At 38.7% G+C, this 47,320-nt stretch carries 49 protein-coding genes, 1 pseudogene and 1 riboswitch; of the genes and pseudogenes, 29 read left to right on the top strand and 21 right to left on the bottom strand.

The genetic code is table 11. From position 1 onward, the window contains the following. Positions 1 to 97: 97 nt before the first annotated feature. Both AAHB15_RS27160 and AAHB15_RS27155 read right to left on the bottom strand, forming a co-directional pair. A complete protein-coding gene (locus AAHB15_RS27160; protein WP_342043697.1) occupies positions 98 to 394 on the bottom strand; it encodes a c-type cytochrome in 297 nt (98 codons plus the stop codon). A 227-nt stretch (positions 395 to 621) separates the two neighbouring features. Further along, positions 622 to 1,101 (bottom strand): hypothetical protein, encoded by a 480-nt coding sequence (locus tag AAHB15_RS27155; protein WP_335575559.1) that lies wholly within the window; start codon positions 1,099 to 1,101, stop codon positions 622 to 624. A 215-nt stretch (positions 1,102 to 1,316) separates the two neighbouring features. Between AAHB15_RS27155 and AAHB15_RS27150 the strand changes: the two genes are divergently transcribed. The 3 genes and pseudogenes from AAHB15_RS27150 to AAHB15_RS27140 all read left to right on the top strand — a co-directional run bounded on the left by AAHB15_RS27150 (position 1,317) and on the right by AAHB15_RS27140 (position 3,147). Continuing rightward, on the top strand, positions 1,317 to 2,324 hold the full coding sequence (locus AAHB15_RS27150; protein ID WP_342043696.1) for a ketoacyl-ACP synthase III: 1,008 nt from the start codon (positions 1,317 to 1,319) through the stop codon (positions 2,322 to 2,324). 57 nt (positions 2,325 to 2,381) lie between these two features. After that, positions 2,382 to 2,462: pseudogene (locus tag AAHB15_RS27145) on the top strand (3-hydroxyacyl-ACP dehydratase FabZ); the annotation flags it as partial. A 169-nt stretch (positions 2,463 to 2,631) separates the two neighbouring features. Continuing rightward, positions 2,632 to 3,147, top strand: a complete 516-nt coding sequence (locus tag AAHB15_RS27140; RefSeq protein WP_335575557.1) for a DinB family protein — start codon at positions 2,632 to 2,634, stop codon at positions 3,145 to 3,147. A 203-nt stretch (positions 3,148 to 3,350) separates the two neighbouring features. On the opposite strand, the gene AAHB15_RS27135 is transcribed toward AAHB15_RS27140, so the two are convergent. Then, positions 3,351 to 3,509 carry a hypothetical protein gene (locus AAHB15_RS27135; protein ID WP_251567022.1) on the bottom strand — a complete coding sequence of 53 codons (159 nt, stop codon included), beginning with the start codon at positions 3,507 to 3,509 and terminating at the stop codon, positions 3,351 to 3,353. 136 nt (positions 3,510 to 3,645) lie between these two features. Next, on the bottom strand, positions 3,646 to 4,128 hold the full coding sequence (locus AAHB15_RS27130; RefSeq protein ID WP_335575555.1) for a DUF6376 family protein: 483 nt from the start codon (positions 4,126 to 4,128) through the stop codon (positions 3,646 to 3,648). Positions 4,129 to 4,485: 357 nt separating this feature from the next. Here AAHB15_RS27130 and AAHB15_RS27125 point away from each other — a divergent pair, with 357 nt between their 5' ends. Further along, on the top strand, positions 4,486 to 4,650 hold the full coding sequence (locus AAHB15_RS27125) for an aspartyl-phosphate phosphatase Spo0E family protein (protein WP_098531386.1): 165 nt from the start codon (positions 4,486 to 4,488) through the stop codon (positions 4,648 to 4,650). Positions 4,651 to 4,838: 188 nt separating this feature from the next. On the opposite strand, the gene AAHB15_RS27120 is transcribed toward AAHB15_RS27125, so the two are convergent. The 4 genes from AAHB15_RS27120 to AAHB15_RS27105 form a co-directional block, all read right to left on the bottom strand. Then, a complete protein-coding gene (locus tag AAHB15_RS27120; RefSeq protein ID WP_342043693.1) occupies positions 4,839 to 5,069 on the bottom strand; it encodes a hypothetical protein in 231 nt (76 codons plus the stop codon). A 118-nt stretch (positions 5,070 to 5,187) separates the two neighbouring features. Continuing rightward, positions 5,188 to 5,625, bottom strand: a complete 438-nt coding sequence (locus AAHB15_RS27115) for a MarR family winged helix-turn-helix transcriptional regulator (protein ID WP_335575553.1) — start codon at positions 5,623 to 5,625, stop codon at positions 5,188 to 5,190. Positions 5,626 to 5,635: 10 nt separating this feature from the next. Then, the gene (locus AAHB15_RS27110; RefSeq protein ID WP_335575552.1) at positions 5,636 to 6,115 is read right to left on the bottom strand and encodes a glutathione peroxidase; all 480 of its coding nucleotides are present in this window, start codon (positions 6,113 to 6,115) and stop codon (positions 5,636 to 5,638) included. Positions 6,116 to 6,185: 70 nt separating this feature from the next. Then, complete coding sequence (locus AAHB15_RS27105; RefSeq protein ID WP_342043692.1) at positions 6,186 to 6,470, bottom strand: HNH endonuclease; 285 nt, start codon at positions 6,468 to 6,470, stop codon at positions 6,186 to 6,188. A 92-nt stretch (positions 6,471 to 6,562) separates the two neighbouring features. Between AAHB15_RS27105 and AAHB15_RS27100 the strand changes: the two genes are divergently transcribed. Further along, positions 6,563 to 6,949 (top strand): FxsA family protein, encoded by a 387-nt coding sequence (locus AAHB15_RS27100; protein WP_335575550.1) that lies wholly within the window; start codon positions 6,563 to 6,565, stop codon positions 6,947 to 6,949. Between the two features lie 44 nt (positions 6,950 to 6,993). Here AAHB15_RS27100 and AAHB15_RS27095 read toward each other — a convergent pair whose 3' ends face one another. Continuing rightward, positions 6,994 to 9,123 carry a SpoIID/LytB domain-containing protein gene (locus AAHB15_RS27095; RefSeq protein WP_342043690.1) on the bottom strand — a complete coding sequence of 710 codons (2,130 nt, stop codon included), beginning with the start codon at positions 9,121 to 9,123 and terminating at the stop codon, positions 6,994 to 6,996. 231 nt (positions 9,124 to 9,354) lie between these two features. Between AAHB15_RS27095 and AAHB15_RS27090 the strand changes: the two genes are divergently transcribed. After that, positions 9,355 to 9,570 (top strand): spore germination protein, encoded by a 216-nt coding sequence (locus tag AAHB15_RS27090; protein ID WP_335575548.1) that lies wholly within the window; start codon positions 9,355 to 9,357, stop codon positions 9,568 to 9,570. 599 nt (positions 9,571 to 10,169) lie between these two features. Here the strand turns inward: AAHB15_RS27090 and AAHB15_RS27085 are convergent. Next, complete coding sequence (locus tag AAHB15_RS27085; RefSeq protein ID WP_342043688.1) at positions 10,170 to 11,075, bottom strand: DMT family transporter; 906 nt, start codon at positions 11,073 to 11,075, stop codon at positions 10,170 to 10,172. 229 nt (positions 11,076 to 11,304) lie between these two features. On the opposite strand from AAHB15_RS27085, the gene AAHB15_RS27080 reads away from it, so the two are divergent. From AAHB15_RS27080 to AAHB15_RS27070, 3 genes are all read left to right on the top strand, one after another. Next, the gene (locus AAHB15_RS27080; RefSeq protein ID WP_335575021.1) at positions 11,305 to 12,321 is read left to right on the top strand and encodes a serine hydrolase domain-containing protein; all 1,017 of its coding nucleotides are present in this window, start codon (positions 11,305 to 11,307) and stop codon (positions 12,319 to 12,321) included. 223 nt (positions 12,322 to 12,544) lie between these two features. Then, positions 12,545 to 13,558 carry a UDP-glucose 4-epimerase GalE gene (gene galE / locus AAHB15_RS27075; protein ID WP_335575022.1) on the top strand — a complete coding sequence of 338 codons (1,014 nt, stop codon included), beginning with the start codon at positions 12,545 to 12,547 and terminating at the stop codon, positions 13,556 to 13,558. A gap of 45 nt (positions 13,559 to 13,603) precedes the next feature. Then, complete coding sequence (locus AAHB15_RS27070) at positions 13,604 to 14,059, top strand: GNAT family N-acetyltransferase (protein ID WP_335575023.1); 456 nt, start codon at positions 13,604 to 13,606, stop codon at positions 14,057 to 14,059. Positions 14,060 to 14,095: 36 nt separating this feature from the next. Here AAHB15_RS27070 and AAHB15_RS27065 read toward each other — a convergent pair whose 3' ends face one another. Together AAHB15_RS27065 and AAHB15_RS27060 are read right to left on the bottom strand one after the other, a co-directional pair. Continuing rightward, positions 14,096 to 15,310: an aminotransferase gene (locus tag AAHB15_RS27065; protein WP_335575024.1), complete on the bottom strand. Its 1,215-nt coding sequence runs from the start codon at positions 15,308 to 15,310 to the stop codon at positions 14,096 to 14,098. Then, on the bottom strand, positions 15,307 to 15,813 hold the full coding sequence (locus AAHB15_RS27060; RefSeq protein ID WP_144565483.1) for an Lrp/AsnC family transcriptional regulator: 507 nt from the start codon (positions 15,811 to 15,813) through the stop codon (positions 15,307 to 15,309). Before AAHB15_RS27060 ends, AAHB15_RS27065 begins: the two co-directional genes overlap by 4 nt. Positions 15,814 to 16,151: 338 nt before the next feature. Between AAHB15_RS27060 and AAHB15_RS27055 the strand changes: the two genes are divergently transcribed. Continuing rightward, positions 16,152 to 17,417, top strand: a complete 1,266-nt coding sequence (locus AAHB15_RS27055) for an MFS transporter (RefSeq protein WP_335575025.1) — start codon at positions 16,152 to 16,154, stop codon at positions 17,415 to 17,417. Positions 17,418 to 17,816: 399 nt separating this feature from the next. Here the strand turns inward: AAHB15_RS27055 and AAHB15_RS27050 are convergent, their stop codons facing one another. Both AAHB15_RS27050 and AAHB15_RS27045 read right to left on the bottom strand, forming a co-directional pair. Beyond that, on the bottom strand, positions 17,817 to 19,118 hold the full coding sequence (locus AAHB15_RS27050) for an NCS2 family permease (protein WP_342043685.1): 1,302 nt from the start codon (positions 19,116 to 19,118) through the stop codon (positions 17,817 to 17,819). 187 nt (positions 19,119 to 19,305) lie between these two features. Beyond that, positions 19,306 to 20,106, bottom strand: a complete 801-nt coding sequence (locus AAHB15_RS27045) for an N-acetylmuramoyl-L-alanine amidase (RefSeq protein WP_335572467.1) — start codon at positions 20,104 to 20,106, stop codon at positions 19,306 to 19,308. A 360-nt stretch (positions 20,107 to 20,466) separates the two neighbouring features. On the opposite strand from AAHB15_RS27045, the gene AAHB15_RS27040 reads away from it, so the two are divergent. The 5 genes from AAHB15_RS27040 to AAHB15_RS27020 all read left to right on the top strand — a co-directional run bounded on the left by AAHB15_RS27040 (position 20,467) and on the right by AAHB15_RS27020 (position 25,106). Then, complete coding sequence (locus AAHB15_RS27040) at positions 20,467 to 20,832, top strand: P-II family nitrogen regulator (protein WP_098529033.1); 366 nt, start codon at positions 20,467 to 20,469, stop codon at positions 20,830 to 20,832. Further along, on the top strand, positions 20,832 to 22,148 hold the full coding sequence (locus AAHB15_RS27035; RefSeq protein WP_335572466.1) for an ammonium transporter: 1,317 nt from the start codon (positions 20,832 to 20,834) through the stop codon (positions 22,146 to 22,148). The genes AAHB15_RS27040 and AAHB15_RS27035 overlap by 1 nt, the downstream gene beginning before the upstream one ends. Before the next feature lie 137 nt (positions 22,149 to 22,285). Beyond that, complete coding sequence (gene galE / locus AAHB15_RS27030) at positions 22,286 to 23,257, top strand: UDP-glucose 4-epimerase GalE (RefSeq protein WP_335572465.1); 972 nt, start codon at positions 22,286 to 22,288, stop codon at positions 23,255 to 23,257. 343 nt (positions 23,258 to 23,600) lie between these two features. Further along, complete coding sequence (galU, locus tag AAHB15_RS27025; protein ID WP_335572464.1) at positions 23,601 to 24,506, top strand: UTP--glucose-1-phosphate uridylyltransferase GalU; 906 nt, start codon at positions 23,601 to 23,603, stop codon at positions 24,504 to 24,506. Positions 24,507 to 24,662: 156 nt separating this feature from the next. Then, on the top strand, positions 24,663 to 25,106 hold the full coding sequence (locus AAHB15_RS27020; RefSeq protein WP_335572463.1) for a ferritin-like domain-containing protein: 444 nt from the start codon (positions 24,663 to 24,665) through the stop codon (positions 25,104 to 25,106). Between the two features lie 68 nt (positions 25,107 to 25,174). Here the strand turns inward: AAHB15_RS27020 and AAHB15_RS27015 are convergent, their stop codons facing one another. The 4 genes from AAHB15_RS27015 to AAHB15_RS27000 form a co-directional block, all read right to left on the bottom strand. Beyond that, entirely contained in the window at positions 25,175 to 25,438 is a 264-nt protein-coding gene (locus AAHB15_RS27015; protein WP_342043684.1) for a hypothetical protein, read from the bottom strand. Between the two features lie 292 nt (positions 25,439 to 25,730). Next, positions 25,731 to 27,134 (bottom strand): S1C family serine protease, encoded by a 1,404-nt coding sequence (locus AAHB15_RS27010; RefSeq protein ID WP_342043683.1) that lies wholly within the window; start codon positions 27,132 to 27,134, stop codon positions 25,731 to 25,733. 229 nt (positions 27,135 to 27,363) lie between these two features. Then, on the bottom strand, positions 27,364 to 28,272 hold the full coding sequence (locus AAHB15_RS27005; RefSeq protein ID WP_335572460.1) for an ROK family protein: 909 nt from the start codon (positions 28,270 to 28,272) through the stop codon (positions 27,364 to 27,366). A 196-nt stretch (positions 28,273 to 28,468) separates the two neighbouring features. Next, a complete protein-coding gene (locus AAHB15_RS27000) occupies positions 28,469 to 28,885 on the bottom strand; it encodes an ATP-binding protein (protein WP_335572469.1) in 417 nt (138 codons plus the stop codon). Positions 28,886 to 29,195: 310 nt separating this feature from the next. On the opposite strand from AAHB15_RS27000, the gene AAHB15_RS26995 reads away from it, so the two are divergent. The 5 genes from AAHB15_RS26995 (at position 29,196) to AAHB15_RS26975 (ending at position 34,915) form a co-directional block, all read left to right on the top strand. Beyond that, entirely contained in the window at positions 29,196 to 29,999 is an 804-nt protein-coding gene (locus tag AAHB15_RS26995; protein WP_335572459.1) for a UTP--glucose-1-phosphate uridylyltransferase, read from the top strand. Between the two features lie 33 nt (positions 30,000 to 30,032). Next, positions 30,033 to 32,018 carry a glycosyltransferase gene (locus AAHB15_RS26990; RefSeq protein WP_335572458.1) on the top strand — a complete coding sequence of 662 codons (1,986 nt, stop codon included), beginning with the start codon at positions 30,033 to 30,035 and terminating at the stop codon, positions 32,016 to 32,018. Positions 32,019 to 32,137: 119 nt separating this feature from the next. Further along, on the top strand, positions 32,138 to 32,524 hold the full coding sequence (gene gloA2 / locus AAHB15_RS26985) for an SMU1112c/YaeR family gloxylase I-like metalloprotein (protein WP_335572457.1): 387 nt from the start codon (positions 32,138 to 32,140) through the stop codon (positions 32,522 to 32,524). Positions 32,525 to 33,065: 541 nt separating this feature from the next. After that, complete coding sequence (locus AAHB15_RS26980) at positions 33,066 to 33,722, top strand: 5-bromo-4-chloroindolyl phosphate hydrolysis family protein (protein ID WP_335572456.1); 657 nt, start codon at positions 33,066 to 33,068, stop codon at positions 33,720 to 33,722. Next, positions 33,719 to 34,915 (top strand): toxic anion resistance protein, encoded by a 1,197-nt coding sequence (locus tag AAHB15_RS26975; protein ID WP_335572455.1) that lies wholly within the window; start codon positions 33,719 to 33,721, stop codon positions 34,913 to 34,915. Before AAHB15_RS26980 ends, AAHB15_RS26975 begins: the two co-directional genes overlap by 4 nt. A 185-nt stretch (positions 34,916 to 35,100) precedes the next feature. Here the strand turns inward: AAHB15_RS26975 and AAHB15_RS26970 are convergent, their stop codons facing one another. Continuing rightward, a complete protein-coding gene (locus AAHB15_RS26970) occupies positions 35,101 to 35,847 on the bottom strand; it encodes a M15 family metallopeptidase (RefSeq protein ID WP_342043682.1) in 747 nt (248 codons plus the stop codon). 172 nt (positions 35,848 to 36,019) lie between these two features. Continuing rightward, a riboswitch (cyclic di-GMP riboswitch) is annotated at positions 36,020 to 36,106 on the top strand. A 49-nt stretch (positions 36,107 to 36,155) separates the two neighbouring features. Here AAHB15_RS26970 and AAHB15_RS26965 point away from each other — a divergent pair. Next, a complete protein-coding gene (locus tag AAHB15_RS26965) occupies positions 36,156 to 36,320 on the top strand; it encodes a hypothetical protein (RefSeq protein WP_251572959.1) in 165 nt (54 codons plus the stop codon). Positions 36,321 to 36,348: 28 nt separating this feature from the next. Here AAHB15_RS26965 and AAHB15_RS26960 read toward each other — a convergent pair whose 3' ends face one another. Then, the gene (locus AAHB15_RS26960) at positions 36,349 to 36,543 is read right to left on the bottom strand and encodes an acyltransferase (protein WP_335572453.1); all 195 of its coding nucleotides are present in this window, start codon (positions 36,541 to 36,543) and stop codon (positions 36,349 to 36,351) included. Positions 36,544 to 36,683: 140 nt separating this feature from the next. Between AAHB15_RS26960 and AAHB15_RS26955 the strand changes: the two genes are divergently transcribed. The 8 genes from AAHB15_RS26955 (at position 36,684) to AAHB15_RS26920 (ending at position 45,258) form a co-directional block, all read left to right on the top strand. Beyond that, the gene (locus AAHB15_RS26955) at positions 36,684 to 36,830 is read left to right on the top strand and encodes a hypothetical protein (protein WP_335572452.1); all 147 of its coding nucleotides are present in this window, start codon (positions 36,684 to 36,686) and stop codon (positions 36,828 to 36,830) included. A 748-nt stretch (positions 36,831 to 37,578) separates the two neighbouring features. Continuing rightward, positions 37,579 to 38,301: a class I SAM-dependent methyltransferase gene (locus AAHB15_RS26950; RefSeq protein ID WP_335572451.1), complete on the top strand. Its 723-nt coding sequence runs from the start codon at positions 37,579 to 37,581 to the stop codon at positions 38,299 to 38,301. Positions 38,302 to 38,308: 7 nt separating this feature from the next. Beyond that, on the top strand, positions 38,309 to 39,976 hold the full coding sequence (locus AAHB15_RS26945) for a glycosyltransferase family protein (protein ID WP_342043681.1): 1,668 nt from the start codon (positions 38,309 to 38,311) through the stop codon (positions 39,974 to 39,976). A gap of 45 nt (positions 39,977 to 40,021) precedes the next feature. After that, positions 40,022 to 41,008: a polysaccharide biosynthesis protein gene (locus tag AAHB15_RS26940; RefSeq protein WP_342043680.1), complete on the top strand. Its 987-nt coding sequence runs from the start codon at positions 40,022 to 40,024 to the stop codon at positions 41,006 to 41,008. Beyond that, positions 41,008 to 41,868 carry a dTDP-4-dehydrorhamnose reductase family protein gene (locus tag AAHB15_RS26935; RefSeq protein WP_335572448.1) on the top strand — a complete coding sequence of 287 codons (861 nt, stop codon included), beginning with the start codon at positions 41,008 to 41,010 and terminating at the stop codon, positions 41,866 to 41,868. The genes AAHB15_RS26940 and AAHB15_RS26935 overlap by 1 nt, the downstream gene beginning before the upstream one ends. 39 nt (positions 41,869 to 41,907) lie before the next feature. Next, positions 41,908 to 42,594 (top strand): glycosyltransferase family A protein, encoded by a 687-nt coding sequence (locus AAHB15_RS26930; protein WP_342043679.1) that lies wholly within the window; start codon positions 41,908 to 41,910, stop codon positions 42,592 to 42,594. Positions 42,595 to 42,606: 12 nt separating this feature from the next. Further along, complete coding sequence (wecB, locus tag AAHB15_RS26925) at positions 42,607 to 43,698, top strand: non-hydrolyzing UDP-N-acetylglucosamine 2-epimerase (protein ID WP_335572446.1); 1,092 nt, start codon at positions 42,607 to 42,609, stop codon at positions 43,696 to 43,698. Positions 43,699 to 43,971: 273 nt separating this feature from the next. Then, on the top strand, positions 43,972 to 45,258 hold the full coding sequence (locus AAHB15_RS26920) for a nucleotide sugar dehydrogenase (protein WP_342043678.1): 1,287 nt from the start codon (positions 43,972 to 43,974) through the stop codon (positions 45,256 to 45,258). A 460-nt stretch (positions 45,259 to 45,718) separates the two neighbouring features. Here the strand turns inward: AAHB15_RS26920 and wecB (AAHB15_RS26915) are convergent, their stop codons facing one another. Next, complete coding sequence (gene wecB / locus AAHB15_RS26915) at positions 45,719 to 46,807, bottom strand: non-hydrolyzing UDP-N-acetylglucosamine 2-epimerase (protein WP_335572444.1); 1,089 nt, start codon at positions 46,805 to 46,807, stop codon at positions 45,719 to 45,721. Positions 46,808 to 47,320: the final 513 nt, after the last annotated feature.

Genomic DNA, 47,320 nt, shown 5'->3' with positions numbered 1-47,320 from the left:
TCTTTTTTATAAAAAAATAATGGGTCTCCCCACATTGCAATTTCTTCACTTGGTGCCTGACACCTTTATTTGTATTTGCATGATGGTTATATGGATACTATTTCTTCATCAACCACTTAGTAACGACTCTAGATTCATCATCCGTCAGAAGATGTCCTGGCATTTTATCGGACCCTTCGGTGATCATCTTAAATAATTCGTCTTCTGAGTATTTGCTGCTCATATTTAAAACAGATGGTCCGACAGCACCTTTCAAATTACCGCCATGACAGGCTGAACACTTATTTCCATAAAGCGTCTCTCCATCTAATACTTCCGTCTTATCCGCAGCCTTAGATGAACAGCCAGCCAATAATACAAGTGATAAGCCCAACACTGCCCAGATTTTTTTCATATAGATCCTCCATAATCATAGATAGAAAAGAACTGTTCCTAACATGATTATAAAGTGTATATAGCTGGAAATAGGGTTTGAAAGATGTAAGTTTTCGTACAATTGGTAAAGTGTGGGTCGGTGTGACAACCGTCTTCTTTTACCGTAGAAACTGTGATAATCCCTTTGGCAAATCTAAAAATGGCTTTTCAAGTAGATGACTGAGGATTTATAAAATCTAGAATAAGTTACTCTTTTCTAATTAACTTAATATGAATTGGTAATAAAAAACCGAAAGCGAGAAGAAAAACAATAATTGAAGCTAACCAATTCCATCCTTTAAATTTCAGATATCCAACATAGACCATCCCAAATTCTATTAAAAGTGCAATTAAAGTGAAATATAATGTCAATTTCCATTTATTATTCTTTGTAAGGTAATTTAAATAAAGTATTGCAAGTGAGGTTGGAATAAAGGTATAACTAAGAACATCCCCAATTCCAGCTTTATTCGGGTCCCCAATATCAAAAAGGTCGAGTTCCCTGGCTATTAGACCATCGCTAAACCAAGTAACAAACCCTACAATCCCAAATGTAATATAAATTTCTCTCCAAGAAATATGTTTTTTAGAGATTATTAGGACTGTTAGTGCAAATAAAATACTTGCCGTAACAGGAAACCATAATCCCTTTGCTCCTAAGTCTAAATTCACTATAAATTGCTGCATTTACCTTTTACCCCTTTAATTTTGTATGGTTATTTTTAGCTATTGGTAAGGGTTATATACTGCGTGAAATGTATATTTATTATGCAGAACCAGACCAGATTACCAAATCATTTACAGAATAATTAGAAGTCTTCTTTTTCTTGAAAAAAGGATAAATATGGTTATAATTAGTACCAGGTATTAGAACTAACTAACAATAAATAGAGGTGTAGTGAATGATAGGGGCAAGAATTACAGCTATAGGGACATATGTACCCGAAAGAAGATTAACAAATTTTGACCTTGAGCAAATGGTTGATACAAATAATGAGTGGATTATTCAAAGAACCGGAATTCACGAACGTAGAATAACCCGTCCTGATGAATTTACTAGCGACTTGTGTGTCTCTGCTGTAAAAGATTTAATGCAAAGATATAATAAAACAGTCGAAGATGTAGATATGATTATTGTGGCAACAAGCACACCGGATTTTCCATTTCCATCTGTCTCAAGTATCATACAGGGCCGATTGAAAATATCCCAAACAGGTGCCATTGATTTAAGTGCAGCATGTGCAGGATTTGTTTATGCATTGCATACAGCACACAGTTTAATTTCTTCTGGTCTCCACAAAAAGGTACTAGTCATTGGAGCAGATACAATCTCAAAAATTACAGATTATACCGATAGAAGTACATGTATTTTATTTGGTGATGGTGCTGGAGCGGTATTAGTTGAAAGGGATGAAAAATCAAAAAGTTTCATTGGATTCCATCTGGGAAGTGATGGAAGAGGAGCACAACATGTATATTGTTCTGGACTATCAAAAAGGGTCAATGAGATTGAGTTAATAGATACGCAATATCTAGTACAAAATGGTAGAGAAGTTTTTCGATGGGTTGTAAGGAATGTTCCCGATAGTATTAGACTGATTTTAGAAAAAACGCGAACGAGTTTAGATCAAGTTGATTGGTTTATACCTCACAGTGCTAACTTACGTTTGATAGAGCCAATTTGTGAAAAATTAGAATACCCAACGGAAAAAACTCTTTATAGCTTGATCAACTTTGGAAATACTTCTGCTGCTACAATTCCTTTAGCACTTGACCTTGGAATCCGTAATGGAAAAGTCAAAAATGGAGACCATGTTCTAATGTATGGTTTTGGAGCTGGTTTGGTTCATGCAGGTCAACTTTTACAAATAAATTTTGATCAACAAGTCACAGCGCCAACACCATTGTGAAGTCTTTTGACTATTACCTAGAAAAATGGTGACACTATTGAGGTTTTAATGTTGTTTTGTCGTTTTAAACAACAAGTTAGACCGGGAGACCAACCCCGTCTTGAGGTTGAAATCACCCGTGTAAAAGGAGCAATCGGGAGCATTCCTGTAACAAGGATCAGTGTTCAATTTGCTTTGTTATAATAAAGTTTCAAAAAGCGTGTCATGACGAAAGCACATGGCACGCTAATTTTTTTGAAGGTGTTTTAGAAAACAATGGGGAATAACCTATATAGGTTACAAATTTCAGAATAGGGAGGAAATTCCAATGAAGCCTCATGCATTACAATTGTATGATTATCACGTATGGGCAAATCAAAGAGTGTTTGAGCACTTAAAAGAACTGCCAAAGGATATTTACCATAAGGAGATTCAAAGTGTTTTTTCTTCCATATCAGAAGTGGTAGCGCATATTTATGCTACCGATACGATATGGTTATGGGTCATGTCCGGTGATAGTTTTGATGAAATCGCAAAATCAAGGACACAACTGAGGGAGTCAACAAAAGGAAAAGGTATAGATGAAATGCAGAGGATGTTCTTTAGCTTATCCGAGCGATATAAAGCATTTTTTGATCGTCAAGAGAACCTTGATCAATCCATTTCCCCAGAGCATCCTGCTTTTGGTCGGCTGGAAACCAATTTTTTTGAATTGGTTCAGCATGTTGTTAATCATGGAACGTATCATCGTGGGAATATAACAGCTATGTTGCGACAGTTAGGCTATTCTGGGGTTATGACTGATTATGTTGTTTATTTGTATGCAATGAATACCAAAAAATAGCATTTCTAACTGCCGATCATCCTTACTTATGTCAACTATATAGAAAATAAGAAATATGTTTCTTATTCCGTAATCGGGGCAGATTTGTTGAACAAGGATTAAACGGTTGAAATAAATTTGCCATCGGTTTTTCAACAAAATATAAACAGAGTAAGAGTAAAAGTCCAATTTTCTTAAGACGGAGCATGTCAAAGACCGTCACCTTAAAAGGTAACGGTCTCTTCAACAGCTTGAACTTCCGATTCATGTACCAGCTGCACATTAAATTTACTGTCCTTCTCTCTAATTTCCCAATAGCCGGAACTATATTTATAGATAACCATAAAAAGCTTCCCGTCATAACGTACAATTTCTGTATTCATCCAATACCACCCTTATAATTAGTTGATTGATACTATCTATATTCCATCATTCGCTAAATTATGACGGTAACTTTCGGAAAATATCAGGAATAGCCGAAAACTAACGATAAACATTGTCATAACGGTAATATTGGTGTCAGGCACCTTGTGAGACACTGAGCGTTTCGTTTACTTGGTTGTTGAGTTTTTTGATTTGTTGGACGATGTTGGTAATTTCTTGAACGGGTTGGAGTAGTTGGTTGTTTTTGAGGAAGGAGGGATCGAGCAGGCCGTTTTTTAGCTGCGCTAGGTATAGGTCAATTTGGGAAACTAAGCGGTTATTTTGTTCGATTAGCTGTTGATGAAACTCCCTAACCGTTTCTGGTGCATCCAGATTATTAAACTTTGAAATCTCCTGTTTCATTTGCTGGAGTTCCCTTTTTAATTCATCTGCTGCTTTTGGATTGTTGACAGCCCTTTTCACCAATGAGGGGGTGTCAGCGGCAAATTGGGTTACCTTGTCTAGATAATTAGAGGCATCTCTTGCATAGTCAAGCGTGTCGTACGAAAGGTTGAAGAAAGAACAGCCACTGAGAAGAAATAAGAGACCAACAGACAAACCAGTCAACCATTTTTTCATAGCTAAGACCTCCATTTACAGTTTGTGATCACATTCAAAAAAGCCCTCTTCTTCTTATGTATGTATTCTGCTCTGACCATAATATTCATGTGACATCAAGCACCAAGGAATAATATCAACCTTACCAACTCTAGCAAACAATTTCATAGAATTAAAATTTTCCCAAGTTCCGCCAAATTCTGAGGTACTTCGTTAAGATTTATAGCATAATTAGGGAATGTGGACTTTTCTTGCCAATTATCAACATAATCAACATAAAAAGTGTCGATATTTGATGATGAAAACAAGTTCCTTGAATACGCTTACAACTAGTAAACTTATTTCACAGGGAGTTTTTAATATAAGGGGTTATCGATCATGACGAATGAGGATCTATTTTTACAAATTGAAAATCTACGATTAAAAATGATAACAGTAGGGCTTTCCAAGGGCTTTACCTCAGCCGAAACGGTAAGACTTAGTGAAAGACTTGATAGATTAATTAACCTCCAAATGGGTTTAATAGAAGAACTAACAGCATAAGTATTTACATACATGAAGTTTTTTTCCCAACATCAAGAGATTGCAGAGAAGGTGAATCGTAATTTTCTAGTAAAAGAATTTACTAAAATGGCAGAGGGCTTTACCCTCTGCCTGTTTTTTCACATTTACCAATAAAGTAAAGATCAGCTTGCCATATTGAATTACGCCTCACCGATCTTCTTCTTTTTTTAATAATATGGGTAACCGCCATAATGCGGATAAGGTGCAGGGGATCCTCTCGTTAAGGCACCGGCTGTTAACCCACCGAGGAAGCCGCCTAAAAACGGTGAACCGAAGCCGCCATATCCATATCCATAACATGGATACCCCCCGTGATAGTATCCATGATGATGGTGATGATATCCTCCAGGATAGCCGCCATAGTAGCCTCCATGATACCCGCCATGTCCTCCAAACATGCGCATACATCTCCTTTTTTCTATATGTTTAAGTGGCAAGAATAGCTACATACTACCTGTAATGTATGCATGATAGATGTCCAGTGAATGGGCGGGCACCTGCCTAGATCGTATCTCTTTAATATTTTTGCAGTCGCAGCTTGTTGTGTAACCTATTTAAATGTTCCATCAGCTGCTCATACTCGCTTATCTCAATGTTACAGGCTTCAATTTTTTCGCCGACATTTTGGGTGATTGCTTGCTTTTGTTCATAGGCCTTCTTTTCTAAAAAAATAAAAACCCTTCTTTCATCCTCAGAGGAACGTTCCTTACGGAGCCAGCCGTTCCCCTCCATTCTTGCAATCATCGGCGTTAAGGTGCCGGTCCCAAGATTTAATCTTTCACCTAAGCCTTTCACCGTTACCCCATCTTTTTCCCATAAAGCCAAGAGGACTAAGTACTGCGGATAGGTTAATCCGAATGGTTGAAGTACGGTCGAATACAGTTTTGTAAATTCACTAGCTGTTTCATAGATGGCAAAACATAGTTGATTTTTTAACGTGAAGAAGTCTTTCAAATAATCACCTTTAAGAAAATAATTTTTTGATATCCTGCTCCATCCTGCTTGGATCGACAGTTGGGGCGTAACGGTCGACGACCTGGCCATTGGCATCGACTAGAAACTTTGTGAAATTCCATTTAATATTCCTTGAGAGAAGGCCCTTTTTCTGATCCTTTAAAAAAGTAAACAACGGATCTGCTTTTTCTCCGTTTACATCAACCTTAGCAAACATCGGAAAGGTTACACCGTAGTTCACCTGGCAAAATTGAGTGGTTTCGTCGATATCAGCAAATTCTTGGTTGTTGAATTGATCGCAGGGGAACCCTAAAATCTCAAGGCCTTGGTCTTTGTACTTTTCATTTAGTGCTTGAAGGCCTTTAAATTGTGGTGTAAAGCCACATTTGCTGGCTGTATTGACAATGATTAACGGTTTCCCCTCATATTCTTTCAATGACTTCATTTCGCCGTTAGGCATTTTTACATTAAAATCATAAACGGTTGTCATGTTTTTCCCTCCCAAAGTAAATTTAAATCGTGTACAATTTAATCGTACACGATTGATTGGGTTTTAGCAATTATTTTTGTCTTCGTTCTCTCGACTTTTTAATTTTCATGAATTTGGTCGGTGGTTGTTTACGAATCCACTTAATAAAGCTGGCAAGCTTTTCATCCGCTCTCAGTTCAGGTAATGTTGTCAGCCAGGCAGCGATTTCCTCATTGGTGTAGAGCGCGTGGATTTGCTTATGACAGGAAATGAAAAGGTTGGCGGTGGCCCCGAATGTTCCGCCCATTTCTTTCGGAAACAGGTGATGAACCGTCGTTTCCACTTGTTGCCGTCCGCAAAGTTCACAAGTCCCCATAGTTTTGTCCCTCCATTTATTTTGGTACTATTGTATACAAGAAGTTGTTATGGGATTCTAGTTTGGAAGAGGATAAGAGGAAGGAGTATTCCATGCGGTATTTATTTTTGTTAATCATCATCATACCAGCAGCTGATATAGGATTTTTGCTATTATCCGGTAAAACCATCGGTGTATGGCCCACGATATTGCTTATTATTATGACAGGAGTTATTGGCGCCTATTTAGCGAAAAGGGAAGGACTGCAAACGATTCGTAAGGTTCAAGAACAGTTGAGCCGCGGCCAGCTTCCTGGGGATGCACTTTTAGATGGCGTCTGCATTTTAATAGGAGCGACTTTTTTATTAACTCCAGGATTTATTACCGATATCGTTGGCTTTCTGATGCTTTTTCCGCCAACAAGGAAGTTATTTAAGTATTTAATTAGTTACTTTTTTAAAAAGAGGATCAACAGGAGTAATCGGAAAATTATTAAATAAAAAAAGGTTGTATACCCTATTGAAAAGGGATACAACCTTTTTTGCTATTTAACAGCTGTTTGAGGAACATAGCCTGTTAATTTACCATAGCTGATTCGATACCAGCCACGGCTTGTGGAAAGAATGGTAACGGTTTGGTTTTTCTTTATTGTCCCGATTATTTTTGCTTTAGATGAAGCAGAGGTACGTACGTGTAATAATGAAACCAATACTTTACCTGTTTTCGCCTTTTTGACTTCAAAAGCAGCTGTGGCAGAAGATTTGTTATTGCTTGTATCCATCGTAATGATCACTGCTGTATATTTTCCGTTTGCATAAGAATTGGTGCTGTAATCCACCTTAACCGCACCAGCTTTCGTTAAGGCATCCTTTTTCAAATACGTAAGGATTTTTCCTTTGCTGTCTTTAATATAGACCGTTAGTTTCGAGGTCTCATTGGTGTTAAAAGTAAGTGAAGCTTTGTTATTCGTGTTATCCACTGTTGTTTTTACACTGCTGATCTTTGGAGCTGTTGTATCTCTTACAGGGACAATTTTCTTTACTTCAAATGTTGGCAACGTGGATGATCGATTATTCGAACCATCCATCGCAATAATGCCTGCGTAATATTTACCATTTGCTAGAGTAGAGGTATTGAACTCTTTGTTAATTGTTCCAGGTTCAGTTAAAGCATCTTGAGATAAATAGGTTAGAATTTTTCCGGTGCTATCTTTGATATAAACGGAAATTTTCGCCTTTTCATTCGTTTTAAAAGAAATGACAGCCTTGCTTTTTGCATTATCGACATTGACACTCACAGCACTTATTTGTGGAGCTGTCGTGTCTGCTGGAGGAGTTTCAATTACGATAGGTATAGTCGTTGGAACTTCTGCTTGATCGATCGGTTCCGGTGAAGGTTGTGCGACCGATTGAGGTCGATCCGTGTATTCTTTTGTTAAAGTTGTGCCATCATAATAGAACGCAAGAATTTCGTTATAATTTTGACCTGCATCTGCACGATTTTTCGCACCCCATTGACTTAAACCCACCCCATGGCCATCACCAAGTCCGGAAACCGTGATGTTGTCGGATGTTTGAGTAATATTAGAAACTAAATAACTCAACATGGTGCGAATGCCAACCATCGCGCGTATTTGCGTAGCAGATACGTTTTTGTACTCAATTTTTTGTGGTAGAAATTTACCATATTGGTCTACTTGATCTTTTGTGAAAAATTCAATTGTAATATCCCCTTTTGATACACGACCACCAGAGGTAGGTGTATTTAAAGACAAAATAGGGATGGCAGTTATCTTAATTTCTTTCCCTGTATAACCGTGTGTAAGCATCCAGGATTTTATCGAGGTAGTGATTGTGGGATCAAATTCTTTCATTTGATCCCATGATTGGATCGTTGGATCGATTTGCTGTGTTTTTACAGAATACTTCCATGCTGTTTTGGCATCAAATTCGTCAGTTTTGATCGTCAAATAAGAAACAGGCAACGTTCCCCATACATTTGCATTAGACTCTGTTTTCCCTCCATTACTTGCAGAGAAAACAGCACTAATCAAGCGTCCATTTGATTTTAAAACTTCACCTTTCGTTTCATCTACAGCTGCTGTGCTGTTAGGGTGCCAGGCGTAGCCTCCGTAAACTTGATAATTGATCGTGTCATCCATCACTCTATTTAAATAGGATAGCGCATAGGTCCTAGCAGCGACTGCCTGAGATTTTAATGCTTCTTTATTCCAGCCTGCCATCATTTCAAAAGGTACAACACCCTTTAAATAATCTTCTATAAAAACCTCATTAATGGGCCGGACATATTTTGAATTCTCAGGGATAAGCCGAAATGAACCTAAATAGGGACGATTGTTAATGGTTAAATAGTTTGTTTCTAATGAAGGGATTAGGTTTACGGAATCACTTTGAATAAGAGTGGTTGAACCTTCTAATAATATGATTCTATTATTATCATATTTGACCACATAAGAAGTCCCATTTGTTAAACGTAGATTGGACCCTTGGACAAGATAATCCCCCGTAGGCTTAATGGTTAATTGTGTTTGGTTTCCTATATAATTGACCAATTTAACCTGCAATTTTGGTTCAATCGTATCTGCCGATGCACCTGAAATAAAAAGATTAAATAGTAAGAAAAAGGAAAGAAAACTTACTACTATTCTATTCAATTATTCTCCTCCGCTCATAAATAATATATTTACTTACAAAATCATACTTTATTAGAATTATAGTTTACAATGGAAGATTATGGGAAAATGAATTGGCAATCTGTATAATTTTTTGCTGTGAGAATCCGGTTGGATTTCCGCGTCAACAGAATATAAAACAACAATGAGCACACAAAAAACCAGTCTGACATAAATTAAGTTAAGAAATCCAATTGTAGAGGATGTTCAACCATGTCATTTAATCCCCCAGTCAAGATTGATACCGTAAGCGGCGGGATCGTGCAATTTGGAGGCGCCTTGTTTGTTTCTCCTAAAAGTGCTTCAAAAGCCGCAATTGGCGCCGGGTCTGATAATACAGGTGTGCACATTTTAACCATTAGCGGAGTTAGTGCAACAAATGCTCCTGATTGCGATGTCATTGACCAGCCAATCGTTCAGGATGCTTAACTTAACAGACAGAGGCTGTCATGATTCCATGACAGCCTCTGTTTCTATGTTTAACAAGTTAAAATACCATGGAAATAATTTGACAATGTGAATAGACCTGATTCTTGCTTTATTAAAAATAAGTATCATTATAGGAAAATAGTCAGATATAATATCTATTATTTAGATAGAAGTTTTTGGGGGGAGCATCTTGGAAGTCATCTTTGTTTTTACGCTCATCATCCTTTTTTTGATTATAGTAGGTAAATATTATCACCGACATGAAAAAAAGCAGAAGCATTGGCATGGCAGATTGGAAAAGGTATCTATTCCCAGAATCATGCACTACTTTCGTGAAAAAACAAAAAATCAAAGACATTAAAAAAAGTATAAATTTCGACTTAGAGAATTGTCCAGCTCCAGCGCCTAGCCCCTTGAGGTCACAAGCCAAGCCGTCCAAAAGGTTAAAAAGCAACCTTGCGGCCGGCTCGTCTTGTGTTTGGCTACAGAAAGCTATCGCTTTCTGTACGCATTAAGGGCGACTAGTCTTTGATCCTGCTTTCGCTGGCCAGTCGACAAGTCGCCCTATATCGGGGCTGACCAAGGCGCTTGCGCTTTTCTTAATATGTCCCTTCCTTTACCACTTCCGGGACAGTCATTTGCTGCTTCTGTGTTAAAAAGAAAAAGACCCCAGCCAGCACGAGCAGTCCGCCGACGATTTGCCAGCCTGCTAGATGTTCGTGCAACAAGAAAAACGCTAATATCGTAGCCCCAACGGGTTCTCCTAAGATACTCATCGAAATCGTAGTCGCATTTACATAGTTTAATAGCCAGTTATTAATGACATGGCTGACGGTTGGAACCGTTGCGAGCAATAGAAAAATGCCCCATTCCTTTGCCGGGTAGCCGATAACCTCAACTCCAGTTGAAAGATTATAAATGGTAAGCACAATAGCCGCGGAGAAAAAGACGCAAAAGCTATATAGCCAATGAGAAACCTTTTTTACTGTCGTCTGACCAATTAATAGGTAACCGACAACAGAGATCACGCTAAAAAAGGAGAGGATATCCCCCATAATTGCACCTTTACTCAGAGCAAAGTCACCCCAGCCAATCATCATCGCGCCAATAATGGCAATGCCCATTGTCAGCAAGGCTGACAGAGTGGTGCGTTCCTTATATAAAAAGAATCCACCAACTAAAGAAACAATCGGCTGCAATGCCAGAATAATAGTGGAACTTGCGACCGTCGTTAATTTTAATGAACCAAACCAGAGAACAAAGTGAAACGCCAAAAAGAGGCCTGAAAAAAATAGAAAATACCAATCTTTTTTAACGATTTTTTTAAATTCATGACGTTTTTTCCAAACGATTGGCAGCATTAAGATACTGGCAAACCACATCCGGTACATACTGAGAATGGAGGCCGGCGCGTCTGACCACTTCACAAAAATAGCCGAAAACGAAATCGCAATAATCGAAATCGTCAGCGGCAGGGCAATCGATCGTGAACCTTTCTGTTTCATGTAGTCCTCCTATATGCGTAACTAATGTCAAACTTCTTCCTATTATACTCGTGTTTTTTTTCTGTCTCAACGTCTTTCCAAAAAGTCACTATTTATATATAGGTAAATCAATAGATATTTGGAATTCCAGCGTTTTCTTTAAGGATAAGGTTTCTCCACATATTTTTGTTATTTATTGATCTTTTCATGCATAATAATCACATGGACACTTAAGGGAAGATGTGATCACATGAAATTAAAATATCTTGTCATAACCCTTTTATTAATCGCTCAAAGCTGTTCCATAAGCTCGAAAATTGGTGCAAGGAATACTGGTGCCCAGACCCAAAAAGTTCAGGAAAAGATTCAAGCCTATCTGCTTTCCAAACATGTCAATGGGAGCATTGCTGTAGTGAAGAAAAATAAGGTGATTTTTAACGAGGGAATTGGTTTAGCCAATCGAGCTACTGGGAGAATGAACCTGCCTTCTACGACTTTTCCCATTGGATCCGTCACTAAGGTGATTGTAGCAGCCTGTATTTTGCAGCTTCAGGAAAAGGGAAAGCTGAGCACGGAGGATTCTATATCAACGTTTATTCCTAACTTCCCAAATGGCAGCCGTATTAAACTAATCCATTTATTAAACCATACGTCGGGAATAGAAGAGAATCTATTCTTCCATGGAAAATCAAAAGATATGCTGAAAGGGATTAGCGTTAAATTTCCTGCCGGTAAGAAGTGGGATTACAATGATATCAATTATTTCGTGTTAGGACTAGTCGTTGAAAAAGCATCAGGAGAATCACTGCATAACTATATCCAAAAGAATATTTTTGACAAAGCTTCGATGCAGCATTCCGGATTTATGACGCAAAACAGGCCGGTGCCCTATAATTCGAAAGGTTATATAAAGACGGGGGATTATGCGCTGCCAGTCAATATACTAAATTTGTCCAAGCTATTCGGTTGTGGGGATATCTATTCCACGGCTCTTGATCTATGCTTGTTTGATGAGGCATTACTAAGCGGGAAGCTCCTTACTGAACGGAGTTTACAGGAAATGCTGACACCTGGATCCCCATCAAAGTATGGAGAGGGTGTCTACATTTCCGACAATCAGGTTTATAGCAGGGGCGTAGTTGGCGGCTGGGAAACGCTGCATGTATTTTTTAAGGATCAAACTATTATGGCGATTTTGCTTAATGTTCGTGATAAGAACATCAATATTCATCAGCTTTCAAGTGATATAAAGAATATTATTCACTAAAACGATTAGCTGCATTGATTGATGAATTGCCGGAGCGGGAAAAACTGATCCTATCACTTATTTATTCAGGAAGGGTCTTAATATTTAAGTTAGTGGGGCATAGGTGCCCCTATTTTTTTAGTACTTGTATTTATTTTACAAAATTTTTGGTAATATAGATGTAGTTTGCAAGAAGATATAGAATTTAGAAAGTTTTAGAAAGCTGAAACAAAGGAGAGATCATATGGCAGTGTTAGTAACAGGCGGAGCCGGATATATCGGCAGCCATACATGTATAGAACTATTAAATGCCGGCCATGAAATTATCATCGTTGACAACTATTCAAACAGTAAACCGGAATCCTTAGAAAGAGTAAAAGAGCTTTCAGGTAAGGATTTTGCTTTTTGTGAGGTGGATTTGCTTGACCGGATTGGCCTTGAGAAGGTCTTTGCGGAAAATCAAATTGAAGCGGTCATTCACTTTGCAGGTTTAAAGGCGGTGGGTGAATCGGTATCGATCCCACTTCACTATTACCATAATAATATCACTGGAACACTGATTCTCTGTGAAGTCATGAAGCAGTATGGTGTCAAAAATCTGGTCTTTAGTTCTTCAGCAACCGTATACGGAATGCCGGAGCGGGTGCCGATTTCAGAGGACTTTCCGCTAGGGGCAACCAACCCATATGGCCGGACTAAGCTGATGATTGAAGAGATTTTACGTGACTTGTATGTGTCTGATCCAGAATGGAGTATTGCGTTATTACGCTATTTCAATCCGATTGGGGCTCACGTTAGCGGCAGAATCGGCGAAGACCCGAATGGAATACCTAACAATTTAATGCCGTTCATTACCCAGGTAGCAGTCGGCAAGTTAAAGCAATTACAAGTGTTTGGCAGTGATTACCCAACCGTCGATGGGACAGGTGTCCGCGATTATATTCATGTCGTCGATTTAGCCATTGGCCATTTAAAGGCGCTTGAAAAAATACTTCCTGCAACAGGTGTGGAGGCTTATAATCTTGGAACGGGTACAGGCTATAGTGTGCTTGAGATTGTCGCTGCTTTTGAAAAGGCTTCTGGCGTCGATATACCTTATAAGATAGTTGACCGCAGACCAGGAGATGTTGCTGTTTGTTACGCTGACGCATCCAAAGCAAAAAATGAGCTTGGCTGGACGGCTTCAAAGGGAATTACGGAAATGTGTGAGGATTCTTGGAGATGGCAGAAAAATAATCCGAATGGGTATGAAAACTAATACGTATAAAAGCCAGAGACCGGACCCAAGATAGGGTGGTGTTTTATGTTAATAAAAATAGATGATTTAACGGGGCCTGAAGTCGGAATATTGATTAGAGAGCATCTACATAGTATGACATTGAATTCACCGCCTGAGAGTATTCACGCCCTAGGTCTTGAAAAGCTGCGAAGTCCAGAGATTACCTTATGGAGTGCATGGGAAGGTAAGGAGTTACTTGGATGCGGCGCACTGAAAGAATTGGATAACCAGCATGGTGAAGTCAAATCGATGCGGACGTCGTCGCAGCATTTGAGAAAGGGTGTTGCGAGACGAATGCTTCAGCATATTATTGATGAAGCTAAGCGGCGCGGCTATCGACGCTTAAGTCTGGAAACAGGATCAATGGCTGCTTTTGAGCCGGCTAGAAGTCTGTATGCTAGTTTTGGTTTCCGATATTGTAAGCCGTTTGCGGATTATCTCGACGACCCCAATAGTGTTTTTATGATGTTGGAATTATAGAAAAAAAGCCCGATTTTTTTGGAATCGGGCTTTTTCTTATTCTACTTCTACCTTTTTCACTTCTGCCTTAGCCGGGTAAACGCCTTTTGACTCGATAAAACGCTGAATTCGTTTAAGTGCTTCCTGGAGATGTTCCATGGAAGCGGCGTAACTGCAGCGGATATAGCCTTCACCACTTTCACCAAAAACATGCCCCGGTACGACAGCGACTTTCTCCTGCATTAACAGTTCCTCGGCAAATTGTTCAGAGCTTAAGCCGGTTGAGCGAATCGATGGAAATACATAGAAGGCGCCGCCGGGATTGTGGCAATCGAGACCCATTTTGTTCAAGGTCTGCACCATATAATTCCGTCTTCGGCGATAGCTGTTTCTCATCGAGATCACTTCATCGTACGTATTGCGTAGGGCCTCAATTGCGCCGTGTTGAAGCATATGCGGTGCGCACATGGTAGTATATTGGTGGATTTTTAACATTACCTCCACAAACTCGACGGGTCCTGCAAGGAAACCTAATCTCCAGCCCGTCATCGCAAACCCTTTGGAAAAGCCGTTGATTAGAATGGTCCGCTCATACATGCCTTCGATGGAGGCAACACTACAAAATTCCTCATCATAGGAAAGCTCGGCATAAATTTCATCCGAGACCACAAGTAAGTCGTGCTTCTTGATAATGTCGGCGATTTCAATTAGCTCATTTTTCGTTAACATACTGCCAGTCGGATTGTTTGGCGAGCATAGTAAAATGGCTTTTGTGTTTGGGGTAATCGCAGCTTCGATTTGTTCCGGTGTTACCTTAAAGCCGTTTTCCGGAGAGGTGGAAACAGGAACAGGATTCCCCCCGGCAATCGCCACTAATGGACCATAGGAGACAAAGGCAGGTTCGACAATTAAAACCTCATCGCCTTGGTTTAAAATAGCGCGAAAGGCAAGGTCGATCCCCTGGCTTGCTCCGATCGTTACGATTACTTGGTTTTTAGGATTATATGCTACACCGAACCTTGTGACTAAATAGTTCGTGATTTCTTCCCGTAATTCGAGCAGACCTGCATTTGCTGTGTAAGAGGTATAGCCTTCCTCGAGTGATAAAATGGTCGCTTCGCGAATGCTCCATGGGGTGGTGAAGTCTGGTTCACCGACACCTAGTGAAATAACCCCTTCCATGCTTGCGGCAAGGTCGAAAAACTTTCTAATCCCGGAAGGCTGCAGTTCTTTGGCTGTTTGGGATAGATAGTGAGCATGCTCATGCCTCATGGTGTAACCACCATCCTGCGGTCTTTATCATCATTCTCACTTTTAAAAACAACGCCGTCATGTTTGTATTTTTTTAGCATGAAATGGGTGGTTGTTGAGATGACGTTTTCAATCGTCGATAATTTTTCTGAGACAAATTGAGAAATTTGGATCATCGATTTTCCTTCGACGGTGACGGAAAGGTCGTAGGCACCGGACATGAGGTAAAGGGATGATACCTCAGGGAATCGGGCGATTCGTTGGGCTACTTCATCAAAACCGACCCCGCGTTTTGGTGTTACTTTCACGTCGATCATCGCCACGACGTGTTCTTGGCCCTCGACTTTGCTCCAGTCAATTAAGGTTGGGTAGCTGATGATAATTTGTGATTGTTCTAATTTTTCGATGGTGGCCTTAACGGTTTCTTCGCTGCACATGGCCATTAAGGCGATGGATTCTATAGGTAATTTGTTATTTTCTTCAATGATTTTTAAGATTTCAATTTCCTCACTGCTAAGATGCATGTGGATGTCCTCCTATTTCTTTGAGCGTTAATTATTGCCAGCTTCAGCACCTAGAAAAAAATGAACTACTTTTTTCCCTGACCAAGGCGCTTGCGCTTTTCTCACTTATTGATGATTTTAATCCTATTTGCGATGTCTGTCACGTGATGTTGAAAAAAATTTTGTATTTTTCTGAAAGAGTGAAAAGAAAGAACGAGGAAAGTGATCTCAATAATGAGCTTTCCTGAGGCTAATTCATCATTTTTTTAATGAAAACGTCCTCAAGCTAAATTAGTAAAATCTAATTAAGAAATTGGAGTATAATAGGAAATAGATTCTATCAACAGGAGTAGTGAACTTTGGAAAAACAAACTAGCAAATATAGATGGGTCGTTTTTGCCTCGGTCTTGTTTACGTATTTTTTAATCGTCAGCCAGCGGACAGCACCGGGCTTAATTTCTGACCAATTAATGAAAGACTTCAATTTAACCGCGGCAACGATTGGATTGCTGACAAGCATACAATTTTTAGCCTATGCCGGCTTTCAAATCCCAATTGGAATTTTATCTGACCGGTTTGGGCCGAATTTCTTCCTTATCATCGGTGCCTTGCTGAACGGGATTGGTACCCTAATTTACAGTCTCGCACCGAATGCGTTTTTCCTCCTTGTGGCGAGATTATTGGCAGGATTAGGAGATGCCACCATTTGGGTCAACCTCGTCTTGATTTTAAGCCAATGGTTTAAAGTAAGAGAATTCGTCGGTTTACTCGGAATCGCTGGAATGGCCGGAAGCTTTGGTTTCCTGCTTGCAACTGTTCCTTTTTCAGCATGGATTTCTTTATCAGGCTGGCGCACGCCCTTTTTTATAACAGGGATCGTTCTAGTTTTAAGCGCCGTGCTGCTATACTTTGTCCTCGAAAAAAAATCGAAGCAGTTATTTAAAAATGATACTGTGAAAGTGAAACAAAAGAAACCACGCGAAAAAACAATCGTCGTCCTGCGGCGTATTTTTTCAAGCCGTCAGGCCTGGGCTGCCTTCTTTTGTCATTTTGGATTAGTGGGGACCTACGTGGGATTCATCGGTTCTTGGGCGGTTCCTTATGGAATGCATGTGTATGATATGACACGGTCGCAATCAAGTCAGCTTGTGATGATCGGTTTAATCGGTGCCCTCGTTGGCGCACCGCTGACAAGCTGGATCTCAAGCAGGCTCGATTCGATAAAGCGTCCGTTTATCGTGGTACATGTGATTGCATTTGTCAGCTGGCTTGTTTTATTTTTTAGCGGCAAACCGCCATACTATATGCTCGTCATTATCTTTTTACTGATTGGCTATGGGAATGGTTCGAGCTCGTTAACGTTTGCAATCGTGAGAAATTCATTTGAGATGAAGGAAGTCGGTGTCGTTTCGGGCTTCGCCAATACTGGGGGCTTTTTAAGTGCGGTTCTCCTGCCAAGTATTTTTGGGAAAGTATTAGACCATTTCCATACATCTTCCGCAAGTGTTGGGTATCATAATGGATTTATGATTCCAGTTATTTTCTCGCTTCTCGGGCTAATCGGGGGAATTTTTGTTAAAGAAGAACGCCAGGAAGCAAAGCAGCCAAGTGAAATAACGGCATAAAAAAGAGTCCGGATTCGGACTCTTTTTTTACATCCAGCTCCAGCGTCTTATGACCTCGAGGGGCTAGGAAAAAATGAACTACTTTTTTCCCTGTTCAAGGCGCTTGCGCTTTTGTTCAAAGATAAAAAAGTATAAATTTCGACTTCGAGAATTGTCCAGCTCCAGGCGCCATCGGCTCGAGGTCACAAGCTTATCCAGTTGCGGATCCTTGGGACTTGAGTCATAAGCCGCCCCCTGACGAAGGCAAAAACCGCCTTCTTACAGTGTGCGTCTTAGCCTAGAGTCCCAGAACAGTCGCCTCCACATTTAGATCAATCCGTCCAAAAGGTTAAAGAACAACCTTTCGGCCGGCTCGTCTTGTGCTTGTCGCCGATAGACGGGCGCCTTGCGCTTTTCTTATTAGAACTGCAAGAATGCTAATTGAATAAAGAACAATACTGCAAACACATAAAGTAATGGATGAATCTCGCGCCATTTCCCTTTCACCAATTTTAAAATGGGAAAACTGATAAACCCGAGCGCAATTCCAGTTGAAATACTGGAGGTCAGCGGCATACTTAATACCGTAAGGAAGGCCGGGAAAGCTTCATCTAGTTCATTCCAATTAATTTTGGCGATACTGCCCATCATTAAACTACCGACAATAATCAACGCTGGCGCTGTAATCGCAGCAATTCCGGACACGGCACTAACAAGTGGGCCGAAGAAAGCTGACACCAAAAATAAAACCGCCACTGTAACGGAGGTTAAACCAGTCCGTCCGCCCGCCGCAACACCGGAGGTCGATTCAATAAAAGCAGTTGTCGGGCTGGTCCCAAAAATAGACCCGACCATTGTTGCAATTGAATCAGAGAGGAGGGCCTGTCTGGCACGCGGCAGCTTGTCGCCCTTCATTAACCCTGCTTGATTGGCTACCCCGATCATCGTTCCCGTTGTATCAAAAATCGTCACAAGAATAAACGAAAAGACCACGGCATAAAGACTGTGCCCGATGACATTGCCGAATGCTGTGATAGGATTTCCGATCATCAGCCCTTCCGGAAGGGATGGCAGCGACATTAGTCCTTTATCGAAGGAAAGCTGACCTGTAAAATAAGCAATCACCCCGGTAACAATCATCCCGAAAAACAATGCCCCGTTGACTCTAAGAACCATTAAAATCAATGTAACAGCCAACCCAACTATTGCTAAAAGGGCTGACGAAGAATGCAGGTCACCCAAACCCACTAAATTAGAAGGATGAGCGGTAATAATTTTGGTTTGACGCAGGCCGATAAATGCGATAAATAAACCAATTCCAGCCGTAATTCCGTGCTTTAAATTTTCTGGAATCGCCTCAATCAATTTTTCACGAAACGGTGTTAATGATAAGATGACAAAAATAATTCCGGCTACGAACACAGCGGCGAAGGCGGTTTGATAGCTAATCCCCTGGTGGCCGCCGACGACTGAATAAGCAAAGTAGGCGTTCAAACCCATTCCCGGTGCGATGGCAATGGGGTAATTAGCGAAAAGCCCCATCCATAGGGTTCCCACTAAGGCAGCGATGATGGTGGCGGAAAATACCTGTTCAAATGGTACACCAGCATCGGCTAGAATGACAGGATTGACGACCACGATATAGACCATAGTGAAAAAGGTCGTAATCCCAGCCATTAGTTCTGTTTTTGTATTAGTATGATTTTCTTTCAATCTAAACATTAGAATCCTCCAAATTACGAACGATTTTTAGCAACTTTACTATAATATTCGTTTTTATCGCGACTATCAATAGGTAATCCTTATTTTTTCCTATTTTTCTAAGACTGAATAAGGCTATTGTCCAAAAAATACATAGTTGGCAAAAGAAAAGCCCCTCATCATGTTGATGAAGGACCATTCCCGAAAATTATTCAGCAATAATAAACGTGTCGGTAATACCTGCCCGCTTCAGCTCGTCTAAACGATCTTCAGCATTTTCGCGGTTGGCATAGGCCCCTGCTTGTACACGATACCAGGTTTGTCCGGAAATCGTGACGGTTGTCACAAATGAATCAATGCCCTTAGAGGAAAGGTAGGCTACCCGCTCATCAGCATTTTCTCTTGCTTGAAACGATCCGGCAATGACCTTGTATAGGGTGCCTGTCCCAGGATCGGCCGGTTTTCTTTTAAGATTAAATGCTAGAGCGATCCCGTTGGCATGGCCTTGGGCGACGTTTTGACGCCAGCTAGATTGCTTCATTAAAGCAGCATCATGGGAATTATCGATAAAACCATTTTCCGATAAAAGGGCCGCCATGTTAGATTCACGTAAGACGTGAAAGTTGGCTTTTTTCTGGCCGCGGTCTTTTAATTGATTTAACTTGATGACTTCAGCATGAATGATATCCTGATACTTTGATGAGGTGGATGTGTCTGAAAGGCCGCTGTAAATAAAATCTTCATATCCCTCTGCAGAGCCTCCTCCAGCATTGATGTGAATCGCCAGATAATAGTCTGCACCCCAACTGTTTGCCTCATTGGTTCTTTCGCTCAAGCTTTTCGTGATATCTGTTGTGCGGCTCATTTTTATTTCAATATCTTGAAAGTTATTGAGTAAGATGGCCCGCAATTTAAGAGCAATATCTAAGGTTACGTCTTTTTCGTTTAAACCACTCCATTGGGCCCCGGGGTCATTACCACCATGACCTGGATCCAAATAAAGTTTCATCTTATCTCCTCCTTATAAAAATGTTCCTACAAATTATTGTATGGGATAAGCTGTCAACGGGCCTGTACATTTGCCATAAAACGCAATAAAAGCCAACCACAATAGGTTGACTTTTACTAAATTCAGGATATTTTTTTGCGGATTGACCGTTTCATTGTTCCTGCCTCCTGGCAACAAGTTCTCATTCAGTTAGGCTATTTAAATTTTCAAAACTTAAGTTTTTATTAAATTTGACAAACATGGCTTTTTAAAATAATTCAGAATATAAAAATTGGTTAAAAATATTAATTGACGTTGAGTGGGGATGTGTTATATATTTTATCATATCAATGTTAGGAAATATAACATGGAGGTGTTTCCATGAAAAAAATAGAGGCAATCATCAGGCCCGAAAGGCTCACTGAGACAATTAAGGGGTTAAAGAGTATCGGCATCACAGGTTTTACGGTTTCTCAGGTAGTGGGAAGAGGAAAACAAAAGGATACAAAAGGTGTGTATCGCGGGAAAAATTATCAAGTGACGCTGCACCCTAAAGTGAAATTAGAAATTGTTCTTTCCGATTATTTAGTTGAATCTACGATTCAGACGGTTGTAAAGGCTGCGCAGACTGGAGAAGAAGGCGATGGGAAAATCTATGTCTATCCAATTCTAGAAGCCTATAACATTCGCACAGGAAAATTTGATGATGATATTGACGATTTAGTAAACCGGGAGGAGGGACTATAATGATACTGACGTATATCAATACAGTTTGGATTGTTTTGGCAGCGGCAATGGTCTTGTTTATGGAGGGTGGATTTAGCTTACTGGAGGCCGGTTTTGTCCGGACGAAAAACGCGGTGAATGTGACGATGAAAATTTTCGTTGACCTAACGATTGGAGCCTTGGCGTTTTGGATGGTTGGATTTGGCGTTATGTTCGGGAAAGATGCCTTTGGATTCATCGGAACGAACTTGTTTGGAAGTCCTGAAAAAATCCAACTTGCCGTTCATTTGCCTAGTACTGCCTTTGTTCTTTTTCAAATGGGTTTTGCGGTTGCCAGCATATCGATTATTTCAGGTGCAGTCGCCGAACGCATGAATTTCAAAGCTTATGTGGTGACGGCAGCACTCATCTGTATTGTGATTTATCCTCTTTCCGGCCACTGGATCTGGAATAGTGACGGCTGGTTAGCCAAGCTTGGGATGAAGGATTTTTCAGGATCAGCAGCAATCCATGCGGTTGGCGGCTTTGCGGCGTTGGCGATGGCTAAATGGCTCGGGCCAAGGAAGGGCCGGTTTAATTCGGATGGCAGCGTAAATGTATTTGCGCCAAGTAACATCCCATTAGCTTCGGCAGGAGCCTTTATTCTTTGGTTTGGCTGGTTTGCTTTTAATGCAGGCAGTACATTGGATGCATCGAGTCCCGTGCTTGCACCGGTTGCGATTAATACGATGCTTGCTGGAGCGAGTGGAGGAACAGCTGCCTTATTTTTAACGATGAAAAAATTCGGTAAAGCGGACCCGAGTATGACGATTAATGGTGTGTTAGCAGGATTGGTTGCCATTACGGCAGGGTGTGCGTATGTTTCCGAATGGTCCTCGGTTATAATTGGGGCGGTTAGCGGCATTTTGGTCATATATGCTACGCTTTTTGTTGATTATTTAAAGGTAGATGATCCAGTTGGCGCGGTGGCTGTTCATGGTTTTGGCGGGATATTTGGAACGATTGCGGTTGGATTGTTTGATAAAACGGACGGTTTATTGACAACTGGTCATGTTTCACTCATCCTTGTTCAGCTATTAGGCGCGGTTGTTGTAATGGCTTGGGGTTTAATTGGCGGGACGTTTATGTCGAAGGTATGCGAGAAGACGGTTGGACTCCGCGCTACTGAGCGAGAAGAAGAAGAGGGCTTAGATATGTCCTACCATGGTATTCCGGCGTATAACGAGTTGGAGCGGTTTACGGATATACCGGCAAGCTTATTCAATTTTGAAGAGACGACGGGGATTACGGTGGCTCCGCCCTCTACTACTAAAGTAAAAACTGGGGATTCATTTTAAGAAGAAGGCTGGATTCACTGGGATCCGGCCTTTTTTTGATTGAGAGGTAATTATTGTTAATACCTCAATGTGAGCTGTTTTTTTTGAATAATGTTATAATAGAAAAGGTTTTTAATTCTAGCTAAGGGGAAATGAATATGATTCTCGTCGTTGGCGGAGCTGGTTACATTGGTAGCCATCTCGTAAAGGAATTAGTAGAAAAAGAGGATGTTGTTGTGCTGGACAATCTATCAACTGGCCATCGTGAAGCGGTTGATAAGCGTGCCATTTTTGTTAAAGGGGACCTCGGTAATGAGGAAGACCTGCAAATGGTGTTCAGAAGTTATCCTATTAAAGCCGTTATGCACTTTGCTGCTTATAGCTTGGTCGGAGAGTCTGTTATTGACCCATTGAAATATTATGAAAATAATGTGGCTTCTACCTTAACATTGTTAAAAGTTATGATTAAATTTAAAGTGAAAAACTTTATTTTTTCTTCCACTGCTGCTACATATGGTATTCCTGATGTGAAGCTAATTGATGAAGAGAGCAAGACTGCTCCGATTAATCCTTATGGACAATCTAAGTTAATGGTTGAGCAAATGCTGGCTGATTTTTCAAAATCGTATGGATTGAATTATGTCGTGCTGCGTTACTTTAATGCTGCAGGTGCCCATCAATCTGCGGCCATTGGCGAGAGTCATGACCCGGAAACACATTTAATTCCGATTATTCTACAGCAGTTGTTAGGGACTCGGGAAAAAATCTCTGTGTTTGGCTCTGATTATGACACTGAGGATGGTACATGCATCCGCGATTATATCCATGTCACCGATTTAGCACATGCTCATATTCTTGCCTTGGAAGCTTTATTATCAGGGGAGAAATCCGCTGAAACGTATAATTTAGGCAACGGTCTAGGCTATTCTGTTAAAGAAGTCATTGAGACTTGCGAACGAGTTACGGGGATTAAGGCGAATGTAGAAATGGCGGACCGCCGTGCCGGGGATCCTGCTAGATTAGTAGCTTCTTCTAATAAAATTTTTACTGAGCTAGGCTGGAAAGCAGAGCGTCATCTTGAGAAAATTATTGCCGATGCCTGGAAATGGCATCAGAATCAACTATATTAATTTAGTGAAAAAGCATTGCCCCATTTTTAACGGTGCATTGCTTTTTTTAGTTTTACCGTTTCTGGTATTAGGAGATTGCTGGTTATTGATGGCTGTAGTAGTTTAGGTTACTCTTATGAAAGAGACCTGAGGATTATTTATCAGCGAACCGATTACGTTTGAGGAGTTTCAGGTATCCTTAGATTGTTAAGAGAATTGTGGAAGAATACACCTAATGGAGTCCGTCAATGAATTGGGTGATTGAGTACTATTTTATGATATAATTAATGCAGTCAATTTTTGGAGAATAGCTAAAAATATTGTTAGCATATATACATATGTTAAAAATGAAGGAGCGATAGCTGTGAAAAAAGTTCGTAAAGCGATTATCCCGGCTGCTGGGCTGGGGACACGTTTTTTACCAGCGACTAAAGCCATGCCTAAAGAAATGCTGCCGATCGTGGATAAGCCAACGATACAATATATTGTGGAAGAAGCGATTGCTTCAGGGATTGAGGATATTATTATCGTAACGGGTAAAGGGAAACGTGCGATTGAGGATCACTTTGATTTTGCCCCTGAGCTTGAGAAAAATTTAATGGAAAAAGAAAAATGGGATTTATTAAGTAAGGTCAACTATACTTCCAATCTTGCGGATATTCACTATATTCGTCAGAAGGAGCCTAAGGGGCTGGGTCATGCCGTATGGTGTGCGCGAAACTTTATTGGCGATGAACCATTTGCAGTGCTGCTGGGTGATGATATTGTGCAAAGTGATACGCCATGTTTAAAGCAACTGATCGATCAGTATGAAGCGACGTTCTCCTCCATCATCGGGGTTCAGCATGTACCACAGGATGAGACACACCGATATGGCATTGTGGACCCGTTTGAGCAGGAAGGCAGACGTTATCAGGTTAAACATTTTGTTGAAAAGCCAGCACCGGGAACAGCTCCTTCTAATCTTGCGATAATGGGGAGATATATTTTAACTCCTGAGATCTTTTTGTATCTTGATCAGCAGGAAGCAGGTGCAGGCGGTGAAATCCAGTTAACGGATGCGATTCATAAGCTCAACCAAATTCAACGCGTGTTTGCTTATGACTTTGAAGGAAAACGGTTTGATGTCGGTGAAAAAATCGGCTTCGTCAAAACGACCGTCGAATTCGCCTTGCAGCAAGAAGAACTCCAAGACGAACTTATTCAATTCCTAAAAGAACTCATCAAAGAACACGAAAACAATCCGGAAATCAACATCCAGGAAGTGTAAAAGGTGTCAGGCACCAAACCGCGGCTTATTTAGGGGATCTCCTCCGGTAAATCGCGGCTTTTTTTATATTTCACCATGTGCAGTTGGGTTGTAAGGGCAGACACCTAATCAAGGATTATTCATAGAATGAATAATGAAACAATTAGGAGGTCCCCTATGTATCCATATACAAATTATTACGATGCGGTATATAGACAGACGAATGTCTTGATTCAAGAAATTGAACAGGCAATAAATGGAGAATATAGCGCTATTGAATGTTATACAAGGTTGGCCAATTTGGCTTCAAGTAAGAAAGAGCGGGAGCGGATTTTGGAGATTCGTGAGGATGAGGTCAGGCATTATCAACAGTTTGTTCATATTTATCAAAGATTAACGGGAAGTCCCCCTCAGCCGAAAATCACGGAAGAATGTCCAAACAGTTATGTGAAAGGGTTAAAGTTTGCGATTGAGGATGAACAGAAGACGGTGGATTTTTATATGGAAATCGCCGATAAGGCCACTGACCCGATGATTCAAGGGGCATTCAGAAGAGCGGCGGTTGATGAACAAAATCATGCTGTATGGTTTTTGTATTTTTTTACAAAAGCGAAATCATAGTGTAAATGCCCCCTGAGAAATTGCAATGGGGGCATTTTTGTGGATCTGAGCTCTTGGAGGAGAGGGAATTAGTCCCTGCTTTCTCCGGCTGAATTACTGCTCTCGTATAAATGATCATGGTCGGAGGATGATTCTTGATAGTGGTCGTTATAGTCATTATGAGTACTGTAGGATTTGCTTTTTTCTTTATTTAGGCTTGGGAAGATTAAGAAGGCCAGGATAATTAAAACCGTACCGAAAAACTCCTGTGTACCAAAAATGAGGTAGACTCCGTACACAAGGAGGATGGCACCTATAATTCGCTGAGTCATTCTTACAATTTTCAGAGACATTCCCCCTTCGTTGGAAGTAAGTGTGGGTAACTTCCTCTACCTTATACATAAATATTAAGACTTAGGACCTTTTATACGTTTATAGTAAAAATCAAGGTTGGCCGTCTTTAAAGGACAAAAGCCCCGTAAGTTAGACAGGATGCTATCAATATATAGTCCAAACCTTTGAACATTTTGTTACCATCCTGAGAGAGGCATACCTATAGCAACGCCCAAAAATAAAAGGATGCAGTGTTAAACACAGCACCCCCGTTACAAATGGTGACAGGCACCATTCCCACTATTGCCAACTTTATTCTTCGTCCTTCTTCTGTTGCTTTTTCTGGTGTTCTTCGAGGGCAAGGAGGATGTCCTGGACGTCGATTTTCCCATCGATGTTGAGATCTTGTAAGGTGTTTTCCGGTGCTGCCGGCGGTGTTGGAGCAGGTGCCGCTGATGTCGGAGCAGGCCCGGCGGCAGGTGGAGCGACCACTGCAGCGGAACTCTTGGATTTACCTCCGACAAACGTAAACACTAAAAGAATGAGAACGAGCAATCCTGCTACGCCATCGACGATATAGAAGGTGGCAGCATAATCGGACCATAGCATTTTACTGCTGTCGACCTTCTTCTCAGCATTGGCAATATATTGTTTGATCTCCGAATGATTCGGATAGATCCGCTGAACCGCCTCGAATTTCTCTAAGGCATGCTTATAATAGCCGCCCCAATACAATTCCAAACCTTCCTGGAAAAGCTTATCCGTTTCACTCTTCGTATTTCTTACCCCGGCTTGATTGACAAATTCTTTCACCGTATTGACCGGTACAGCAAAATTAAATCCTTGGACCTCTTGTCCATTAACCGTATCGCCTCTAAAGGTTAATAATCCAATGATTTGCCCTTTATCATTAATGACTGGTCCGCCGCTGTTTCCGTGGGTTGCAGCCGCATTAATTTGAACAACCAGGCTCCCTTGATCGGTCTTTTTCGATGTAGCGGAAATTTGGCCTGCCGTCATTGTTGAAACCAATGATGAATCTGGTGATAAAAGATCAGAATCAGCTGCGGCAGGGTATCCGCTTACCCAAATATTATCTTGATTTTGAATATCATCTGAATTACCGAGTGGGATGGTAGGCAGATTTTTGTCTTCAATTTTTAAAACGGCGACATCTTTTCCTTCATTAATAGGGGCGCCGTAGCTTTTAACCTCTCCATCGAGGATATCTCCACCTGGTAATACAACCTTTAATACTCTTTGAATATCCGTGTATTGGGTATAAGCCACCATGTAATTATAGGCAGTCTCATAATCCACTTTAAAATAATCAGCCACAATAGAAACTAGTTGTTCAAATGCTTCATTAGCAATGTCTTCATCTTTCTTTTGGGTTGCTTCCACTACATGGGCATTTGTGACAATATAGCCATCCGAACTTATGATGGCCCCAGACCCAGATCCGCCCACTACCGATTGATTGTTTAGTTGTTCAAGTATGGCGATCACTTCAGGATCATCGGGATTGTTAAACTGCCAGCTGACCACTGTATAATCGACAATTCTTACAACTGCCGGTTTTGTAAATTCAGCAAGCTTCTGCGCCTGCGCAATTTTTCCTTCGGCTGGTTTAATATTTATTAGGAAAAGGGAGGTAATAATTACCGCAATAAGCAGTAAACTAATCGGTATGGTAAAAAGGGCCTTTTTTTTCAAAATATCACCTCTTGGTTGATTTTAAAATTCACTCTGCAATATATTCCTTGGCATGCGAATGGGAAATTGTCTCATGTTAAATCATTAAAATTGGATGAAAATTTGATGAATTTTTCGGGTATAAAGAACTGATTCAAGGAGTTGGTAAATGGCTAATGAACAATGGAATATAAAAAAAGACGATCCCTATTCAATAAAGGAATCATCTTTAAGTATCTTAACTCTTTATTCAAATGTCCTGTTCGTGGGTGTCCGATTCCCTGTATTGCTTTTGTTGTAAATGATACATAGCTCCAATCATTCCCGCATCATTTTGATGTTTACAACTTTCAACCGGAATCTTAATATCTTTCCACCAATAAAGGCGGTCAAGTTGTTTGTTAATCATTTTTATTAAACCTTCTTGGCTGATTACCCCGCCGCCAATTAAAATTTTTTGTGGATTTAATGTTGCAGCTAGATTATAAATTCCATAACTAAGGATTTTAACCCAATCCTCCACTAGTCTTCTCACTGAATAATCTTTCTCGGCTTTATGAAAAATGGTCTCGCCATCCACATTTTCAGTTTCATTCAAACGCTTTAGTTTTTTATAGGACCTAATTAAGGCAGTTGTAGAAGCATTGTTATTCAATACATCTTCTGTTGACTGGGTAATCATAAAACCGAACTCACCGCCTCTAAAACTGTGCCCATGTACAAGTTTCCCGTCTATAAAAATTCCGCCGCCAATTCCAGTTCCAACTGTTACGCAGATAAAATCAGTACAATTTTTTGCGTTCCCACTTGTTTTTTCTGCAATAGCGGCACAGTTTCCATCATTTTCAACTTCAACGGGCAGAGAAATCTCTTTCTCTAATAACTTTTTAAGATTCTGCCCATCTAATACGGATATAGCTCCCGCTCGTTCTGAGTAACCCGTATGGGGGTTAATATAACCCGGCAAACTAATGGCAACGCCACTCACACTATTATTTTCTGTATAGGTTTTAACCGTATTTACCATTTTTTCAATAAACATTTCGCAGTTTGAGGAGGGGGTACCATAGCTTCCCTTTGAAAGTATGGTTCCATTTTCAAGTAATAATCCGTGCTTAACTTTTGTCCCACCGATGTCAAAGGCAATATACTTTTTCACTTCACTCCCCCTAGTCTTCGCAGGTTGGGATCCTTATAAATTCATACTTTATTAGGATATTCATGACAATATAAATTTCATTACTATTTTTAAGTTGATAGCTATTGGTTTTTTAAAATGCTCTTCAGTTCAGTAAGTAATTTAATGAATACTGGAGTTTCAAATTATATTCCAAACTGCCGATCAAGGTTTTTTACTAATTTACGATAATAATCTCCCCCTCATCTGGAGTAGGTGTCTGAAATTCGTTGTAAATCTGTTTTAATACATCTTGAGATAGTCGTTTCAACGGTTTGTTACGTTCTTTGCATGTTTTGTAGTCCGTATCAACGTAGTAAATACTTAATGTAAGTCCGAACTCTTTAGCCACCTTTATCCATCTTTTGCGACGCCCCCTTGTCCTATTTGTAGTATCAACAATTACCTTATGTCCACTTTTTAGTAAAGACCTGACCATAAGTTCGGCACTTTCCCATACGAGCGGTTCTGCTTCTGCTTTATAAATTTCGCCATGTAAAGCTAGCCTGATATCATCCAGAGATACACGAACCCACCCTTGGTCTTGAAGCAATCTGGCGTATGTTGATTTTCCGCTAAGCGGCATCCCACACATAATACCCAATTTCAAGTCACATCTCTCCCTTATCAGATTCTTGCCTGCACTCTATTAGACAAACAACCCAACTGTAATCGTGTCTTACTTTATGTAATGCAAGTCAGAGTAAATTTGACAGGGACAAATTAACTGTATTGTCTGACGGTAACAAGCTATTTTCTTGAATAACTAATTTTTGGGTGAAACTGTGATACAAGCCGTTTCCATTTCATAGCAAGATACATAAAGCTAACAGTATAGTGTAATTAATCTATACTTCTGGAAAGATTATATTTTTCCAAAATTACAAAAAAGGAGAGGGAAACTTATGGTGAGGAAAGCAATTGTCCCTGCCGCCGGATACGGTACTAGGAATCTTCCTATTACAAAAGCAATACCTAAAGAAATGTTTCCTTTAGGCTTAAAACCGGCCATTCATCATATCGTTGAGGAGGCGGTTCAATCAGGTATTGAACAATTATTAATCATAATTTCCAATTCAAAACATTCTATCTTGGACTACTTTGACCGTTCAGTGGAGTTAGAGGACTTTTTAAAAAGCAATAATAAGGAACATATGCTTAAACATTTAGAACTTCCAAAAATAGATATCACTTATATCCAACAACATTATGCTAAGGGACTAGGGGACGCTATACGACTAGGAAAAGAATTTGTAGGAGATGAACCATTTGGAGTTCTATTACCAGATGATTTTGTTTTATCCGATCGAAGCCCCGCTCTTAAACAATTAATTGATGTATATACTGAGACAAATAGTAGTGTTTTAGGATTAAAACAGGTAAATCAAGAACAATTAAAAAACTACGGAGTTATCCAGGGTGCTACTAATACTAATCTCATTCAAATTGAAAATATAGTGGAAAAGCCTAAACAAGACCCCCCTTCAGATTTAGCTGTTATCGGAAGATATATTCTTACTCCAACTATTTTTCAATGTATAGAGGATCTAACGGAAGGTGTTGACGGAGAACTTCAGTTAACAGATGCCATTAAATTTTTGCTGAGGATCGAACCTATATATGGAAAAATCGTATCTGGGGATCGTTACGATATTGGTAATTTAGAGGAATATGTAGAACTCATGAAAATAATGAGTATGAAAAAATAAATCGACTAAATCCCATAAAAGGAGAGAGTTTTTGTGTTAGACAAAGTTTCAATTATTATTCCTTTCCAGTCGGATTCCGGCCCAAGAGCTAAGGCATTTGAATGGATTAAACAGTATTATGCACGTGTTATGCCCGAAGCAGAGATATGTTTAGGATTAATGAATGACAAGGAAATTAATAAATCCAAGGCGGTTAACCTAGCAGCTAAAAAAGCCACAAGAGATATTTTCGTAGTAGCGGATGCGGATGTGGTATATGATCCTAACCTGATTGAGGAAGCAATAAAAGTACTCAAAAAAGGTGGTTTTGTAGTACCTTTTACAGAAGTCTATAATGTTGAGTTCGATGGTACGAAGAGATTACTTAAAACAAAACCAAAGTGGCCCTTAGATTTAAAATCAGGAGAATATTATAAATCAAATTGGGTCTATGAAGGTTTTGCTGGAAAACTCTTTGTTATTTCTAGAGAAAACTTCGAAGCAGTCGGAGGTTTTGATGAGCGATTTATTGGTTGGGGCGGGGAAGATGATGCCTTTTCCCATGCAGCTCGGACAATTTGTGGCAAGCTAATAAATCTGGAAGGGAAAGTATTTCATTTATGGCACCCAGCTTCAAGCTATAAAACAAATCCCAACGGTAAATCCAATGGTAAACTTCTTGGCCGTTATGAACGTGCTAGCGGAAATAAGGAGAAAATGAAGAAGCTCATTGAGGAACGGAATAGTAAACAAGAACAAAATCAAAATTATAAAAATATTTTACCAGAATCACCAAAAAGTAAAATATGTTTTGCAATCCTTGTTCATAAAGATAGGGACTTAGTCAAGCAGTTAATTGACAATGTCCGATACTATTGCCCCAACAGTACAATGGTATTATACAACGGGGGGAATGATCCAACACTTTGTGAGGGGTTAGGTGTGCCCGTTTGTCCAACTAGCCGTAAGTTAGAGCGGGGATGGACGACCATTTATTTTATCGAAATAATGGAATGGTTAGAAGAATTGGGAATTGAGTATGAATATTTTATTAATATCGATTCCGATGCACTGTTCGTTAAAAAGGGATATGAAGAATTTATTCAAGCTCAAATGAAGGATGCCGACTATATGGCGGTCAAGCTACGAATTCCCGAAGAAGAATGGTATATTGGAAATGAACTTAAGAAAGATAGAAAAAGGTGGAAAGCAATATTTAATCTCAAACCCTTCTACGGAGTTTTCAATGTGGGACAGGTAATTTCCAGACCAGTGGTTAAAGCATTACTAGATCCAGAAAGAAAACAAAAGTTAAAAAATGCTTTAATAGAAACAATTTCTTTTGGTACGGATGAAGTATTTTACGTAAACATGGCTGTGGAACTAGGATTCAGGGTAAAAAGCTATCCAAACAAAATGGACGAAAAGATGATACGATATCGGCCTTACTTTACCGTGAAAGAAATGATTTCCTATCTAAATAAAGCCGAGAATAGTTGTCTATGTCATCCTGTCATTCGAGATCAAGCTGATCCTGTCAGGAAACTAATCCTTAATTTGGAACATGAACTTAATACAAAACTGTATAAAAGTAAGGAATACCCATGGTATGAAGATAATTCGAATAATTACTCAGTGTCTCTTCCAATTAAAAGTAAATTTGGGAATTCAGAGATTGTTGTTCGATCAGGTTCCTCCTTGGTCCACTATTATCAGGATCCTAATGGGAAATGGAATAAAAGTAAGACGTTTGCTAAAGGTGTTATCGGAAATCCTATATTTTTTGAAAATAATTCAGGTCAATTTGGTGTGATTTGTAAACTAAAAACTGGTGGAATTGGATTTTGGCTGCGAGACAACAATAAAGATAGCTTCCCTTGGTATGGACCAACTAATTATAACCTTGAGAATGTAGATCCGATAATGGCAAGTAAGCTTCCGAATGGTGAACATATCATTGTGTTTAAGGATGAAAAGAAAATATTTTATTGGGAACTGGATAAGGATAAATGGTATAAGGTCTTTCCGACTAATAAGTAAATCAAAACATAGTATAAATGATTCAGTAAAGCCTCCACATATGGGGGCATTTTTTTTATATACTATTAATTGGAGCGCAGGAGTTTTGATATGATAACTATATAAGGGGGATAAAGCATATGAACTTAAAGAAGATTCATCACGTGGCTGTCATTTGTTCCGATTACCAAAAATCAAAGGATTTTTATGTAAGAATTTTAGGTCTTACACCAATAAGAGAAGTGTACCGAGAGGAAAGGGAGTCCTATAAGCTGGATTTAGAAGTCGGAGGACAATACCAAATCGAGCTGTTTTCATTTCCAAACCCGCCAGCGAGGCCGAATCGTCCGGAAGCCGTTGGGTTAAGACATTTAGCTTTTGAGGTAGAGGATATAGAGGAAGAAGTGGCTGAGTTAGTGAAGCATGATATTTCAGTAGAACCAATCCGTGTCGATCCGTTCACAAACAAAAAATACACCTTCTTCGCAGACCCTGACGGCCTTCCCATTGAACTTTATGAGCGGTAAAAAAACTACGGTGACTGTCACCATTTCTACTATGGTCAACTAGGAATGGTGGGAGTTCTCGAGATGAGATTTCCCCACAAAAAGATGATGGCTCCTAAGCTGCTGGTTCATTCCATGATGATGCATAGGATCTATATAATGAAAATACAATATTCCATACTTCTCTCCAATTTACGCTATTTTCACCATAGCCTATGAACCAACTCCAATAATTCTTGGGTATCAGCCCGAACTCGGCTCAACTAACACCAAAACAGGAAGAAGGCCCCCACGAGTGGTGCCTGTCACCATTAGCACTGCGAATACAATGATTACCGTTGAATCCCACCATCTAAATGTAACCTTCACCATAAAAAATACGTCTTAAGTCTTAGATTCCTTTCCGTTTGTGGTCTATGGCAGGAAGGAGTTTTTTCGTGTATTGTGGAAGTAGTAAATGTTATATTCTTCTAATTTGAAAGGTGTTTTTCAAGTTTGTGAAACATTTATTTACTTATTTCGTATCTATATAAAGGATTATTAAGTCAGGAGTCGATCCATTATGAACCCAATTGTTGCATTCCTAATTCGCTCGTTTGTGGCTGTTCCCGTCACTATCATTACATGGCTTGTCTGTTATATCCCGCTCGATTTTACATTCTGGTCATCCACCTTGTTTGCGATCCTTGGCGGGGCTCTTACCCATATGATTCTGTCGTTATTTCAAAACACCAGCTATTTAAAGAAGCATCAGCTTACGAGGAAGGAATATCGCTATATTAAGAAGAACCTAAAAGAGGCAAGGCTAAAAATGAAACGTTTGAATAAAAGCATCTTTAAGATTCGTGATATTTATTCTGTAAAGCAGCGAATTGAAATTAATCGAATCACCAAAAAAATACACAAGATGACTACGAAAGAGCCGAAGCGATTCTACCAGGCGGAAGAATTTTATTTTTCCCATCTTGACTCACTCGTTGAGCTGACAGAAAAATATAGTTTCCTTTCTTCACAGCCAAAACAAAATAGCGAGATGGGCCAATCACTCATTGAAACTCGAAAAACATTAAATGAATTATCTAAAGTAGTAGAAGAGGATTTATATCGGGTTATTTCGGATGATATCGATACGTTAAATTTCGAAATAGATGTCGCAAAACATACGATTCAAAAGAAAAAAGAACTTAAATTTCCTGAAGAAAATAGGTGGCTAAAATGAGTGAACAAAATCCGATCCCTAAGTCAGGGGATTTGTTAGATGATATTCTCGCCAATCCTTTTGGTGATACCGAACCATTTGATCTTGCTAAAAAGCAGACACCGTCAACAAGTGAAGCAAGGCCTGTTAAATTGATAGATGTGATTCCAGAGGAAAATAGGGCCAAGGCCTACCAGCTTGCCGAGCAAATTGATCCGACGAATCACCAGGCGATGATTTCTTACGGAACCCAAGCCCAAGGAAAGCTGTTATCGTTCTCCCATACGATGCTCGAGCATGTACAGAAACAGGATGTTGGGGAAATAGGCGAAATTATTAATGATTTAATGAAAAGGTTGAATGAGGTCAATCCAGATGAATTAAAGGATGGGAAGCCATCCTTATTTGCCCGTATGTTTGGAAAAATATCGGGCTCCATCCAAGAGGTTCTTTCCAAATACCAAAAAACAGGTGCGCAAATTGACCGGATTAGTGTGAAGCTGGACCGCAGTAAAAATGTGCTTTTATCAGACATAAAGTTGCTAGAACAGCTTTATGAAACCAATAAAGAATATTTTCATGCCCTTAATATTTATATTGCGGCTGGGGAAATCAAGCTCGAAGAAATGGAGACAAAGATCATCCCGCAGTTGAAAAAAGAAGCCGAAGCGGCCAACGACCAAATGAAGTTTCAAGAAGTCAATGATATGATTCAATTTGCCGACCGATTAGACAAGCGTCTTCATGACTTGAAATTAAGCCGGGAAATCACGATTCAAAGTGCGCCGCAAATTCGATTGATTCAAAATACCAACCAAGCCTTGGTAGAAAAAATCCAGTCATCAATTATGACCGCGATTCCTTTATGGAAAAATCAAGTAGCCATCGCGTTAACATTAATCCGGCAGCGGCATGCAGTGGAAGCCCAAAAGCAGGTTTCGAAGACCACCAATGAGCTTCTATTAAAAAATGCAGAAATGTTAAAAACCAATACCATTGAAACGGCGAAAGAAAATGAACGCGGCCTCGTTGATATTGAAACTTTAAAGAAAACCCAAGAAAGCTTAATTTCAACATTAGAAGAAACCATGCGGATTCAAGAAGAAGGCCGCCACAAACGCCGGCTCGCCGAACAAGAACTCGCCAACATGGAAAACGACCTGCGCGTAAAATTATTAGAAATAAAAGGAACAACAAATAACACTAAAGAATAGCACTCCAGAGATTCGAAAAACGGGGGTCCCCACTGCAAACTAAACGCAGCAGCGACCCCCGTTTTCTATTATATTGAGATTAGAAATGGTGCCTGTCACCATTCCCCCTACTAGGGTATTAGAAATGGTGCCTGTCACCATTCCCCCTACTAGGGTATTAGAAATGGTGACAGGCACCGCTAGTGCTAGTTATTTACCTGGATTGTTTCTTGGTATTCTTCTAGAGTGATTTTTCGACTCGTGATTTCCTGTGCCGCTTTTTTGCCGACATAGCGGAGGTGCCATGGTTCATATTGGTAGCCTGTAATATCATCTTTTCCTTTTGGATAGCGGATGATAAAGCCAAACTCGTCTGCATGTTTCTCCAGCCACTTGGCAGCAGCTGTCCCCGCAAAACAATCCTCGGCCGCACATTTTCCGTCACCGCCTGTTACATCAATAGCAAGGCCTGTCTCATGCTCGCTAGTGCCTGGCACAGCACTATAAGTCTTTGCTGCTTTAACCCCATCAATACTTACATAGTGATTGAACAAAGCGGTTTGGACAGCATGAGAACGATATGCAGAAACACCAAGGAGGCTGACTCCATCTTGCTTCGCCCCGAAAAACAATTTTTCAATTGCTCGGGCCGCGCTGCTTCGCATCAACCGTTTTTCCACTCTCTCTTTAAAAATAAACGGGATGTCAGGGTCAACTAAATCACTCGGTTTATAACTATCGGGCAGCTTATTATACTTATTAACTAGGACCGGTATGGCTGAGGGATTGGCGACAACCTCAATACTCTTCTTATTGTTTAAATTCTTCGCATTCATCACATTTTTACTGGGAGCAGTCGGCTGACTTTCAACAAAATTCTGTTTCAATGAGCAGCCGGCAAGCGGGGATCCAATTACCATCATAAAGACTATCAATAAAGGTAGTTTTGTCATAGTTAACGTCCTTTTTAACAAATTCACTTCCTTAATATCATTGACACAATGAAAGACTTTAAAACGTCTACATCCACTAAAGCGGTGTCTTTGAATGCGATACGGAATGATGGGACCAAAGCCTCTTTTATTTTCTAAATACGTTCCTTATAGTTTTTATAAGCACATAAATCGTACGAAACGGCAAAACCATTGAAAAATGGTGACGCAAAACTACAGGGGCTAAGGTTTTTCTAGACGATGCTCGCCAGTTACCGAACACGACAAACTCCTGCGGTTTATGTAAACAACATTTAGGAGGTTTTCATGTGTTAAAACTGTTAATAAAAATCAAATACTACTATCATTTATTCCAGCATCGGCACCATCAACTGTTGCAGCAGGATTGCCTAAACGAGGAGCTTAGAATGAAGCTAAAAGTCAAAGCACTATACCACAACAGTAAGGCAGTCGAAATTGGCTTAAAAATGTAAACCATAAAAATGATTGAAGTAGAGAAGCCTAGGAACCAATCCTAGGCTTTTCTATTTTTTCAAACCTTTGAACAAAGTTACAATTGCGGCAGGCACGGCCAATTAATCTCTTTGTCACGCTATGCTCATAATAAATTTCTTCAAAGCCACAGACAGGGCATTCGATAATATGGAATATTTGTCGTTCTCCTAGTACGGCATCTAACAATGATTCAAAGTACATTAATTTGCCCCCTCATCTAGTATTTCTTTAAAGAATAGCAAATACTAAAAGTGAAAATAGAAGAAAATTGTCAAGGTGGACAAGAATGTTTTCGACATCCCTCAAAAGAGGAAAATAGTCATAAAAAAGGAGAGAACTACATGAAAAAAATTAATGATGAAACAAGTCAAGGTCTTAATCAGATCTTCGAGATTATTAACGCAAAGGGTGATACTGGTGAACTAACAGAAATTGTTGAACAAACTAACGGGTCAGCAAGCCAAGATGAACAACAACAAAGTGAGTGAAAAGACCTAGATCTATATCTAGGTTTTTTTGTGGACAAATCGGAGTGAAATGTGGATAGACACCTTGAAAATGTGGATAAAATTGTGAATTTAGTGAATAATTCAGTTTTATTTGTGGGCAACTAAATACACTTTTGAGAAACCACTAAAAATTCAGAAGATATCCACATAAACTGTGAATAAATAGTGGGAAACTGTTGATATCTTACCTCTAATTGTGGATAGCCTCTCCCAATATGTTAATAACCTGTGAAAAAAACCCTTTCATTTCGCAAACCTACCTGGTCTTTATACCTATATTCAAAAAACAAAATGACATTTGTCATCTTACATTGGTGACATTGCTTACTAAAAATCATCCTCCCGTCATCATAAAATAAAAGCAAGAAAGTAGAAGGTGGGGCGGATTATGGGAAGCTGTATCAGTTCTTTAGTAATCGCGACCCCTGCATATCCGTTACCAGCTCGCGTACTTTTGGCATGACCTCAAGCTTTACCACTTGCTTGCATTTTAGAACTGAACTGGATAGTTTGAACGGGCCGCACGGTCTGCTCAAAGACGGGGATCAAGAGAACAAGAAATCATCCATTTTTTTAAAATAAGGCAGATAGCCGTGTACGACAAAGCTTTATATACATATAAATATAGAGATTTTAACGATATAAAACCATAGTTTTTTGGGCCATCTAAAAACTATGTAAACCAATTACAATTATGAGAACAGTAAATGAAGAAAGGGGGAGGCTCATGGATCAAAATCATGATAGAGTTAATGAAGTTTATTATGGTTCGTTATTTAACGAAAGAACTCAGCAGCTTTTAAGAGAACGAATCCTGTGGATTTGCGAAAGGGTTAGAGGGGAATATATTCTTGATGTCGGCTGCAGCCAGGGGATTACTTCTATCCTACTGGGGAGACAAGCCTTCAAAGTCACAGGTATTGATAGAGAAGAGCAAGCAATAGAGTATGCAAATAAAGAATTGGAAAAAGAAGAGCCTGACACAAGAGCTAATGTAACTTTTATTCATGCTAACGTGTTAACATACAATTTTGATATCCAATTTGATACCGTAATATTGGGGGAAGTCCTTGAACATTTTATCCAACCAGAATTAGTTGTGGAAAAGGTTTGGGGGGGATTAAAGAAAAATGGTTGTTTAATAGTTACTGTTCCTTTTGGAATTAACAATCATCCAGATCATAAACAAACCTATTATCTTTTCAATCTGCTAAAACAAACTCATCCTTTTTTTACAATTAAAAAAACGAAAATTATCGGTAAATGGTTATGTGTAGTATTAAAGAAACGTACAAAAAAAGTCGAGGAAGCACTTACTTATGTACCAGTTAAAGCAGTAACTTTTGCTGAATCTGCCTTTTTTGAAAGGGAGAAAGAATTAAATCAAAAAATTAAAATCCTCCAAGATCGTTTGAATGATTTAATGGAAAGACAAAAACGTAAGGATTAGTGATAAAATGCAAAATAAAAATCTAAGGATAGCCTGTATACTTGATGAATTTAGTTATGAGGGGTTCAAGCATGAATGTGAACTAGAACAATTGAAAGTTAATACATGGAAAGAGCAATTAATACAATTAAAACCGTCACTCTTACTGGTAGAATCTGCTTGGAAAGGAGTGGATAAGGAATGGCGTAATAAAATAGCTAATGTAAAATCGTATTACGTACCATCCGTAATACAAGAGTTGATTAATTATTGCAAACAAAATAAAATCATAACGGTTTTCTGGAATAAAGAAGACCCGCCCAATTTTGAATATTTTATAGATACAGCAAAATTATTTGATTATATTTTTACAACAGATCAAGAAAGTATCCCAAAATATAGAAAGTATGTAGGGCATAATAACATTTTTTGTTTACCCTTTGCAGCTCAGCCTCAATTGCATAATCCTATTAATAGCCAACTTGCAGAAAAGAAAAATATTGCTTTCGCGGGAACCTATTATCCTAATAAACATCCTGAACGGATGATAGATATGAAAATGTTATTGAGTGCGGCAAAGCCTTTTGGGTTAGACATTTATGACAGAATGTTCCTTGTCAAGAATTATCATTTTCCCGAAGAATTCCAAACTAATGTAGTAGGAACATTAGATTATACTGATTTGTGCGAATATTATAAAAAGTACAAAATATTTTTAAATGTCAATTCAGTTAAGAATAGTTCTACTATGTTTTCAAGAAGGGTGTGCGAATTACTGGCATGCGGAACAAACGTAGTGAGTTCTTATTCTAAAGCATTAGAAAATATGTTTTCGGACGTTGTGCCATTATGCAGGAATGAAATGGAAGTTAAAGAAGCAATTAAGAATTTTCTTACCAATACTCATTTAAGTAGAGAATATAGCTTGCGTGGAATTAGACAAATCTATTCAAAACATTTATATAGACATAGATTAAATGAAATTTTAGATAAAATCGGCATTAAAATGGAACAAGCATCTAGAGGAGTCACGTTATTTTGCCATTTATCCTCCCCCGAGAAACTAGATGCATTACTCAAATGCTATTGGAACCAAACCTGGAATCCGACTGAATTAATCATCGTAACAAAAGGATGGGATCGGGACTCTTTTTTAAAATCAAAAGCTTTATGTGGTAGAGATACTTCAATCAAGTTTATAAACCTTCCACTTGAGAGCACAATCGGAAAGTGTTATAACATTGCGATAAAGAACGCCACTTACAATTTTGTATCGAAAATACACGAAAATTGCTATTATGGGTCTCACTATGTAGAGGACTTGATGCATGCATTCGAATATTCTGGTGCGGATTTAGTAGGCAAAGGCGCTTATTTTGAATATTTGAGCCAAAAGGATACGTTAATCAAGATTTTTGAAAAGAAAGAAAATAAGTTTGTGAAAAATGTCCATGGATCGGCTTTTATTTGTAAGAAGGACATTATGAAAAAGATAATGTTTCAAGAGGATCTAAAGTATGAACTAGAAATTGATAAAAGTTTTTTTAATGCTTGTCAGACTTTAAAAGTAAAAATATATTCAAGTGATATGTTTAATTTTCTACGGTATAACAACGCAAGAGTTATTAATCTGAAAAATGGTAGTGTTGAAAAAATGGACAAACTCAGTAAACCTGAGGAATACGTTGAAATTTAGAAAGCAAAATTCAAAAAGTTTTTATCTTTTATAGGGAGGGTTACCATGTTTGAAAACAAAAAAATTCTAATTACTGGTGGTAGCGGCTCATGGGGAAATGAGCTTACCAAACAACTTCTTTTAAAAAAACCTGAGGAAATAAGGATTTTTTCAAGAAATGAATTTAACCAAGTGACAATGCAAAGAAAATTTAATAATCATCCTTCACTAAAATTTATTATTGGAGACGTAAGGGATTATGCAGCATTAGAAAAAGCATGTGAAGGTATTGACTATTTATTTCATTTAGCTGCATTGAAGCACGTACCCATCTGTGAATATCAGCCTGAAGAAGCAATGAAAACAAATGTAATAGGAACTGAGAATGTTATAAAAGCAAGTATTGCTAATAAAGTGAAAAAAGTAATTGATGTATCAACAGATAAAGCGGTTGATCCTATTAATTTTTATGGGATGACCAAATCTTTAGGAGAAAAACTCATGCTGAAGGCAAATGGAGAAAGTAATCATACGGAATTCGTTTGTATTAGAGGCGGTAATGTGTTAGGGACAAATGGAAGTGTAGTCCCGCTTTTCAAAAAGATGATTGAAGATGGCGATGATATTACGATTACTCTAAAGGAGATGACAAGATACTTTTTAACTGTTGGAGAAGCCATTGAACTCTTACTTAAGGCTACAGAAGAAACAATTGGCGGCGAAATTTATGTTATGAAAATGAAAGCTTGCAATATCTTGGATCTTGCGGAAGTAATGATTGAAGAACTCGCAACAAAACCAGTAACCATTAAAGAAATAGGCATCCGCCCCGGGGAAAAATTGCATGAGGTACTAGTCGCTGCACACGAAGCTCCGTTTACTCATCAATATGATTCACAATACTATGTTATCCTTCCCTCCAATCCTTCACAAAACCTAGTCAATAAATATAATCGTTATGAAAAGGTTAGCTTTACACGATACCAATCCAATGACTTTTTAATGTCCAAAAAAGAGATTGCCGAAATGTTAAAGTTAGGTGGATTTATTTAATGAAAATCCTAGTTTTAGGCGGTACTGGCATGGCCGGTCATCTCATAAAAGAATATTTTTCAGGACAAAAACAGCATGAAGTATGGTGGACAACCAGGAAAATAGATGAATCAAATGCAAATTCCGTTATTTTGGATGTAAGAAACCGAGATGCTGTTAAAAGGACTATAGAACACCTCCAACCCAATGTAGTTATAAATGCCGTTGGAATTTTAAATGATTCAGCGGCTCAGAATGTTCTTGATTCTATTACCGTCAATAGTATTTTGCCTCAGTTTTTAGCGAAATTAAGCTATCAATTAAATTTTTACTTGATTCACATAAGTACGGATTGTGTTTTCTCAGGAAGCAAGGGTGACTATGGTGAACAAGATGCTAAGGATGGAAGTTCTGTCTACGCACAAACAAAAAGTCTTGGTGAAATTGTGGATTCAAAAAATCTAACCATCAGAACATCCATCATCGGGCCGGAGCTAAAAAGTGATGGGATCGGGCTGTTCCATTGGTTCATGCACCAAACTGGACAAGTTAAGGGATATAAAAAAGTTTTCTGGAATGGAATCACTACATTGGAGCTTGCAAAGACCATCGAGAGGATACTTGCTAATCCAGTTAGTGGGCTAATTCATTTGACATCAAAAAACAAAATATCAAAATATGATCTTTTGAATCTGTTAAAAGTCAATTTTGCAAAAAAGGATGTAACAATCCTCCCTGATGATCAAATCATATCAGATAAGAGTTTGGTAATGACCAGAAAAGATATACCATTTGTCCCTAAAGATTATAAAGACATGATTAGTGAGCTTTATAAATGGATGCAGAAACATTGTCATTTATATCACCAATACTTTCGTTAAGCCTTAAAAGCAACTTCCAAGATGAAAGGAATTGATTCAATGAAGAAAAAAATAATTGTCCATATTGCTTTTAATACGTTTGGGTTTACTAATGATCGTTTAACCGAGGAATGGATAAATAATAGAATAGATTTATTTATGAAATACACGGTACAAAGCTTAAAATCGCAAACAAATCAAGATTTTTTAACCTTAGTCCGCTATGAGGATTCAACAAAGCAGCTTATAGAAAATGCAATTTCAAAATATGAAAAATTGCCCAATAATATTATATTTACTGGAAAAAAAGAGTTCCATCAAATTTTATCACAAAATATAAAAGGTTTTGATTACTTATATTTAGTCAGAATTGATTCAGATGATATGTACCATAAAACATATATCGATCAATTGCATAAGTTTCGGCACAAACCTGAAACTGAAGTAATTATTAATCAAAATGGATATTTGTATGATATCACCACCCAGCAGGTGGCAGTTATTCACTATGAGTCACCTCAGTTTTATACTCTTGTTTATAACGTCAAAGATTATATACAAGGAAAGCGTTATACACTTCCTGGTGGCCACGCAGGAGCAATAACCCTGAAGCATGAAATTATCCAAAAGAGAAACTTCCTTAATATAATCCATCAAAAAAATACCCTTCCGAAAATCATTTCTAAAAAAAATAGTATATTAGCAGAACAAGAAGCGATGGAAATATTGAAGCAATTTAAAAACTAACAGGAGGTCAGGATGTTGAAAATAATGACAGTTCTGGGTACAAGGCCAGAAATTATACGCTTAAGCAAGATTATTACTAAACTTGATCAATATGCGGATAAACATTTACTAGTTCACACTGGCCAAAATTATGATGAAAAACTAAGCGACATTTTTTTTGAACAACTTAAAGTTCGGAAGCCGGATTATTATTTACAATTATCGAACTATTCTATTGGAGCGCAATTAGGAGAGATCTTTACTGGAGTGGAACAAATAATTATGCAACATAGGCCTGATAAAATGCTGGTTCTCGGGGATACCAATAGTGCACTCTGTGCTTTTCTGGGTGAAAGATATGGTATACCTGTGTATCACATGGAAGCAGGAAATCGCTGTTTCGACCATTCCGTTCCAGAAGAAATAAACCGAAAGGTCATAGATGCCATATCTTCCTTTAACCTTCCCTACACTAAAATCTCCAAGGAAAACTTAATACGGGAAGGAATTGACCCTCAAAGAGTTTGGGTCTCAGGAAACCCAATATTTGAAGTATTAACTAACTTTCGTGACGAGATAGCTAACAGCAAAATATTAAGCGAATTGAACTTACAAAGTAAACAATATATTGTGGTCACGGCCCACAGAGCGGAGAACGTCGACAACAAGCAAAAACTAAATAATATTATAGCAAGCCTATCGTTGATTGCTAAAAAGTATAGTATCCCAATCGTGTGTAGTGTCCATCCAAGAACTAGAGATAGGTTGAAAAATTTCGGTATCGCAAATAATGATCCCTTAGTGAAATTTTGTGAACCGTTTGGATTTTTTGATTTTATTTGGCTGCAGCAAAATGCTAAATGCGTGATTACCGACAGTGGAACGGTCCAAGAAGAAAGCTGCATCATGAGAGTTCCGTCAGTCACCATCAGAAACAGCACGGAACGGCCTGAAACTGTTATGTGCGGCAGCAACGTTGTATCTGGATTGGATGTCGAAAATATTGTAAGATCTGTGGAACTGATGATGAATGCAAAAACGGATTGGGAAATGCCTGAAGGGTACACGGATCCAAATGTTTCTGAAAAAATCCTTCATTTTATACTTGGAGGTCTTCGCCACTAGTGATGCCTACTAAAAGTCGCTTGCACAACCCCCCGTGTCCCAGCGGCTTTTTTAATAATCGTTAGGAATGGAGAAGAAAACATTACGTTACAGTGGACAAACGTTGTACCGTATTCTCTCTGACTATCCATAATTTATTTAAAATGGATATGTCCGGAGAATAATTATTCTTGAAATCAGTAATAGAGGAACTAGGGTCCTTGCCATAACAACAAAGTAGTTATTTTAGATTTATAGTAGGTTTTAATAGATAAATTGTTAAGGAGGAACAAAATGAAGGTATGTATAGTAGGTTTGGGATATATAGGATTACCAACTGCAATCATCTTTGCTCAATCGGGTTTTGAGGTAATAGGAGTAGATATTAATCCAGCAGTCATTCAGACCTTGAAAGAGGGGCGAGTTCCGATAGAAGAACCTGGATTACAAACGGTCTATGATGAAGTACGGAACAAGGGGACATGGAAGGTATCACAAACACCAGAAGCAGCAGATGCGTTTATTATAGCGGTGCCAACTCCTTTTAAAAAAGGTGAAACAAAAGAATGTGATCTGAGCTATGTAAAAGCGGCCCTTCGATCACTACTGCCTTACATTCAAGAGGGGAACCTCATTATTGTAGAATCTACAATTGCTCCTAGAAGTATGGAGGATGAAATAAAACCGGTATTAGAGAACGAAGGATATGTAATTGGGTCTACTTTATTTTTAGCACATTGTCCTGAAAGAGTGTTACCAGGGAGAATCCTATCTGAGTTAATAAATAACAATCGCATTATAGGGGGAATAACGCCTTCATGTACAGAAAGAGCATGTCAAATGTATCAAACTTTTGTTAATGGGGAGATCATTAAGACGGATGCGAAAACAGCTGAAATGGCAAAGGTAATGGAAAATACTTTTCGTGATGTCAACATTGCATTAGCAAATGAATTATCCAAGATTTGTCATGAATTAAGCATTAATGTATATGATGTGATTCGTATCGCAAATAAGCATCCACGTGTAAATATCCATCAGCCTGGGCCTGGTGTTGGGGGACATTGCCTTGCGGTCGACCCATATTTTATTGTGTCTAAATCTCCCCAAACAGCAAAGCTAATTGGCCTATCGCGTGAAATTAATTCTACTATGCCTGATTATGTGACAAACATTATTCTTCACCTTATGAAAGAAATAGAAGGGTCGGTCATAACTATTTTTGGACTAACTTATAAAGGGAATATTGATGACATCCGAGAGAGTCCTGCGTTGTCTATTTATAAGAAGTTAATGGCACTGGAGACCTATGAAATCCGCGTTTATGATCCACATGTGTCGATGCCTTTTGTTGAGAAGGATATAAATAAAGCTGTGGTGAATAGTGATTTAATAGTAGTTTTAACTGATCATAACGAGTTTATTAGATTATCGGGTGTAAAATTTTCAGACATGAATCATGCCCGTGTTTTCGACACGAAGGGTATCGTGGAATGGGTTGACGAAACCGTTGAATTGATTAATTTTGGGAATTTATTCGAGTTCATAAAAAGGGAAGGAGAATTACAGGACGGAGCGTAATCAATAAATTAACGGACAACTCCCATTACAAGTGATTAATCTATAAAGATAGAGGTTGCCCTCAATAATTCTCTGTACCGCTATAATAGTGTACTTCTTCTTTAATGCCCCAACTAACTGTACCACTAATCTTTTATCCACTCCTTTTTCATCTCTAAATACTTTTTTAATATTTGATACTCCATCTGAAAATAGGTTATTTGATTATTTTTCCTCGCATCTGATTTAATTTTACTTTTATACACGTTTCTCTCATACTATACACCTCCTATAAATGGACTTATTATAGTGCACCATTTAGGAGGTGTTTTCTATTGTCTTATTTATTAGGTTAGTCTGACAAAACACTCATACTTTCAGGAAAAATCCTAACGAATAACTATTCACAAAAAAACGGCACAGATCCTCGTGTATATAGGAATAATGCCGGCTGGTGATTGTTAATTATTTAATTTGCTAATCATTTATGTGTATTATTGATAATTTCTAGCACTTTTTGACTAACTCCGCAATTTCCATATGGATGGCTCCAAATTTTGTTGTCACTGTCAATAGTATTTACAATATGAATTAGTTTATCAGTGGAATAGCCTGCCAATCTATTAGCTCCACATTCAATTGTCTCTGGTCTTTCTGTATTCTCTCTTAAAGTTATACATGGAGTACCAAGAATACATGATTCCTCTTGTAGTCCGCCGCTATCCGTTAAAACTGCTTTTGCATTTTTTTGAAGTAAGACAGAGTTTATAAAATTAGTAGGTGGATCTAGGATCATTATGTTTTTAGACTGAATGAGATGAAATAGGTGATAATCTATTATTTTTCTCTTAGTTCTTGGATGAAGCGAAAACACAATTGGATTATTTGATTGATCTGCAATATAACGAAGTGCTTTTAGAATTGACTGAAGGCGTAATGGATCATCTGTATTCTCCTGTCGATGTACAGTGACAAAGTAAAAATTCTTGGATTCTAAAGACAAAGAGTTTAAAAAATCAATCGACTCAAAATTTTTACTAACATAATCCAAAGCGTCCACTAGAGTTTGTCCCACCCTATAGACTCCATTTGTAATACCTTCTTTTTTCAAATTCTCACTTGCAATATCTGTTGGTGTAAATAAATAATTTGCTATGTGATCGACTAAAAGTCGATTAATTTCTTCGGGCATTCCTCGATCAAAACTTCGGAGACCTGCTTCAACATGCGCGATTTTAATATTCATTTTTACTGCTGCAAGACTGGCTCCAAGCGTTGTATTGGTATCCCCATGTACGATAATGGTGTCGATTTTTTCTTTATCAATTATTTCTTCTACACCCTTCATAACTTTAGATGTTGTTATAGCATGTGATCCAGAACCGACTTTTAGATTGTAATCCGGCTGAGGCAGGGAAAAGTTATCGATTACTGTCCCATCCATAAAGTAGTCATAGTGCTGTCCAGAGTGAATGAATAAGTGGTCTTCATTTAATTCCTTTAATCTTTTAATTAAAATGGCCATTTTAATTAATTCGGGTCTTGTCCCAACCACGACAGCAATTTTCATGTTTACCTCCTAAAATCATGTATTTTTATCCCTTAGATTATATATATGGATCGAATCAAGAAAGGTATAATTAGTAACCTATCAACTATTAATTTTTCATAATAATCTATGGTTATTTTTTTCGTTCTCCTTACAAATTATTACTACAGTATAATATATGAATCTTAGGACAGGCATGATTGGGCTTATACGAAAAAATGAAAAAAGTGAAAAAATAACCCATATGCCATTTGTATTTTGATAAGGGTTTTTTCTTGAAAGTAACATAGGAGCGAAAGATCATAAGAACCTGTTAATTTGGCCGAGAGGAAGTCTAAGTTAAGAATCTTAACTTGTGGAGGTATTTAAGTCGTTTTTTTATTAATATAATTATTCAGGAAAAGTATTGACTAATCTATCAATCTTCTGTAATATAAAAAAAGTCCTCAGTAAAGGGATGGAATAAGAAGAAAAAGTTATTGACTTTAATAATTTCACATGGTATAGTAATTAAGTTGCCTTTTGGTGATGAAC

Source organism: Bacillus sp. OTU2372, assembly GCF_038440275.1.
Lineage (GTDB): Bacteria > Bacillota > Bacilli > Bacillales > Cytobacillaceae > Neobacillus > Neobacillus bataviensis_B.
This window is presented reverse-complemented; position numbering and strand designations above follow the sequence as displayed.

Bases quoted from the DNA above. Each gene is read 5' to 3' on its own strand.
- AAHB15_RS27160 (WP_342043697.1), bottom strand. From the start codon at position 394: ATGAAAAAAATCTGGGCAGTGTTGGGCTTATCACTTGTATTATTGGCT.
- AAHB15_RS27155 (WP_335575559.1), bottom strand. From the start codon at position 1,101: ATGCAGCAATTTATAGTGAATTTAGACTTAGGAGCAAAGGGATTATGG.
- AAHB15_RS27150 (WP_342043696.1), top strand. From the start codon at position 1,317: ATGATAGGGGCAAGAATTACAGCTATAGGGACATATGTACCCGAAAGA.
- AAHB15_RS27140 (WP_335575557.1), top strand. From the start codon at position 2,632: ATGAAGCCTCATGCATTACAATTGTATGATTATCACGTATGGGCAAAT.
- AAHB15_RS27135 (WP_251567022.1), bottom strand. From the start codon at position 3,509: ATGAATACAGAAATTGTACGTTATGACGGGAAGCTTTTTATGGTTATC.
- AAHB15_RS27130 (WP_335575555.1), bottom strand. From the start codon at position 4,128: ATGAAAAAATGGTTGACTGGTTTGTCTGTTGGTCTCTTATTTCTTCTC.
- AAHB15_RS27125 (WP_098531386.1), top strand. From the start codon at position 4,486: ATGACGAATGAGGATCTATTTTTACAAATTGAAAATCTACGATTAAAA.
- AAHB15_RS27120 (WP_342043693.1), bottom strand. From the start codon at position 5,069: ATGTTTGGAGGACATGGCGGGTATCATGGAGGCTACTATGGCGGCTAT.
- AAHB15_RS27110 (WP_335575552.1), bottom strand. From the start codon at position 6,115: ATGACAACCGTTTATGATTTTAATGTAAAAATGCCTAACGGCGAAATG.
- AAHB15_RS27105 (WP_342043692.1), bottom strand. From the start codon at position 6,470: ATGGGGACTTGTGAACTTTGCGGACGGCAACAAGTGGAAACGACGGTT.
- AAHB15_RS27100 (WP_335575550.1), top strand. From the start codon at position 6,563: ATGCGGTATTTATTTTTGTTAATCATCATCATACCAGCAGCTGATATA.
- AAHB15_RS27090 (WP_335575548.1), top strand. From the start codon at position 9,355: ATGTCATTTAATCCCCCAGTCAAGATTGATACCGTAAGCGGCGGGATC.
- AAHB15_RS27085 (WP_342043688.1), bottom strand. From the start codon at position 11,075: ATGAAACAGAAAGGTTCACGATCGATTGCCCTGCCGCTGACGATTTCG.
- AAHB15_RS27080 (WP_335575021.1), top strand. From the start codon at position 11,305: ATGAAATTAAAATATCTTGTCATAACCCTTTTATTAATCGCTCAAAGC.
- galE (WP_335575022.1), top strand. From the start codon at position 12,545: ATGGCAGTGTTAGTAACAGGCGGAGCCGGATATATCGGCAGCCATACA.
- AAHB15_RS27070 (WP_335575023.1), top strand. From the start codon at position 13,604: ATGTTAATAAAAATAGATGATTTAACGGGGCCTGAAGTCGGAATATTG.
- AAHB15_RS27065 (WP_335575024.1), bottom strand. From the start codon at position 15,310: ATGAGGCATGAGCATGCTCACTATCTATCCCAAACAGCCAAAGAACTG.
- AAHB15_RS27060 (WP_144565483.1), bottom strand. From the start codon at position 15,813: ATGCATCTTAGCAGTGAGGAAATTGAAATCTTAAAAATCATTGAAGAA.
- AAHB15_RS27050 (WP_342043685.1), bottom strand. From the start codon at position 19,118: ATGTTTAGATTGAAAGAAAATCATACTAATACAAAAACAGAACTAATG.
- AAHB15_RS27045 (WP_335572467.1), bottom strand. From the start codon at position 20,106: ATGAAACTTTATTTGGATCCAGGTCATGGTGGTAATGACCCCGGGGCC.
- AAHB15_RS27040 (WP_098529033.1), top strand. From the start codon at position 20,467: ATGAAAAAAATAGAGGCAATCATCAGGCCCGAAAGGCTCACTGAGACA.
- AAHB15_RS27035 (WP_335572466.1), top strand. From the start codon at position 20,832: ATGATACTGACGTATATCAATACAGTTTGGATTGTTTTGGCAGCGGCA.
- galE (WP_335572465.1), top strand. From the start codon at position 22,286: ATGATTCTCGTCGTTGGCGGAGCTGGTTACATTGGTAGCCATCTCGTA.
- AAHB15_RS27020 (WP_335572463.1), top strand. From the start codon at position 24,663: ATGTATCCATATACAAATTATTACGATGCGGTATATAGACAGACGAAT.
- AAHB15_RS27015 (WP_342043684.1), bottom strand. From the start codon at position 25,438: ATGTCTCTGAAAATTGTAAGAATGACTCAGCGAATTATAGGTGCCATC.
- AAHB15_RS27000 (WP_335572469.1), bottom strand. From the start codon at position 28,885: ATGTGTGGGATGCCGCTTAGCGGAAAATCAACATACGCCAGATTGCTT.
- AAHB15_RS26995 (WP_335572459.1), top strand. From the start codon at position 29,196: ATGGTGAGGAAAGCAATTGTCCCTGCCGCCGGATACGGTACTAGGAAT.
- gloA2 (WP_335572457.1), top strand. From the start codon at position 32,138: ATGAACTTAAAGAAGATTCATCACGTGGCTGTCATTTGTTCCGATTAC.
- AAHB15_RS26980 (WP_335572456.1), top strand. From the start codon at position 33,066: ATGAACCCAATTGTTGCATTCCTAATTCGCTCGTTTGTGGCTGTTCCC.
- AAHB15_RS26975 (WP_335572455.1), top strand. From the start codon at position 33,719: ATGAGTGAACAAAATCCGATCCCTAAGTCAGGGGATTTGTTAGATGAT.
- AAHB15_RS26970 (WP_342043682.1), bottom strand. From the start codon at position 35,847: ATGACAAAACTACCTTTATTGATAGTCTTTATGATGGTAATTGGATCC.
- AAHB15_RS26960 (WP_335572453.1), bottom strand. From the start codon at position 36,543: ATGTACTTTGAATCATTGTTAGATGCCGTACTAGGAGAACGACAAATA.
- AAHB15_RS26955 (WP_335572452.1), top strand. From the start codon at position 36,684: ATGAAAAAAATTAATGATGAAACAAGTCAAGGTCTTAATCAGATCTTC.
- AAHB15_RS26950 (WP_335572451.1), top strand. From the start codon at position 37,579: ATGGATCAAAATCATGATAGAGTTAATGAAGTTTATTATGGTTCGTTA.
- AAHB15_RS26945 (WP_342043681.1), top strand. From the start codon at position 38,309: ATGCAAAATAAAAATCTAAGGATAGCCTGTATACTTGATGAATTTAGT.
- AAHB15_RS26940 (WP_342043680.1), top strand. From the start codon at position 40,022: ATGTTTGAAAACAAAAAAATTCTAATTACTGGTGGTAGCGGCTCATGG.
- AAHB15_RS26935 (WP_335572448.1), top strand. From the start codon at position 41,008: ATGAAAATCCTAGTTTTAGGCGGTACTGGCATGGCCGGTCATCTCATA.
- AAHB15_RS26930 (WP_342043679.1), top strand. From the start codon at position 41,908: ATGAAGAAAAAAATAATTGTCCATATTGCTTTTAATACGTTTGGGTTT.
- wecB (WP_335572446.1), top strand. From the start codon at position 42,607: ATGTTGAAAATAATGACAGTTCTGGGTACAAGGCCAGAAATTATACGC.
- AAHB15_RS26920 (WP_342043678.1), top strand. From the start codon at position 43,972: ATGAAGGTATGTATAGTAGGTTTGGGATATATAGGATTACCAACTGCA.
- wecB (WP_335572444.1), bottom strand. From the start codon at position 46,807: ATGAAAATTGCTGTCGTGGTTGGGACAAGACCCGAATTAATTAAAATG.